Origin of the sequence: Agrobacterium sp. B1(2019) (assembly GCF_008274755.1) — a bacterium.
In the GTDB taxonomy this organism is placed as follows: Bacteria; Pseudomonadota; Alphaproteobacteria; order Rhizobiales; family Rhizobiaceae; genus Agrobacterium; species Agrobacterium salinitolerans.
Genome location: NZ_VTPB01000001.1, coordinates 1,803,572 through 1,856,244 on the forward strand (window position 1 = coordinate 1,803,572; position 52,673 = coordinate 1,856,244).

At 60.7% G+C, this 52,673-nt stretch carries 63 protein-coding genes and 1 riboswitch (1 of these 64 cut by a window edge); of the genes, 20 read left to right on the plus strand and 43 right to left on the minus strand.

Features of this window, described 5'->3' with window-relative positions; translation table 11 throughout:
- From AGR1_RS08995 to AGR1_RS09040, 10 genes are all read right to left on the minus strand, one after another.
- Positions 1 to 826, minus strand: the 5' portion of a protein-coding gene (locus AGR1_RS08995) for a DUF6456 domain-containing protein (RefSeq protein WP_149146720.1). The gene continues 2 nt to the left of window position 1, outside the view; only the first 826 of its 828 coding nucleotides appear in the window; the start codon lies at positions 824 to 826; the stop codon is cut by the window's left edge — 1 of its three bases falls inside, at position 1.
- Positions 810 to 1,241, minus strand: a complete 432-nt coding sequence (locus AGR1_RS09000; RefSeq protein WP_149146721.1) for a helix-turn-helix domain-containing protein — start codon at positions 1,239 to 1,241, stop codon at positions 810 to 812. Before AGR1_RS09000 ends, AGR1_RS08995 begins: the two co-directional genes overlap by 17 nt.
- A gap of 342 nt (positions 1,242 to 1,583) precedes the next feature.
- Positions 1,584 to 2,012, minus strand: coding sequence for a MucR family transcriptional regulator Ros (gene ros / locus AGR1_RS09005; RefSeq protein WP_003509257.1), 429 nt, complete (start codon positions 2,010 to 2,012; stop codon positions 1,584 to 1,586).
- Positions 2,013 to 2,439: 427 nt separating this feature from the next.
- Positions 2,440 to 2,778: a monovalent cation/H(+) antiporter subunit G gene (gene mnhG, locus AGR1_RS09010; RefSeq protein WP_077982701.1), complete on the minus strand. Its 339-nt coding sequence runs from the start codon at positions 2,776 to 2,778 to the stop codon at positions 2,440 to 2,442.
- Positions 2,775 to 3,161 carry a cation:proton antiporter gene (locus AGR1_RS09015; protein ID WP_137409957.1) on the minus strand — a complete coding sequence of 129 codons (387 nt, stop codon included), beginning with the start codon at positions 3,159 to 3,161 and terminating at the stop codon, positions 2,775 to 2,777. The genes mnhG and AGR1_RS09015 overlap by 4 nt, the downstream gene beginning before the upstream one ends.
- The gene (locus AGR1_RS09020) at positions 3,158 to 3,637 is read right to left on the minus strand and encodes a Na+/H+ antiporter subunit E (protein ID WP_149146722.1); all 480 of its coding nucleotides are present in this window, start codon (positions 3,635 to 3,637) and stop codon (positions 3,158 to 3,160) included. Before AGR1_RS09020 ends, AGR1_RS09015 begins: the two co-directional genes overlap by 4 nt.
- On the minus strand, positions 3,634 to 5,211 hold the full coding sequence (locus AGR1_RS09025; RefSeq protein ID WP_149146723.1) for a Na+/H+ antiporter subunit D: 1,578 nt from the start codon (positions 5,209 to 5,211) through the stop codon (positions 3,634 to 3,636). Before AGR1_RS09025 ends, AGR1_RS09020 begins: the two co-directional genes overlap by 4 nt.
- 19 nt (positions 5,212 to 5,230) lie before the next feature.
- On the minus strand, positions 5,231 to 5,608 hold the full coding sequence (locus AGR1_RS09030) for a Na+/H+ antiporter subunit C (protein ID WP_080791125.1): 378 nt from the start codon (positions 5,606 to 5,608) through the stop codon (positions 5,231 to 5,233).
- Complete coding sequence (locus tag AGR1_RS09035; RefSeq protein ID WP_080791126.1) at positions 5,608 to 6,027, minus strand: Na(+)/H(+) antiporter subunit B; 420 nt, start codon at positions 6,025 to 6,027, stop codon at positions 5,608 to 5,610. The genes AGR1_RS09030 and AGR1_RS09035 overlap by 1 nt, the downstream gene beginning before the upstream one ends.
- Positions 6,024 to 8,408 (minus strand): putative monovalent cation/H+ antiporter subunit A, encoded by a 2,385-nt coding sequence (locus AGR1_RS09040; RefSeq protein ID WP_149146724.1) that lies wholly within the window; start codon positions 8,406 to 8,408, stop codon positions 6,024 to 6,026. The genes AGR1_RS09035 and AGR1_RS09040 overlap by 4 nt, the downstream gene beginning before the upstream one ends.
- 202 nt (positions 8,409 to 8,610) lie before the next feature.
- Between AGR1_RS09040 and msrB the strand changes: the two genes are divergently transcribed.
- Positions 8,611 to 9,018 (plus strand): peptide-methionine (R)-S-oxide reductase MsrB, encoded by a 408-nt coding sequence (msrB, locus tag AGR1_RS09045; RefSeq protein WP_077982708.1) that lies wholly within the window; start codon positions 8,611 to 8,613, stop codon positions 9,016 to 9,018.
- Positions 9,019 to 9,239: 221 nt separating this feature from the next.
- On the opposite strand, the gene AGR1_RS09050 is transcribed toward msrB, so the two are convergent.
- The 4 genes from AGR1_RS09050 to AGR1_RS09065 form a co-directional block, all read right to left on the minus strand.
- Positions 9,240 to 9,737 (minus strand): GNAT family N-acetyltransferase, encoded by a 498-nt coding sequence (locus tag AGR1_RS09050; RefSeq protein ID WP_080791128.1) that lies wholly within the window; start codon positions 9,735 to 9,737, stop codon positions 9,240 to 9,242.
- A gap of 115 nt (positions 9,738 to 9,852) precedes the next feature.
- A complete protein-coding gene (locus AGR1_RS09055) occupies positions 9,853 to 10,521 on the minus strand; it encodes a hemolysin III family protein (RefSeq protein WP_003522286.1) in 669 nt (222 codons plus the stop codon).
- 198 nt (positions 10,522 to 10,719) lie between these two features.
- Entirely contained in the window at positions 10,720 to 11,040 is a 321-nt protein-coding gene (locus AGR1_RS09060) for a TraR/DksA C4-type zinc finger protein (RefSeq protein WP_077982711.1), read from the minus strand.
- Positions 11,041 to 11,120: 80 nt separating this feature from the next.
- Entirely contained in the window at positions 11,121 to 11,531 is a 411-nt protein-coding gene (locus AGR1_RS09065) for a universal stress protein (RefSeq protein ID WP_077982712.1), read from the minus strand.
- Between the two features lie 277 nt (positions 11,532 to 11,808).
- Between AGR1_RS09065 and AGR1_RS09075 the strand changes: the two genes are divergently transcribed.
- A complete protein-coding gene (locus tag AGR1_RS09075; RefSeq protein WP_080791129.1) occupies positions 11,809 to 12,669 on the plus strand; it encodes a VOC family protein in 861 nt (286 codons plus the stop codon).
- Between the two features lie 84 nt (positions 12,670 to 12,753).
- Positions 12,754 to 13,914, plus strand: coding sequence for an AI-2E family transporter (locus AGR1_RS09080; RefSeq protein WP_149146725.1), 1,161 nt, complete (start codon positions 12,754 to 12,756; stop codon positions 13,912 to 13,914).
- A gap of 17 nt (positions 13,915 to 13,931) precedes the next feature.
- Here the strand turns inward: AGR1_RS09080 and AGR1_RS09085 are convergent, their stop codons facing one another.
- From AGR1_RS09085 to AGR1_RS09100, 4 genes are all read right to left on the minus strand, one after another.
- Entirely contained in the window at positions 13,932 to 15,023 is a 1,092-nt protein-coding gene (locus AGR1_RS09085) for a trifunctional transcriptional activator/DNA repair protein Ada/methylated-DNA--[protein]-cysteine S-methyltransferase (RefSeq protein ID WP_187772176.1), read from the minus strand.
- Between the two features lie 74 nt (positions 15,024 to 15,097).
- Positions 15,098 to 15,823 carry a polysaccharide deacetylase family protein gene (locus AGR1_RS09090; RefSeq protein ID WP_149146727.1) on the minus strand — a complete coding sequence of 242 codons (726 nt, stop codon included), beginning with the start codon at positions 15,821 to 15,823 and terminating at the stop codon, positions 15,098 to 15,100.
- A 51-nt stretch (positions 15,824 to 15,874) separates the two neighbouring features.
- The gene (locus AGR1_RS09095) at positions 15,875 to 16,783 is read right to left on the minus strand and encodes a dihydrodipicolinate synthase family protein (RefSeq protein ID WP_149146728.1); all 909 of its coding nucleotides are present in this window, start codon (positions 16,781 to 16,783) and stop codon (positions 15,875 to 15,877) included.
- Between the two features lie 105 nt (positions 16,784 to 16,888).
- Positions 16,889 to 17,290 carry a DUF930 domain-containing protein gene (locus AGR1_RS09100; protein WP_080791134.1) on the minus strand — a complete coding sequence of 134 codons (402 nt, stop codon included), beginning with the start codon at positions 17,288 to 17,290 and terminating at the stop codon, positions 16,889 to 16,891.
- A 223-nt stretch (positions 17,291 to 17,513) separates the two neighbouring features.
- Between AGR1_RS09100 and AGR1_RS09105 the strand changes: the two genes are divergently transcribed.
- Complete coding sequence (locus AGR1_RS09105; protein ID WP_149146729.1) at positions 17,514 to 19,613, plus strand: S9 family peptidase; 2,100 nt, start codon at positions 17,514 to 17,516, stop codon at positions 19,611 to 19,613.
- A gap of 107 nt (positions 19,614 to 19,720) precedes the next feature.
- Here the strand turns inward: AGR1_RS09105 and AGR1_RS29560 are convergent, their stop codons facing one another.
- Positions 19,721 to 20,014, minus strand: a complete 294-nt coding sequence (locus AGR1_RS29560; protein ID WP_187772093.1) for a hypothetical protein — start codon at positions 20,012 to 20,014, stop codon at positions 19,721 to 19,723.
- 93 nt (positions 20,015 to 20,107) lie between these two features.
- Here AGR1_RS29560 and AGR1_RS09110 point away from each other — a divergent pair, with 93 nt between their 5' ends.
- The 4 genes from AGR1_RS09110 to AGR1_RS09125 all read left to right on the plus strand — a co-directional run bounded on the left by AGR1_RS09110 (position 20,108) and on the right by AGR1_RS09125 (position 23,991).
- Positions 20,108 to 21,118 (plus strand): ABC transporter substrate-binding protein, encoded by a 1,011-nt coding sequence (locus tag AGR1_RS09110; protein WP_149146730.1) that lies wholly within the window; start codon positions 20,108 to 20,110, stop codon positions 21,116 to 21,118.
- Between the two features lie 235 nt (positions 21,119 to 21,353).
- Positions 21,354 to 22,262, plus strand: coding sequence for a proline/glycine betaine ABC transporter permease (locus tag AGR1_RS09115; protein WP_077982719.1), 909 nt, complete (start codon positions 21,354 to 21,356; stop codon positions 22,260 to 22,262).
- Positions 22,255 to 23,361: a glycine betaine/L-proline ABC transporter ATP-binding protein gene (locus AGR1_RS09120; protein ID WP_149146731.1), complete on the plus strand. Its 1,107-nt coding sequence runs from the start codon at positions 22,255 to 22,257 to the stop codon at positions 23,359 to 23,361. The genes AGR1_RS09115 and AGR1_RS09120 overlap by 8 nt, the downstream gene beginning before the upstream one ends.
- A gap of 342 nt (positions 23,362 to 23,703) precedes the next feature.
- Positions 23,704 to 23,991 (plus strand): hypothetical protein, encoded by a 288-nt coding sequence (locus AGR1_RS09125; protein WP_077982721.1) that lies wholly within the window; start codon positions 23,704 to 23,706, stop codon positions 23,989 to 23,991.
- Between the two features lie 9 nt (positions 23,992 to 24,000).
- Here the strand turns inward: AGR1_RS09125 and dmeF are convergent, their stop codons facing one another.
- Complete coding sequence (dmeF, locus tag AGR1_RS09130; RefSeq protein WP_149146732.1) at positions 24,001 to 24,990, minus strand: CDF family Co(II)/Ni(II) efflux transporter DmeF; 990 nt, start codon at positions 24,988 to 24,990, stop codon at positions 24,001 to 24,003.
- A 77-nt stretch (positions 24,991 to 25,067) separates the two neighbouring features.
- Complete coding sequence (gene dmeR, locus AGR1_RS09135) at positions 25,068 to 25,340, minus strand: Ni(II)/Co(II)-sensing transcriptional repressor DmeR (protein ID WP_003509296.1); 273 nt, start codon at positions 25,338 to 25,340, stop codon at positions 25,068 to 25,070.
- A gap of 129 nt (positions 25,341 to 25,469) precedes the next feature.
- On the opposite strand from dmeR, the gene AGR1_RS29565 reads away from it, so the two are divergent.
- The 4 genes from AGR1_RS29565 to AGR1_RS09155 all read left to right on the plus strand — a co-directional run bounded on the left by AGR1_RS29565 (position 25,470) and on the right by AGR1_RS09155 (position 27,571).
- A complete protein-coding gene (locus tag AGR1_RS29565) occupies positions 25,470 to 25,817 on the plus strand; it encodes a hypothetical protein (protein WP_187772094.1) in 348 nt (115 codons plus the stop codon).
- Positions 25,818 to 25,877: 60 nt separating this feature from the next.
- Positions 25,878 to 26,291 carry a helix-turn-helix domain-containing protein gene (locus AGR1_RS09145; RefSeq protein WP_149146733.1) on the plus strand — a complete coding sequence of 138 codons (414 nt, stop codon included), beginning with the start codon at positions 25,878 to 25,880 and terminating at the stop codon, positions 26,289 to 26,291.
- 203 nt (positions 26,292 to 26,494) lie between these two features.
- Positions 26,495 to 26,983, plus strand: coding sequence for a GNAT family N-acetyltransferase (locus tag AGR1_RS09150; protein WP_077982725.1), 489 nt, complete (start codon positions 26,495 to 26,497; stop codon positions 26,981 to 26,983).
- Between the two features lie 21 nt (positions 26,984 to 27,004).
- Positions 27,005 to 27,571, plus strand: a complete 567-nt coding sequence (locus tag AGR1_RS09155; protein WP_080791141.1) for a type 1 glutamine amidotransferase family protein — start codon at positions 27,005 to 27,007, stop codon at positions 27,569 to 27,571.
- Between the two features lie 193 nt (positions 27,572 to 27,764).
- Here the strand turns inward: AGR1_RS09155 and AGR1_RS09165 are convergent, their stop codons facing one another.
- The 6 genes from AGR1_RS09165 to AGR1_RS09190 form a co-directional block, all read right to left on the minus strand.
- Positions 27,765 to 28,079, minus strand: coding sequence for a hypothetical protein (locus AGR1_RS09165; protein ID WP_149146734.1), 315 nt, complete (start codon positions 28,077 to 28,079; stop codon positions 27,765 to 27,767).
- A 4-nt stretch (positions 28,080 to 28,083) separates the two neighbouring features.
- Positions 28,084 to 28,794 (minus strand): CbtA family protein, encoded by a 711-nt coding sequence (locus AGR1_RS09170; RefSeq protein WP_080791144.1) that lies wholly within the window; start codon positions 28,792 to 28,794, stop codon positions 28,084 to 28,086.
- An 11-nt stretch (positions 28,795 to 28,805) separates the two neighbouring features.
- A complete protein-coding gene (locus AGR1_RS09175) occupies positions 28,806 to 28,988 on the minus strand; it encodes a CbtB-domain containing protein (RefSeq protein WP_149146735.1) in 183 nt (60 codons plus the stop codon).
- 160 nt (positions 28,989 to 29,148) lie between these two features.
- Positions 29,149 to 29,375: riboswitch (cobalamin riboswitch) on the minus strand.
- 48 nt (positions 29,376 to 29,423) lie between these two features.
- Positions 29,424 to 30,344 (minus strand): cytochrome c, encoded by a 921-nt coding sequence (locus AGR1_RS09180; protein ID WP_149146736.1) that lies wholly within the window; start codon positions 30,342 to 30,344, stop codon positions 29,424 to 29,426.
- Positions 30,345 to 30,435: 91 nt separating this feature from the next.
- A complete protein-coding gene (locus tag AGR1_RS09185) occupies positions 30,436 to 30,870 on the minus strand; it encodes a cytochrome c (protein ID WP_162520410.1) in 435 nt (144 codons plus the stop codon).
- Positions 30,871 to 30,988: 118 nt separating this feature from the next.
- Positions 30,989 to 31,618, minus strand: coding sequence for a LysE family translocator (locus AGR1_RS09190; RefSeq protein ID WP_003522261.1), 630 nt, complete (start codon positions 31,616 to 31,618; stop codon positions 30,989 to 30,991).
- A 133-nt stretch (positions 31,619 to 31,751) separates the two neighbouring features.
- Between AGR1_RS09190 and AGR1_RS09195 the strand changes: the two genes are divergently transcribed.
- A complete protein-coding gene (locus AGR1_RS09195) occupies positions 31,752 to 32,453 on the plus strand; it encodes a YafY family protein (RefSeq protein WP_149146737.1) in 702 nt (233 codons plus the stop codon).
- Positions 32,454 to 32,631: 178 nt separating this feature from the next.
- On the opposite strand, the gene AGR1_RS09200 is transcribed toward AGR1_RS09195, so the two are convergent.
- Positions 32,632 to 33,501, minus strand: a complete 870-nt coding sequence (locus AGR1_RS09200) for a metallophosphoesterase (RefSeq protein WP_149146738.1) — start codon at positions 33,499 to 33,501, stop codon at positions 32,632 to 32,634.
- A 111-nt stretch (positions 33,502 to 33,612) separates the two neighbouring features.
- Entirely contained in the window at positions 33,613 to 34,215 is a 603-nt protein-coding gene (locus AGR1_RS09205; RefSeq protein WP_149146739.1) for a superoxide dismutase, read from the minus strand.
- Positions 34,216 to 34,435: 220 nt separating this feature from the next.
- Between AGR1_RS09205 and AGR1_RS09210 the strand changes: the two genes are divergently transcribed.
- On the plus strand, positions 34,436 to 34,810 hold the full coding sequence (locus tag AGR1_RS09210) for a hypothetical protein (RefSeq protein ID WP_187772095.1): 375 nt from the start codon (positions 34,436 to 34,438) through the stop codon (positions 34,808 to 34,810).
- Positions 34,811 to 34,814: 4 nt separating this feature from the next.
- On the opposite strand, the gene AGR1_RS09215 is transcribed toward AGR1_RS09210, so the two are convergent.
- Positions 34,815 to 35,357: a GNAT family N-acetyltransferase gene (locus tag AGR1_RS09215; RefSeq protein ID WP_149146741.1), complete on the minus strand. Its 543-nt coding sequence runs from the start codon at positions 35,355 to 35,357 to the stop codon at positions 34,815 to 34,817.
- Between the two features lie 96 nt (positions 35,358 to 35,453).
- Between AGR1_RS09215 and AGR1_RS09220 the strand changes: the two genes are divergently transcribed.
- Positions 35,454 to 35,810, plus strand: a complete 357-nt coding sequence (locus tag AGR1_RS09220; RefSeq protein ID WP_149146742.1) for a LysR family transcriptional regulator — start codon at positions 35,454 to 35,456, stop codon at positions 35,808 to 35,810.
- 40 nt (positions 35,811 to 35,850) lie between these two features.
- Here the strand turns inward: AGR1_RS09220 and AGR1_RS09225 are convergent, their stop codons facing one another.
- Positions 35,851 to 38,208, minus strand: a complete 2,358-nt coding sequence (locus tag AGR1_RS09225) for a methyl-accepting chemotaxis protein (protein WP_149146743.1) — start codon at positions 38,206 to 38,208, stop codon at positions 35,851 to 35,853.
- A 170-nt stretch (positions 38,209 to 38,378) separates the two neighbouring features.
- On the minus strand, positions 38,379 to 39,260 hold the full coding sequence (locus AGR1_RS09230) for a branched-chain amino acid aminotransferase (RefSeq protein WP_149146744.1): 882 nt from the start codon (positions 39,258 to 39,260) through the stop codon (positions 38,379 to 38,381).
- Between the two features lie 335 nt (positions 39,261 to 39,595).
- Here AGR1_RS09230 and tam point away from each other — a divergent pair, with 335 nt between their 5' ends.
- Complete coding sequence (gene tam / locus AGR1_RS09235; protein WP_149146745.1) at positions 39,596 to 40,366, plus strand: trans-aconitate 2-methyltransferase; 771 nt, start codon at positions 39,596 to 39,598, stop codon at positions 40,364 to 40,366.
- Positions 40,367 to 40,567: 201 nt separating this feature from the next.
- Here the strand turns inward: tam and AGR1_RS09245 are convergent, their stop codons facing one another.
- Positions 40,568 to 40,936: a VOC family protein gene (locus tag AGR1_RS09245; protein ID WP_149146746.1), complete on the minus strand. Its 369-nt coding sequence runs from the start codon at positions 40,934 to 40,936 to the stop codon at positions 40,568 to 40,570.
- Positions 40,937 to 40,984: 48 nt separating this feature from the next.
- Positions 40,985 to 41,692: a YafY family protein gene (locus tag AGR1_RS09250; RefSeq protein WP_149146747.1), complete on the minus strand. Its 708-nt coding sequence runs from the start codon at positions 41,690 to 41,692 to the stop codon at positions 40,985 to 40,987.
- 257 nt (positions 41,693 to 41,949) lie between these two features.
- Between AGR1_RS09250 and AGR1_RS09255 the strand changes: the two genes are divergently transcribed.
- Positions 41,950 to 42,777 carry an aldo/keto reductase gene (locus AGR1_RS09255; protein ID WP_149146748.1) on the plus strand — a complete coding sequence of 276 codons (828 nt, stop codon included), beginning with the start codon at positions 41,950 to 41,952 and terminating at the stop codon, positions 42,775 to 42,777.
- A gap of 24 nt (positions 42,778 to 42,801) precedes the next feature.
- Here AGR1_RS09255 and AGR1_RS09260 read toward each other — a convergent pair whose 3' ends face one another.
- From AGR1_RS09260 to AGR1_RS09270, 3 genes are all read right to left on the minus strand, one after another.
- Positions 42,802 to 43,413: a LysE family translocator gene (locus AGR1_RS09260; RefSeq protein ID WP_149146749.1), complete on the minus strand. Its 612-nt coding sequence runs from the start codon at positions 43,411 to 43,413 to the stop codon at positions 42,802 to 42,804.
- A 363-nt stretch (positions 43,414 to 43,776) separates the two neighbouring features.
- Positions 43,777 to 44,583 carry an AraC family transcriptional regulator gene (locus AGR1_RS09265; protein ID WP_149146750.1) on the minus strand — a complete coding sequence of 269 codons (807 nt, stop codon included), beginning with the start codon at positions 44,581 to 44,583 and terminating at the stop codon, positions 43,777 to 43,779.
- Between the two features lie 70 nt (positions 44,584 to 44,653).
- Entirely contained in the window at positions 44,654 to 45,412 is a 759-nt protein-coding gene (locus tag AGR1_RS09270) for an SDR family oxidoreductase (RefSeq protein WP_149146751.1), read from the minus strand.
- A gap of 103 nt (positions 45,413 to 45,515) precedes the next feature.
- Between AGR1_RS09270 and AGR1_RS09275 the strand changes: the two genes are divergently transcribed.
- Complete coding sequence (locus AGR1_RS09275; RefSeq protein ID WP_080791162.1) at positions 45,516 to 45,947, plus strand: helix-turn-helix domain-containing protein; 432 nt, start codon at positions 45,516 to 45,518, stop codon at positions 45,945 to 45,947.
- A 7-nt stretch (positions 45,948 to 45,954) separates the two neighbouring features.
- Here AGR1_RS09275 and AGR1_RS09280 read toward each other — a convergent pair whose 3' ends face one another.
- Positions 45,955 to 46,347, minus strand: a complete 393-nt coding sequence (locus AGR1_RS09280) for a hypothetical protein (RefSeq protein ID WP_080791163.1) — start codon at positions 46,345 to 46,347, stop codon at positions 45,955 to 45,957.
- Between the two features lie 313 nt (positions 46,348 to 46,660).
- On the opposite strand from AGR1_RS09280, the gene AGR1_RS09290 reads away from it, so the two are divergent.
- Positions 46,661 to 48,232, plus strand: a complete 1,572-nt coding sequence (locus AGR1_RS09290; RefSeq protein WP_149146752.1) for a helicase HerA-like C-terminal domain-containing protein — start codon at positions 46,661 to 46,663, stop codon at positions 48,230 to 48,232.
- Between the two features lie 54 nt (positions 48,233 to 48,286).
- Here AGR1_RS09290 and AGR1_RS09295 read toward each other — a convergent pair whose 3' ends face one another.
- Positions 48,287 to 48,637 carry an Atu4866 domain-containing protein gene (locus AGR1_RS09295; protein ID WP_149146753.1) on the minus strand — a complete coding sequence of 117 codons (351 nt, stop codon included), beginning with the start codon at positions 48,635 to 48,637 and terminating at the stop codon, positions 48,287 to 48,289.
- Positions 48,638 to 48,650: 13 nt separating this feature from the next.
- The gene (locus AGR1_RS09300) at positions 48,651 to 49,373 is read right to left on the minus strand and encodes an SDR family oxidoreductase (RefSeq protein WP_149146754.1); all 723 of its coding nucleotides are present in this window, start codon (positions 49,371 to 49,373) and stop codon (positions 48,651 to 48,653) included.
- Between the two features lie 121 nt (positions 49,374 to 49,494).
- Between AGR1_RS09300 and AGR1_RS09305 the strand changes: the two genes are divergently transcribed.
- A complete protein-coding gene (locus AGR1_RS09305; protein ID WP_149146755.1) occupies positions 49,495 to 50,391 on the plus strand; it encodes a LysR family transcriptional regulator in 897 nt (298 codons plus the stop codon).
- 41 nt (positions 50,392 to 50,432) lie between these two features.
- On the opposite strand, the gene AGR1_RS09310 is transcribed toward AGR1_RS09305, so the two are convergent.
- From AGR1_RS09310 to AGR1_RS09320, 3 genes are all read right to left on the minus strand, one after another.
- Complete coding sequence (locus tag AGR1_RS09310) at positions 50,433 to 51,212, minus strand: VOC family protein (RefSeq protein ID WP_077983017.1); 780 nt, start codon at positions 51,210 to 51,212, stop codon at positions 50,433 to 50,435.
- 94 nt (positions 51,213 to 51,306) lie between these two features.
- Entirely contained in the window at positions 51,307 to 51,801 is a 495-nt protein-coding gene (locus tag AGR1_RS09315; protein ID WP_149146756.1) for a DUF1579 domain-containing protein, read from the minus strand.
- 27 nt (positions 51,802 to 51,828) lie between these two features.
- Positions 51,829 to 52,557 carry a thioredoxin family protein gene (locus tag AGR1_RS09320; protein ID WP_080791169.1) on the minus strand — a complete coding sequence of 243 codons (729 nt, stop codon included), beginning with the start codon at positions 52,555 to 52,557 and terminating at the stop codon, positions 51,829 to 51,831.
- Positions 52,558 to 52,673 lie beyond the last annotated feature (116 nt).

The following is a 52,673-nucleotide window of genomic DNA, read 5'->3' on the forward strand; positions in this document are numbered from 1 at the left end:
ACCTCGTCATCGACGGGCGATAATCCGCATCGCCCCAATGGTGTTCCTTCCTGCCGGCGCGGGCCACAGGCGGCGCATAATGGCGGGCAAGCGCCAGCAGTGCTGCGCGCAACAGCAGTTTTGCCGACCGCGCCGGCCATTGCCTTTCGCGCTCCACCGTCTCCAGCCCCTTTTCGAAGCAGCAGATATCGATGGCGACGCCCGCCAGTTCTGGCCCCATCGCATCGGCCGCGCGGGAAAACCGCATTCTTGCGGCCATTGCAGCCTCGGTGAGATCGAGCACCCCTCCCGCCTCGCCTTTGGTGCGGTTCGCTATTCTCGGCTCCCATGTCGCTGTTACCTTCGGATTGAGATGGCCGCGATGAAAATCGGCGGCAAGGCGTTCACCCGCCCCCAGAGCATCCGCCGGGAAAAACGCTGCACCGTCCCGTTCCTTCAGCCTTGCAAGGCTGGTCAGGGGAGAGGTGTTGAGATTGCGCCGGGCCGGCTGCTTCCCTTCGCCGACATCCACAATAACCGTCTGCATATGCCGGTGCTGGTCCTGAAAAACCTCATCCCGGTCTTTCGCCATTGCACGTTTCAGCCAGGAAGCGAGCGGCGGCGTGGCGGAAAGAATGTTGTCCCGCTGCTCGACCAGCCCGGAAGAAACGGCGAACCGCACCGTCGCGGCCGAAAACCGCGGCATAGGATGGCCTGCCCGCGCCCGGCGCAGGACGATGTCGCCACCCTCCTGCGACATCTCCACCGCGCCCGCGGCGATGCAACGCAGCAGCCGCAGGAGATGAGGGTTTTGGGGTGCGACCGGGGCGCTACTTTTCGCTTTCATCCCGGCCGCCTTTCATCGCATTGAAGATATTGCCGGTGAGCCGCTCCAGCGCGGCGACGAACTCATCGAATGCCGGTTCGTCACGCCGATCCTCCACCACCTGGCAGGCATGGCCCACCGTCGTCCTGTCCCGGCCGAAACACGGCCCGATATCCGACATGGGAATGCCAAGCTGCACATGGCACACATACATGGCAATCTGGCGGATGTGGCATTCCGTGCGCCGGCTGTCGCGCCGCACCAGCGTTCGGCCTCCCGCCAATTGCACCATCTCGCCGGTTAGCTGCCGTACCAGACGGCAAAGACGGGAAATCTCCTCCCGCCCGGCCGCAGACGGCCAATGACGAAAAGGACGATCGCCGACCCGCACGCAAGGCCGCGCGGCGGCAGGCAGAAACACAGTATCCGACGGCATATGCAACTCCTCTACGAATAGGAATTAATTCATACACCTGGAAGCAATCGTGGGGAAGCGCAAATTTGCCACTGAAGATTATCTGATTGATACGGTTTTATTTTTGCAGAATTGACGTACACGAGAAAGGATTTTTTTCCTCCATCGAAATTTTACGCGGCAATAAAAAAGCCGGTCACAGGACCGGCTGAGCATACATCTGCATGGAACACGCACTCCAGCATCGCCAAAAACCGGAGCGAGCCGCTTTCGCTGGCGCCTTCTCCCCGCTGGGGAGAAGGTCGCGGCAGCGGGTTGATGCGGCGGGGAGAAAAAACAGGTCCCGCCGGACAGTCTATAAAATCAACGGCTGGCCTTACGGCGCTGACCGAGACCCATTTCCTTGGCGAGCCGCGAGCGGGCTTCGGCATAGGCGGGCGCAACCATCGGATAGTCGACAGGCAGGTCCCATTTTTCGCGATATTCTTCCGGCGTCATGCTGTGATGCGTCGTGAGATGTCGCTTGAGCGACTTGAACGAGCCGCCGCATTCCAAACAGACGATGTGATCGTCCTGAACCGACTTGCGGACAGAGACGGCAGGCTTCTGCTTTTCGACATTGACCGCCACCGACGCCGGCGCCGATGTTCCGCTGAGCGCCGTGTGAACATCCGAAATAAGACCGGGAAGCTCAGTTACCGGAACGACGTGGTTGCTAACATAGGCAGCCACAATATCCGCCGTCAGTTCGACCAGCAGATCCTGGGCGTTACCGTATGCAGTTTCCGTCATTTAAGTATCTCCTGTTTATTGATCCCCTGACGCGGGCAAACGCCGCATCGAGCGATGTGAAGTTACCCGGTGCCCCACCTTCGCCTTGTTGAAACCAACATGAAACCTACCCCTAGATTTCGAGCGAAAACCGGAAACGAATTGGTCCGAGATTCAACGTATGGCCTGCGACATGGGCAGCAATGGCCCGGCGGGCCATAGATTAGACATTAATAAAATGTCTATGCCGACTATGAAGAGGCTAGATGCAAATTGCGTTTGGCAATTTTACACTTAATTTGGATAACAGCAAAACAGCAAAAGTCAAATTCCTATTGCGGATTTTTCAGTTCAAAACAGTCTAATTGGAATACAAAAAATTACGGGTAATAAAATACTAGGCCAAGTGGCAATTGAAAATGAATACCCCCAATTATTGGGGGTATTTTCAACTTGAAATTTTCTTCATGTCATCAACTACCGATTTAACGGCAAGCGGATAACCTGCCTTATGAGCGGCCATGGCAAGAAGATGCGCCGAGACCGGCGCCGTAAGGACAAAGAAGAAGAAACCGGCAAGCGCCCGCGCCAGCGTCGATATTTCCATGGAATGGATGCCGACCGCCAGAAGCAGCAGGCCTGAACCCACCGTTCCCGCCTTGGAAGCCGCATGCATGCGGGTATAGACATCCGGCAGCCGATTGAGCCCGATTGCCGCGATCAGCGAGAAAATGGCGCCCGAGAGCAGCAGCACCGAAACGAAAATAGTCACAACCCAATTCATCATCGCCGGCCCTTTCCCTTTCCGCCTACAACGCCTTTTTTCATCGTTTTTTCAACGACTTCAGATGCCCTCTCACCATCGAGAACCGTCGTCGGTCCGCGCCGTTCGTCCAGGCCGCGCGACAATACGAAGCGGGCGAAGGCCACCGTTGCCAGAAAACCGACCAGCCCGAGCGCAATGGCGATGTCGACGTAAAGATTGAAGCCGGTGCGGATGGCGATGACCGCGATGAAGCCGATGGCGATGCCCACCAGCATGTCGAGCGCAACGATACGGTCCGGCAAGGTGGGGCCGACGACGACCCGATATACTGTCAGCAAAAAGGCGGCCGACAGAACAACCGATGCAAGTATAGTTGCAAATGAAACTGTCTGTTCTGGCGTCATATTTGAAACGCCTCCATGATCTTTTTTTCAAAGCCGTTGCGGATGTCGTTTTTCGTGGCCTCGACATCGCTGCAGTCGATCGCGTGCACGTAAAGCGTTTTTCTGTCCGCCGAAACATCGACCGAAAGCGTGCCCGGCGTGAGCGTGATGAGGTTGGCGAGCAGCGTGATCTGGAAATCCGTCGTCACCGCAAGCGGATAGGCGAAAATGCCGGGCTGCACGTCGAGCTTCGGCCGCGTCACCAGCATGGCGACCTTCCATGCGGAGAGCGCCAGCTCCTTGAAGAACAGCAGCACCAGCGACAGCATACGGGCGAACCTGAGCCAGTGGTTACGTCCGGCGGGAAGCTGGTGGCGGATGATGCCAAGCGCGAGCGTCGAAACGACGAGGGCGAACAGGATGTTCGCCAGACTGACGCTGCCCGTGACAGCGAGCCATACGGCGACGAAAAGCAGTTGTACGACATAGAGGCTCATGGTTTGCCCCCTTCGGAAAAGACCGAGTTGATATAGGCCCGCGGGTCACCGAGGCCTGCGGCCGCCTGCTGGCTGAGATTGAGCAGGCTTTCCGGAAACAGGCCGAAGAATACCACCAGCAACGTCAGACCCACCAGCGGCGTAAAAGAGGGCGCTGCCGAGGGTGATGCCTGCGGCAGGGACGACTGACCTGAGGATGCCGCCACCGGACGCCAGAAACACAAAAGGAAGATTCGTCCGAAAGCGATGGTGGCGATGAAGCCGGAGGCGAGGATGGCGCCAGCGAGCCACCATGCGCCGATATCGATGGCAGACTTTAGCAGGACGGCCTTCGGCCAGAAGCCGGAAAAGGGCGGCAGGCCGGAACCGGCAAAGAACAGCGCCAGCGCCAGCGCCGAAAACCACGGAGCCTGCTGGTAAAGGCCCCTGAGTGAGGTGAGGCTGAAACCCCCGCCAAGGCGGGCGGCGTGGCCGGCGGCAAGATAAAGCGCCGTCATCAGCACCATGGAGTGCAGCGCGTAAAAAATTGCGCCTGAAACACCGGAGGGCGTGCCGATGGCGATACCGGCCATCATGTAACCGATGCCCGAGATGACGATATAACCGAGCATGCGGCGGATATCGTTCTGGGCGAGCGCGCCCATGGCGCCGAGCACCATGGTCAGCGCCGCCGAGATGGCGATGACGATGCTGAGTTCTTCCCGCTCGACCGGAAACAGCATGACCATGACGCGCAGCAGCGAATAGATGCCGACCTTGGTGAGCAGCCCCCCGAACAGGGCGGACACGACGATGCGCGGCGTGTGATAGGAGGCCGGCAGCCAGAAATTTACCGGAAAGGCCGCGGCCTTCATGGCGAAGGCGAGCGCGAACAGGCTCGCAAGCGTCATCAACGGCGCTGCGTCGCGCAGCGTCGTCGCCTTCCGGGCGATATCGGCCATGTTGAGCGTGCCGAAGATGGCGTAGAGATAACCGACCGTGATCAGGAACAGCGTCGTGCCGATGAGGTTGAGAATGGCGTATTTCAGCGCGCCGTCGATCTGCTCGCGCGTCGAGCCGAGCACGATGAGACCGAAGGATGAGATCAGCAGCACCTCGAACCAGACATAAAGATTGAAGATGTCGCCGGTCAGGAACGCGCCGGTCACGCCGGCCATCAAAAGCATCAGGAAGGGATAAAAACCGTATCGCCTGCCGCTGGCATCGATATCCGCGCCAGCATGGATGGCGCCCGCAAGCGCCACGATGGCGGCCGCAAGCGAGAGCAGCGCGCCCGTCAGGTCGGCGGTAAAGGCGATGCCGAAGGGCGGCAGCCAGCGACCCATCACCATGGTGAACGGGCCTTCAGCGGCGACCTTCCACAAAAGTGCGGCGTCGAGCAGCACCAGAAGGAACAGCGCCGCGATGGCGACGGCCGCGTGGTGGCGGATGGCGTGGCGCATCATCATCAGCACAGCGCCTGCGCCAATGCAGAGCGCGATGGGAAGAATGATCAGCCAGTCGGTGAGCGGCACGGGCGTCGTGACGAGCGCTACGGAAAGATCGGTGACTGCGGAAGTGGTGGAAGATGCCATCTTGTCTCAGCCTCGCCGCTCAATAACCGAGCGGCGGCATCGGCTCGCCTGCGGGTTCTGCGGTGCGCATTTCGTCCGTGTCGTCGGTCTGCAATTCCTGAAACGCACGCCAGGTCAGCACCAGAAGGAAACAGAAGAAAGAAAAGGAAATGACGATTGCCGTGAGGATGAGCGCCTGCGGCAGCGGATTGGCCGCACCCGGGGGCAGCGTATCCATGCCGGACGGAATGATCGGCGGCACTTCGCGCGTCAGCCTGCCCGCAGTGAACAGCAGGAGGTTCACCGCATTGCCGAGAATGGCGACGCCGAGCAGCATGCGGATGCTGTGACGCGACAGCATGAGGTAGATCGCCACCGAAAAGAAGATGCCGACGAGAATGGAGAAGACCGCTTCCATCAGTCGCTTTCCCTTTCTTCCAGCGCCAGTGCGATGGAGGTGATGGCGCCGACCACGACAAGGTAGACACCGATATCGAAGGACATGACGGTGGAGAGCGGAATTTCGACACCGAAAAGGCTCGGATAGACCCAGAGCCCGGTCATGAAGGGCACGCCGGCGGCCATTGAGACGAGGCCGGACAGCATGGACAAAAGCAGCCCCGCCCCGGCAATGGCGAGCGGATGAAACATGATGGCGCGCCGAACCGCGGTGACGCCATAGGCGATGCCGTAAATCGCCAGCGCCGAGACCGCAATCAGGCCGCCGATGAAACCGCCGCCCGGCTCATTATGGCCGCGCAGCAGCACGAAGATGGAAAACAGCACCATGAGGCTGGTGACAACGGGAGTGACGGTGCGCAGAATAAGCGTGTTCATACCCGCGCTCCTTTCTTCTTCGCGGTTCTGGCCGGTCCCTTGACGGCGGCTCCCTTTATGGCGGCGGCCGGGCGGATGCGGATCAGCGCAAGGATGGCGAGGCCCGTTATCATCACGACAGCGATTTCACCGAGCGTATCCGTGCCGCGGAAGTCGACGATGATGACATTGACCACATTGGCGCCGTGGGCGATGGCCTTGGAATAAGTATTGTAGAAGTCCGTCAGGCGGTTGTCGAAGCTCGCCTGCGTCGCACGCATCAGGAACAAAGCGAAGCCGGTCCCGCAGGCGATGGCGATGGTGCCGTCCATCAGCTTCTGGCCAAGGCCGCGATGGTCTGACGGTGACAGGCGAAGCCGCGTCATGACAAGCGTCAGAATGACCACCGAAAGCGTCTCGACCATGAATTGCGTGAAGGAGAGATCAGGCGCGCCGAACAGCAGGAAAATGACCGCCACCGCAAAGCCCTGAATGCCGAGCGCGATGATGGCGGTGAGCCGGCTCGACGCCGTCGGCACCGCGATGAGGCCCGCCACGGCAATGACGATGAAGGTGAGTTCATGGACCTGCATATCGTGCGGCCATGACGGCATGGACGGCAGCTCCCCATAAAGGAACAGCGGCACAAGCAGCACGGCGGCGATGACGGCGAAAGTGGCGGTAACGTAAAACTCCAGCCTACCCGGCTGAATGAACCGGGTGATGTGGAACGAGACTTTCACCAGCATGTCGATGAAAACGTCAAAGCCCCTGTCCGGCCCTGCCCCCAGCGCCCTGAAGGTGCGGTCGATCAGCCCACGGGCGGTGGAAAGCTGCGTATAGAGAGCGATGCCGAGCGCGATCGTCAGCAGCGACAGGCCGAGCGGCACGCCAATATGCGGGATGAGCGAGATTTCCACCGGGCGCGCTTCACCGGCGATGGCGCTCGCCATCGGCGTGGAGACATAGAAATGCGCAACGCCGGAAAAGAGCGCGATCGTCAGCCCCTTCAGCGCCAGAAGCGCCGGTCCGAGCCAGAGCAACAGCGGGCCTTCATGCGCATGTTTCGGGGTCTTCACCGTCTTGCCGAGAAAGGGTTTCAGCGCCACCGCAAAGGCGACGGCGAACATCAGCGCGTTGCCGAGGATGGCGACGCCGGTGAACAGCACGGCCCGCGGATTGCCATGCGCCAGCGCGTAATAGATCTCCTCCTTGGCGAGAAACCCGAAAAAGGGCGGCAGGCCGGCCATGGAAATCGCAGCCGCCAGCGCTGCCGCAAAGGTAATGGGCATGGCTTTTCGCAGGCCGCCGAGCTTCGTGACGTCGCGGGTGCCGGTCTCATGGTCGATGATGCCGGCGACCATGAACAGCGCGCCCTTGAACAGCGAATGCGCCACCAGATAAAGCACCGCCGCCTCGATGGCATGGGCGGAACCAAAGCCCGTCAGCATGACCAAAAGGCCGAGCGACGACACCGTGGTATAGGCGAGCATCAGCTTGAGATCGGTCTGGCGCACGGCCAGCAGCGCGCCGATAAGCATGGTCAGCCCGCCGAAGAAAGGCAGCAGGATCTGCCAGGCGGCGGTATCGCCGAGCACCGGGTTGAGCCGCATCAAGAGATAGACGCCCGCCTTCACCATGGTCGCCGAATGCAGATAGGCGGATACCGGCGTTGGCGCTTCCATGGCGTTGGGCAGCCAGAAATGGAAGGGAAACTGCGCCGATTTGGTGAAGGCCCCGCCGAGAACCAGAAGCAGCGCGGCCAGATAAAACGGGCTGTCGCGCAAGACATCGCCGCCGCGCACCAGCATCGACAATTGCGTCATGCCGCTGATGTCCCAGATGAAGATCAGCCCGGCGAGCAGCAGGAGACCGCCGCCGCCCGTCACCACCAGCGCCTGCAACGCGGCGCGGCGCGAGGCGGCGCGCTCATGATCAAAGCCGATCAGCAGGAAGGAGGTGATGGAGGTGAGCTCCCAGAAGACGAACAGCATCAGCAGGCTGTCGGAAACGACGACGCCCAGCATCGCGCCCATGAAGAGCAGCAGGAAGGACAGGAACCGGCCCTGCTGCGGATGGCCCTTCATATAACCACCCGCATAAAGCACGATCAGCAGGCCGATGCCGGTGATCAGCAACGCGAAAGTCAGCGACAGGCCGTCGATGAACCAGGAAAAGCTGAGATTGAAGCTCGGCACCCAGGCATAACCGCCTGTCACCACCCCGCCTGCCGCGATCTGCGGCAGCATCAGCGCGAAATGCGCAAAGGCGAGAGCAGGTGCAATCGCCAGAACCCATGCCGCGTTGTGGCCAAACCGCTTCACCAGGGCCGGCGCAGCGAGCGCTGCCAGAAACGGCAGAAAAAGCGATAGGAATGTCAGCGGCGTGACATCGGATGTCATTCACGTCTCCCGGGATATACCTCATCCCTGCGCGCCAATAAATGGCGTTCTTCTTTCAAATCGATTTTCCAGTTAAGGCATAGACACGCCCTTCTCAACCCAAATCGGTACTCCCGTCCCATAACGAACGCGTTATGACGCCGCTCCCCTTTCAATCGGCGGCAGCGATGACTATCTGAGACGGCAAAGAAAGGATCATTCCATGAGCGATCTGACATCCCCCAAGATCAAAAAGACCGATGCCGAATGGCGTGAGCAGCTGACGCCGGAACAATATCGCATCCTGCGCGAACACGGCACCGAGCGCGCCTTCACCGGGCCCTATTGGGATACATTCCAGAAAGGCCTCTATCGCTGCGCGGCCTGCGACGAACCGCTGTTCCTCTCCGATACGAAATTCGATGCCGGCTGCGGCTGGCCGAGCTATTTCGAGCCGGTAAAACCGGGCGCGGTGACGGAACATCGCGACGCCAGCCACGGCATGGTGCGCACGGAAATCCGTTGCGCCAATTGCGGCGGCCATCTCGGCCACGTCTTCCCGGACGGCCCGAAGCCCACCGGCCTGCGTTATTGCATCAACGGCCATTCGATGGTGTTCGAGCCGGTTTGAGGGGGGAGACCTCTCAACGACCGACAGTCGATCATGCGTGGCAAAACCGTGCCGCGTTTTTCTTCTCCCCGCCGGGGAGAAGGTGGCCCGAAGGGTCGGATGAGGGGGCAAGCTCTCCGGATATCTCTACCCTCGCCCCCTCATCCCGCTGCCGCGACCTTCTCCCCGGCGGGGAGAAGAAAAACGCGGCACTCGCCCGATCCATGGCTGGCCTTCAGCTTTCAGCCCAGCTTCAGTTCCATACACGTCAAATCCAGCCAGCGGCCGAACTTGGTGCCGACTTCCGAAAACCGGCCGACGACCCTGAAGCCGAGGCTTTCATGCAGGCGGATGGAGGCGGTGTTTTCCGCCTCGATGGCGGCGATCAGCACATGCACGTCGTTGCCGCTTGCATGATCGATCAACGCCTGCATCAGCTTTTTGCCGATGCCGTGGCCGCGCGCATCCTTATGCACATAGACCGAATGTTCCCGGGTGTGGCGATAACCGTCAAAAGCGCGCCAGTCGCCATAAGAAGCGTAGCCTGCGACCTTGCCGTCGAGGATTGCGACGATGACCGGAAAACCGCGCGATGTGCGGGCTGCGAACCATTCCTTGCGGTTTTCCAGATCGACCAGCACGTCGTTCCAGATCGCCGTCGTGTTCGCCACCGCATCATTATAAATCTCCATGACGCCCGAAAGATCGTCCACGGTCGCGTCGCGCAGTTGCACGCTCATTGTCGTTCACCCTTTTCCTGCTTGCAGCGGCGGCATTTTCATCCGCCATCGGCACGATGGATTAGGCGATGATGCGAATGGCTGTCCAGTACCCATGCGCCGTCAGGGCCATTCTTTAGGACGCCAGCGGCACAAGGCTGAAGGAGGTTACCACGGCGAAATAATGAACGGCGGCGGCGGCGACCACGAAAGCGTGCCAGATGGCGTTCTGGAAACGCAGCTTTTCCCAGACATGGAAGATGACGCCGAGCGAGTAGATCACGCCGCCGGCGACAATGAGCCAGAGCGTGACCGGGGCGAGATGCGACGACAGCGGCCCGACCACCATGACGCCGCTCCAGCCCATGGCGAGATAAAGGCCGATGGCGACCCGGTCGTACCGGCCGGGAAACAGGCATTTGAGGAGGATGCCGCACAGCGCCGCGAGCCAGATCAGCCCCAGCATGACGGCGATCAGCGGGTCGTGGATGCCGCGCATCAGGAAGGGCGTATAGGTGGCGGCTATGAGGATGAAGATCGCCGAATGATCCAGCCGGCGCAGGAACCATTTTACCCTTGAGTGCGGCCAGATATTATAGGTGAAGGACACGGAGAGGCAGGCGACAAGTCCGAGACCGTAAATCCACGCGGCGGCGATCGCGCTGAGCGTACCCCAGGCGGTCGCGTAGAAAATCAGCGCCGTGGCGCCGATAAGCGCAAACACGATGCCGACACCATGGACGATGCCATCGGCGACAATCTCGTGAAAATCATATTGGCGTCCGAACCGCCATAAATCGCTCATAGTCCAATCCCGTCTGCGTGCTTTCCTCAAAGCATGGAGACAATATTAGACAGGAACAAGACAGCGGCCGGTTAACGGCAATCAAATTGCGTTCGAGGCTGTTGCGAAAGGAGAGGTCCACTGCTTCCCTCATTCCTGTACTTGTCACAGGAATGAGGATGGAAAAGGGCGAGCGCAACGCGTCACCACGAAATTATTTCACAAAGCCGCAGCGCATTCCTGGCAAAACGGGGTATAGGGCACCGCCTTCAGCCGATCCTCCGAAATCTTCTTGCCGCATTTGACGCAGGTGCCGAAGGTGCCGCTGGCGATACGGTCGAGGGCTGCGTCGATGGCGCGCAGCTCGTCCTGACCCACCTGCCCCAGTTCGTCCAGCACCTCGTCATTGCTGCGTTCGGTGGCGCGATCCTCGTCATCGGGATTGCGAGGCTCTTCGAAATCGGCCTCGATTTTGTGCAGGCGGCGATAAAGCTCGCGCTGGCGATCACGCAGGATTTTCTCGTAAGTTTCGACATTCATGTTTTTTCCTCCAGCCGATCTTCTTGTATCGTCGCATTTCCAGACGGAAAACCCGCCCGCAACCCTGAAACGTCAGGTTTTTATCGGTCGACCAGCACCGAGCATTTGGCGTGGCGCACCACGCGGTCGGCGGTGGCGCCGATGAAATAATTGCTGAAATCCGGCGTGTGCGACGCGATGATGATAAGGTCGGCCTTGTGTTCCTCGGCGGCGGCAATGATTTCTCGCGCGGGCGCGCCGCTTCGGATTTCCTGGCTGCCCTTGAAGCCGGCCCTAGTCTTGATATCCGAGAGCCTGGTCTTGGCGTCCTTGATGGCGTTTTCGATCAGGTCAACGGGCAGGTCAATCGCCATATAGCCCGGCAGCTCCTCGACGACGTTGATGAGAACGATCTCGCCATCAGGATCCAGAAGCGCCTTGGCCTTTTCGAGAATCTTTTCGCCTTTGTCGGTGGCGCTGAGGTCTACCGGTACGATGATCTTCTTGTACATGGCTGTCTCCTTTGGCTTGATCCGCCGTTTGGCGTGTCGGACTAGGCTTATATTCCCCGTCGGCACGGCCTTCACCTTGATCGAAGTCAAAGCCGGAGCCGGGCCGGAACGGGGCATTGTCAACGAATAGTGGACGGTCAATCGTCAGGCGACGATCTTTGCTGAACGACGAAACCAGCCCATATTCGCCTTCGACAAACGCCGCAAAGCGGCGTCGGCCGATCGTTTCGGCGACCGATCCGCCCTAGGGCGCTTCGGATTCAATATGGAGATCATGATGAGTGAAATCAAACAATTCGCCCTGACACGGCCGGCCTATGTCGGCCAGGCGCATCTCGTCGTTCACGATCTGCAGCGCGTTTCGGATTTTTACCGGAAGATCATCGGTCTTTCCGTTCTTGAAAAGAACCCGAGCGGCGAAGTGCTGGGTATCGGCGGCCAGCCGCTTCTCACGCTTTCCACCTCCGGCACGGCGCAACGCGCGCCGCGCAACGCCGCAGGCCTGTTCCACACCGCCTTCCTGATGCCGAGCCGGAACGATCTGGCCCATTGGCTGGCGCATGCCGCCCATAACAATGTCCAGTTTCAGGGCGCGTCCGACCATCTGGTCAGCGAGGCGATCTATCTTGCCGACCCGGAAGGCAACGGCATCGAAGTCTATCGCGACCGTTCGCCGGACGAATGGACCTACCAGCAGGACGGCACGGTGGAGATGGCCACCCTCGGCCTCAATCTTCAGGCGCTTTACGACAGCGCGCCGAAGACGGCCTTTACCGGGGCGGCGGAGGGAACAGCCATCGGCCATATCCATCTGCAGGTGGGCAATATTCCGCAGGCGGATGAATTTTATCAGGATGTGCTGGGGCTGAAGATCATGGCACGTTATCCCGGCGCGAGCTTTTTCGGGTCGGGCGCCTATCACCACCACGTCGCCGCCAATATCTGGAACAGCCGGGGGGCGGCCGCCCGCAAGGAGAATATGACCGGTCTTTCCGGCTATTCGCTGACCTTCAACGAGCCGGCAGCGCTTGAGACGGCGATTGCCGCGCTCGACCGACTGGAAATCGCCACAGAGCGGCAAAGCGACGGCATTGTGCTGAAGGATCCGTGGGGCATCGGGCTGAAGCTTTCCGCATAAACACAACAGGGGCGGCAGAAATTTGTGCCGCCCCGGAACCGCCGGATTTGTCGGACGTTAGCCACCTTATTGGGGGATAGTGCGATGAATGAGAACGCCAAGCCGGATCTCGCCGACACTGCGGCCTTGGTGCTGGACAAGGCCGATCCACTTGCGACACCGGCTTCGGTTTCGCAGCGGGATGACGCGCGCAGCCAGCAACCGCTCGGACGAGAGGCGCTTGATGTCTTCGTTGCCTGGTCGATCATCGGCATTTTCCTGATCGTGTCCATGGCGGTCGTCCATGAATTGTCGATGATCCTGATGCCCGTTGTGATGGCGGTTGTCGTCGGCATGATCCTCGGCGTCTCGGCCGAGAAACTGGCCTCCTACGGCATCCCGGGCGCAGGCGTCGCCATCATCCTGTCCACACTCGTCGCCGCCGTCATTTTCTTCGTGGTCAATTCGCTGGTGGACCCGGTCTCCCAACTGGCATCGGAGGGTCCTGCCCTGATCGAGCGGACCATTGATCGCTTCCTGCCCTATTTCGAAAATATGAGGTGGCTGAATATTTCTGCGGCCACCTTCAGCATGGGCTCCATGTCCATGGAATCGCTGCTGTCGCGTAGCGGCGAAATCATCTCGTTGCTTGGCGCGAACGTGACGCCCGCGATCGTGCAGGGGCTGATCTTCCTTGCGGCGCTCCTGATGTTTCTCTACAGCCGCCTGCGGCTGCGCAAGGCCCTCATCATGGCCTTCCCGGCGCGCCATCAGCGGCTTAGAACCATCCGCATCATCGGCTCGGTGGAAAAAGTGCTCGGCACCTATTTCGCCACGGCGAGCCTGATCTACGCCGCGCTTGGCGTCACCATGATCGCGATCGCTTATCTCGGAGGCCTCTCCATGCCGCTACTGTGGGGTCTTTTTGCCTTTCTTTCGAGCTTCGTGCCGTTTCTCGGCATTACCCTCATGACCATATCGCTCACCGTCGCCGGCATCATCACCCATGACAACATGGTCCTCGCGCTGCTGCCGGCGGGCGCCTTCTTCACCATTCACCTGTTGATGGAGAACCTCGCCTTCCCGGCTGTCGTCGGCCGTAACATGGAAATCAATCCCTTCCTCGTTTTCGTGATGATCATCTTCTGGACGTGGATGTGGGGGGCGGCTGGCGCGATGCTCGCCCTGCCGCTATCGTTGATCGCCATGACGGTGACACGCGAACTCTTCCCCACCCGCCGTGTGGTGCCGAACCTGCCCGACTAACCTCTTCTTCGGCGCTATCAGGAGGCGAGCGGAACTTTTTGCACGCCGCGGAGCGTCTGCGCCATGCGGCGCTCATGCTCGATCAGCCATTTTTTGCGCCACAGCCCGCCGCCATAGCCAGTCAGGCTGCCATCCGCGCCCAGCACACGGTGGCACGGCACGACAATCGCGATCTGGTTCGCGCCATTGGCACGCGCGACCGCACGCACGGCGGATGACCTGTCCATGGCGGTCGCGAGCGAGGAATAGCTGACGATCTTACCCGCCGGGATTTCCCGCAGGTTGCGCCAGACATCGCGCTCGAAGGGTGTGCCATGGCCGGCAAGACGCGTTTTGAAGGCAGCCGAATGACCGGCGAAATAGGCCTTGAGTTCCGCTTCGATCTGGCCGGTCACGGCCGTCCGGCCAAGCACCATATCCGCGCCGGTGCGCGTCTTCAGCCGCTTCAACTCGGCGGCGAGCGCCGGCCGGTCGGCAAATTCGAGGAGATGCAGGGCGTGATCGTCAGCGACGGCGAGCATCGGGCCGATCGGCGTATCGATCCAGTCGCCCTTCAAGAACCCCTTGCCTTTCATCGCGACGGGCGAAGAGCCGAAGAACTGGTTGGTAGCGGCGCGGAAGCCGCTGCCGGATTCATAACCGGCATCGATCTGGGCACCTATCACCGCTTCGCCGGAAGCGAGGCTTTCCGCCGCACCGCCCACCCGCCGCAATCTGGCGATTTCCAGAAAGCTCATGCCGAAACGGCGCTTGAAGGTGCGGCGCACGGTGGAAGGATCATGGCCGAGCGCCACCACATCCTCCTCGCGCCAGCGCCGCGCCGGGTCGCTTTCCAGCGCCGTCAGCAGCGACGTCACGGTCTCGTCGGCGGAGCCATAGGACAGCATCGGCTTGCAGCGCTTGCAGGGACGGAAACCTGCCTCCAGGCATTCGGCAATGGTCTCGCGGAACCGGCAGTTTTCGATCTTCGGCTTTCGCGCCGTGCAGGTGAAGCGGCAGAAAATCTTCGTCGACGTCACACACACATAGGCCACGCCCTCATAGGCGGGGTCCTTGTTCACAAGGGCGGAATAGAGCGTTTCGGTATCGGGGCGTTTGAACAACATCATGGAGAGGATGGTAGCGCGATTTTTTTGCTTGCGCCGCCGAAAAACGGGCATGGATGTGGCTCATCTATCGCAGATCAATTCACCGGCGGTGCGAAGGAGGGATCGTCAAGCCTTGTGAAAATCACGCCGCGCGCCTTCAGCGCCAGAAGCCCCTTCACCACGCCCTCGCCCGCCTCATGGGTGGGCTGGTTGATGTGGGAAATGATGACATCGCCATCCCTTGCCGAAGCGATGTGTTTCGCCGTCGCGGCCGCACCCAGCAGCGAGCCGCCATCGCCATTGACGGAATAACCGGCCACCCGCATGCCCAGCCGGTTGATGGTGGCCATGGAGGAGTTGGTATATTTGGCCGTCGCACCGCGGAACCATTGCGGCTGGAGGCCGGTGGCGGCGACGATGGCCTGACGGCCGCCCTCCACCTCCTGCTCGACCGCCGCTTCGGAGCCGGCGGCGGCGATGCCGTAGATGGAAACCGGCTTGTCCACTGCCGGCACATGGTTCTCGCCGTGATTTTCAATCTCGAACAAATCCGGATGCGCCATGAGCACGGCCAGCGCCTCGCCATTATGCTTCAGCCAGCGGGCGGTGACGAAGATGGTCGCGGGAATGCGCTCCTTCACCAGCGTATCGAGGATGCGTCGGTCGGTCTTGCCCATGCAGGCGTCCAGCGTCATCGCCACCCGCACCTTGCCGTCATGCTGCGATGTCATTTTCAGCGACGGCTCGACAAGGCCGGTTCCCGCAAAGGCGACGGAAGAGGCGGAGAAAAACAGGATGGCGATGAAGAGGCGACGCAGCATTTTGTGTTCCGGAGTGTGAAGAGCTGGCAATCCGCCCGCAAAGCGCCCGAATTAAGGCGCGGTTTCCAGCGCAGACAGCGCCTCCAGCGCCTCTTCCACCCGCTGGCGTTCGGCGCTGGTAAGCGGCAGGATCGGCCGGGGCGGTTCGCTCACCGTCAGCGACAGCATGTTGGCGGCGGCATAAACCACGCGAATGCTGCCGAATTCCTTGAACAGCGTCCAGAGCGGCTGGAAGGCCGCATCGATCCTCTTCGCCTCTTCCGCATTGCCGGCCTGAGCCGCCCGCATCAGCTGCAGGGCTGGAACCGGCAGCAGGCCGGCGACCACGCTGTACCAGGCGTCGCCGCCGGCAAGCGTGGCGTCAGTGCAGCCCCAGTCACCGCTGTAACCGATGGCGAAATCTTGCCCCAGCTTCGGGCGCAGCCGCGCAAGCTCTCCAGCGTAATCGGAATCGGCCGGCAGCGGCATCTTAATGGCGCGGATATTGGGGATATAGGCAAGCCGCACCAGAAGCTCGTCGCTGAAGGTGAAGCGCGTGGTCGTCGGGTTGTTGTAGATGGCGAGCGGCAGCGCCGTCGCACCCGCCACGGCGGCGAAATGGTGATAGGCCTCTTCCTGCGTCAGCGGCGTGTAGGACACGGGCGCCAGCAGCACCGCATCGGCGCCGGCCGCTTCCGCATCCCTCGCCAGCGCCACGGCGTCATCGGTGCGCAAGGCGCCGACGCCGGCCATCAGTGTGCGCCTGCCCTTGAGGATGGCGGCGGCAGCCTCGATGGCGCGACGCCTCTCCTCGCGGGAGAGATACATATAGATGCCGGTGCTGCCGAGAATACCGATGGAATCGACCGCCGCCGCATCCAGCCGCTCGATCAGGGCGCAGAAGGCCTCGACATCGACCCGCCCGGCCTCATCGGCGGGCGTGATCGGAAAAGCAGAAAGCCCCTTGAATCGTCTCGCCATGTCTATGTCCCTCACTTCGATCGGAAGTCAGGGTTACAGAGCCGGCCGCACGGCCGCAACAAAGGCGGCGGTTAAAGGCTGACCTGAAATCGAAAAATTCCGTGCTCAGTCATAAAGATACAACTTCTTCCACTGCTGTTCGGGAATTTTGTCGCCCACACGGTAGTCGAAGGACTGGATGCTGAGACTGTCGCTCTTGAGCTGGCACTTATATTTCAGCTTGTACCATTCGCCGGCACTTCTAAAGGCCGCGCCCGGTGCCTTGATGGAATTCTTGCCGACTTCGGGATCGCCATAGGTATAGGCGATGACCTTGTCGGGTTTCATGCCCTTCTGCTCCGTTGCGATGCGCTCCATCGCCTCGATATCGCAGCGCTGTTCCAGCCGCTCCTCGGGGGCCAGCGCGTTCAACTGCCGCATGACGCTGGCATCGATCGCAAAAGCGGGGGTGAAGGTCTGCAAGCCAAGGAAAAAGGCAGAAAGGGCAGCGGGAAGAAGCTTTCGCATGGGGTCCTGTCAGTTTTTTCGTTTGTTCTTGTGGTGGGTGGCAGGCAGGGCAGCCTGCATCCATCATCGCTGATTTGCCGGATATTGCCAAAATGTGATCGAAAGCTGACGAAATTGTGCCCAAGCCGCATTCCGCCTGTGGAGATTTGAAACTTGATCGGCTGCAAGGCCCGCTCTACATCTTGGTGCCGCCCAAGATTTTTTACAGGAAAGCGAGTTTCCCTTGCCGATTTTCAAGAACCTGCCCGCCGCCCCGACCGCCGAAAAAAGGCCCGTTCAGGATACGCATCACGGCATTACCCGCACCGACGATTACGCCTGGTTCCGGGCCGATAACTGGCAGGCCATGTTCAAGGACACATCCATTCTCGACCCCGCCATCCGCGCCCATCTGGAAGCGGAAAACGCCTATATGGAAGCGGCGATGGGCGACACCAAGGCGCTTCAGGAAAAGCTGTTTAACGAAATGAAGGGCCGCATCAAGCAGGATGATTCCTCCGTGCCGGTCAATGACGGTCCTTATGCCTATGGCACCCTGTTCGTGACCGGCGGCGAGCAGCCGCATTATTTCCGCACCCCGCGCGGCGGCGGCGAAAAACATGTGCTGCTGAACGGCGACAAGGAAGCGGAGGGCAAGGATTATTTCCGTCTTGCCGGTCTCGACCAGTCTTCCGATCATAGCCACGGCATCTGGGGTTACGACGACAAGGGCTCGGAATATTTCACCCTGCGCATCCGCAACCTCGAAACCGGCGAGGACCTTGCCGACGTCGTCGAAAATACCGGCGGCGGCGGGGCATGGGCGCCCGACGGCAAGAGCTTCTTCTATACGCTGCAGGACGAGAACCACCGCCCCTCCAAGGTCTTCCATCACATCATCGGCGAGCCGCAATCGGCCGACCGGCTGGTCTATGAGGAAAAGGATCCCGGCTTCTTCATGGGTGTCGGCGCATCCGTGCTTGACGATTTCATCTTCATCGACATTCACGACCATGAGACCAGCGAATATCGCATTCTCTCCACGAAAGACCTGACCGCCGAGCCTCTTGTCGTGGCGGAGCGCGAAGAGGGCGTCGAATATTCGATGTGCGAAGGCGGCGATGTCTTCTTCATCCTCACCAATGACGGCGACGCCAAGGATTTCCGCATCGTGGAAGCGCCCGTCACCGCACCCGGCAAGGAAAACTGGAAAGAAGTCGTGCCCCACGAGCCGGGCCGCCTCATCCTCTCCGTCGACGCCTATGCCCGCCACCTGATCTGGCTGGAGCGCCGTGACGGCCTGCCGCGCATCGTCATCCGCGATCGCCGCACCGGCGAGGAACATTCCATCGCCTTTGCCGAGGAGGCCTATTCTCTCGGCCTGCATGGCGCGGCGGAATATGACACCGATGTCATCCGCTTCTCCTATTCCTCGATGACGACGCCGAGCCAGCTGTTCGACTACGACATGGTGACCCGCGAGCGCACGCTTTTGAAGACGCAGGAAGTGCCTTCCGGCCACAATCCGGACGATTACATCACCCGCCGTATCATGGCGCCTGCCCATGACGGCGAACTGGTGCCGGTGTCCCTGCTCTATCGCAAGGATGTGGCGCTTAACGGCTCCGCCCCCTGCCTGCTCTACGGATACGGCGCTTACGGCATCACCATTCCCGCCTCCTTCTCCACCACCACACTGTCGCTCGCCGACCGTGGTTTCATCTATGCCATCGCCCACATTCGCGGCGGCAAGGACAAGGGTTTCGAATGGTACGAAACCGGCAAGATGGAAGCCAAACAGAACACCTTCAAGGATTTCATCGCCGCTGCCGACCATCTCGTTCAGGAAGGTTTCACCTCCTATCAGGGCATCGTCGCCGAAGGCGGCTCGGCCGGCGGCATGCTGATGGGGGCGGTCGCCAATATGGCGCCGGAAAAATTCGCCGGGATCATCGCCGCCGTTCCCTTCGTGGACGTGCTGACCACCATGCTCGATGATACTTTGCCGCTGACTCCGCCGGAATGGCCGGAATGGGGCAACCCGCTGGAATCGGCGGAGGAATATGGCTGGATCGCCGCCTACAGCCCCTATGACAATGTGGGTGCCAAGCCCTACCCGCCAATTCTCGCGCTTTCCGGTCTCACCGATCCGCGCGTGACCTATTGGGAACCGACCAAATGGGTGGCGAAGCTGCGCGAAAAGACGATAGGGGAAGCGCCCATCCTGCTAAAGACCAACATGGCGGCGGGTCATGGCGGCAAGTCCGGGCGTTTCCAGCGGCTGGAGGAAATCGCCTTCGAATATGCCTTTGCGCTGAAGGTGGCCGGCAAGGACGCTGTTTGACCTCTGACCGTGGTCGGGCGGCGACAGGGTCGTCGCCCGCACCGAAACAGCATAAAAATACCTTCACAAAACCTCTTTCCGAATATTTTTTCCACAAAATCGCGACTTTATTTTCTCCTTGAATTCCGACTTGATTCCATCAGGATTTTTATTTCGCCATACTGAAATATGTAATATATTTCCGCAAAATTAGAGTATATTCCATGTATTACACCAAATAAAAAACGCTCTAAAAATCGAACGCATGGCTGCGGTGCGCCATTTTGCGTTGCAATATCACTTTTTGGCCGTATTATGCCGACCGTTGACATATTCATGCGCATTTTCGCCGTTGTTCTTGCGGCAATTCCGCAGCGTGTTCTGCGGTTATTCTTCTTGCCGTCAATTTTCGGCTTTTTCACGCGCTATGTCAGTTCGCCCTTGGCAATCCGGGCTTTGCAGTGCTCCCGCTTTGCCAACTGAAAACACTGCATCAGACTTGGGGGTCTTACACCATGAAGAAACTCCTAGCCTCGACCATTCTCGTAACGGGCTTTACCATCGCTGCCGGTGCAGCAAATTCCGCCAATGCCGCCGAAGAGTGCGGCAGCGTCACCATCGCCGAAATGAACTGGGCATCCGCCGGCGTCGCGGCTTATGTCGACAAGTTCATCATGGAAAACGGCTATGACTGCACGGTCAATGTCGTCAGCGGCGACACCATGCCGACCTTCGCTTCCATGAACGAAAAGGGCCAGCCGGACATGGCGCCCGAATTGTGGGTCAATGCCGTGCGCGAGCCGCTTAATGCCGCCGTCAAGGAAGGCCGGCTGATTGAAGCCTCGAAAATCCTCACCGATGGCGGCATCGAAGGCTGGTGGATCCCGAAATTCATCGCCGACGAACACCCCGACATCAAGACCGTCGAGGATGCTCTGAAACATCCCGAACTTTTCCCGGCACCTGAAGACGCCAGCAAGGGCGCCGTGCATAATTGCCCCTCCGGCTGGAACTGCCAGGTGACGACCACCAATCTCTACAAGGCGCGCGAAGGCGACAAGAAGGGCTTCACGCTGGTCGACACGGGTTCGGCCGCCGGCCTTGACGGCTCCATTGCCAATGCGTTTGAAAAGAAGCAGGGCTGGCTCGGCTATTATTGGTCGCCCACCGCCATTCTCGGCAAATACGAAATGGTGAAGCTGGACGATGGCGTCGAACTAGACCGCGCCCATTTCGACGAATGCACGGCAAAGGTCGACTGCGCCGACCCCAAGGTCAACGCCTATCCGGTGGCCGATGTCTATACCGTCATCACCAAGGACTTCGAAAGCAAGGCCGGCGTGACGCTGGACTACATCAAGGCCCGTAGCTGGGACAACAAGACGGTGGCCGAAATCCTCGCCTGGATGGATGAAAACCAGGGCACCAACGAGGACGGCGCGGAATATTTCCTCGAGAACCATGAGGACATCTGGACGAAGTGGGTGCCGGCCGAGGTGGTCGAGAAGATCAAGGCTTCGATGTGATTGCTGGCGGGGTTGGCGCAAGCCGCTTACCCCCCTCTGCCCTGCCGGGCATCTCCCCCTCAAGGGGGGGAGATCGGCTGGGCGCGCTTTCACCGCTTCATCCTTAACCATCGAGATGGGCGAGACCTTGCCGCAGATCGATCTCCCCCCTTGAGGGGGAGATGCCCGGCAGGGCAGAGGGGGGTGCCCGCGCACTCCAACCTCCGCCCCAAAACCCAAAGGGAAAACAACAATAATGGCCCTCTGCAATTACTTGCCGGACATGCTCTGCAAGTTCCCCGCCATCGACAATTCAACCATGCGTGTGGCACGCAAGACCATCGATGACGGCTTTCGCGATCTCGTGCGCAATTACGGCGATGCAATCGACGTCGTCGTGCATCCGCTGCAACTCTTCCTCAATTCCTCGGAGCGGCTGTTTATTCAGACGCCGTGGATCATCACCATGCTCGTCATTCTTGCCATTGTGCATTTCGCCGGTCGCAGCATCAAGATCACCGCCGGTACTGCGGCGTCGCTGCTGATGATCGGCGCAGTGGGACTGTGGCGCGACGCGATGACAACGCTGTCCATCGTCGCCATCGCCACCCTGATCGCCATCGTCATCGGCCTGCCGCTCGGCATCCTGATGGGACGCTCGGAACGCCTTCAGCGCCTCATCAACCCCGTGCTGGACGTGATGCAGACCATGCCGAGCTTCGTTTATCTCATCCCCGTGGTGGTGATATTCGGCATCGGCAAGGTTCCGGGCCTGATCGCAGTGGTGATCTACGCCATTCCGCCCGTCATCCGCCTGACCAGCCTCGGCATTCGCCTGGTGGACCGGGAGGTGCTGGAAGCGGCGGACGCCTTCGGCTCCTCCAACCGCCAGAAGCTGTTCAATGTGCAGCTGCCGCTGGCGTTGCCCACCATTATGACCGGCATCAACCAGACGATCATGATGGCGCTCGCCATGGTCGTCGTCGCCTCCATGGTCGGTGTCGGCGGGCTCGGCAAGAACGTGCTGCAGGCCATCAACAACCAGTTCTTCACGGTAGGCTTCCTGAATGGTTTCGCTCTGGTCGCCATCGCCATCATGTTCGACCGGGCGAGCCAGGCTTTCGGCAAACGCCTGCAGAAATACCGCGAGGTCTCCCATGGCTAAAAGCATCGAAATCCGCAACCTTTACAAGATCTTCGGCAAGCATCCCGAGAAATATCTCGAAGCGGTGCGATCCGGCATGGACAAGGTCGAGCTGAACGACAAACACAACCACGTACTCGGCCTCAACAACATCAACATCACTATGCCGGGCGGCAAGATCACCGTCGTGATGGGACTTTCCGGCTCCGGCAAGTCGACGCTGATCCGCCACATCAACCGGCTGATCGACCCGACCGCCGGTGAGGTGCTTTACGATGGCGAGGATATCTGCGGCATGAGCGTTTCGGCGCTCAGGCAATTCCGCCGCCACAAAACGGCGATGGTGTTCCAGAAATTCGGCCTCCTGCCGCATCGTACCGTGCTGGAAAACAGCGTCTACGGGCTCGACATTCAGGGCGTGCCGCGCAGCAAGAGCGAGGAAAAGGGCCGTTACTGGCTGGAGCGCGTCGGCCTTGCCGGTTACGAGGATTATTATCCGAACCAGTTGTCCGGCGGTATGCAGCAGCGTGTCGGCCTTGCCCGCGCCCTTGCCAACGATGCTGATATTCTCCTGATGGACGAAGCCTATTCGGCGCTCGATCCGCTGATCCGCGTCGACATGCAGACCATGCTGCTCGATCTGCAACAGGAGTTGAAGAAGACCGTGGTGTTCATCACCCACGATCTCGACGAAGCTTTGCGGCTCGGCGACCATATCGCCATCCTGAAAGACGGCGAAGTGGTGCAGCAGGGCGACGGACAGAGCATCATCCTCTCCCCGGCGGATGGTTACGTCACCGACTTCGTACGCGACGTCAATCGCGGCCGCGTGCTGCAGGCGACCACGGTGATGGAGCCGCTGGAAAGCAAGCCGGAAGGCATGTCCGTGCCTGAGAACGCGACGCTGGAAACAATCGCCCGCGACATGTCCGAAGCCAACGAGACGACAGCCCATGTGGTGGACGAAGACGGCAAACCGGTCGGCAGCATCGGCCTCGATACGCTGGTGGCTGCGATGGTGACGCCCGCGCCGCAGGACGCGGTGGCGACGGGTGAGGTGGAGGTGAAGCCGGAGACGGCGCGGCAGGCGATAGCGCCTGCGGAAAAGAAGACGGCGTGAACCGGTTCGTCCCGTTTCTCAGGCTCTAAAACTCTCCGTCGTCATCCTCGCCCTTGAGGCGAGGATCCATGACCCAAGGTTGGTTGAGTGAAAAAATGGATCCTCGCCTCAAGGGCGAGGATGACGCGGAATGTGAGGTGACCTACCGGCATCAATGCCGTCCTGCCCTCGCCTTCTGCGCAAACGACTGCAATCTCTTTGCACAACCGCCCTCCATGCAAAAACGAAGCACTACTTCGCCGGCTGTCAACCCTCGGCGATCGCTGCAACGCAGCAAGCGCAAGCTTCGGACAAGTCGCCGCCGTTAACCATTCGTTAACTTTTGAACGCGGAATCATCGACATGCAGATCGAAAGCAATATTGGCGGATATAATTATCAGGGTCGCATCCGCGACATCGAAAAAGCTGGCAGCGCGCAAAGCGCGCCGGAAGAGCAGGCCGTGAAACGCGGCCCCGGCAACCCCACCGTTTCCAGCACCATTCTTTCCCAGTCGCTGGCCAATGTTCTGTGGGCCGTGGGCAATGGCAGCGCGCCCGCTTATCAGGAGACGGTCGCGGCCTCCGCCGAAGACACGGCGGAAGCGCAGGCTGAATGGGTGCGCAGCGCCTATTCGGAATATACCGAATAGCGATTCCAATCAGGCAGTTGCCGGGCTGACCTCCACCGTCACATGCGACAGTTCATGTATGGCGGCAAGTTTCTGCTTATAAAAGGATGGCGCTTTCGGCGCCCGCGAATGGATCGCCACAATGGCCGCATGGTGGCCGGGGCCAACCTGCCAGACATGCAGGTCGGTGATGCGATCTTCTTCCGTTTCCACGGTTTCACGGATTTCCTGCGGCAGGTCGTCCGTCAGCGGCACCGCATCGACAAGCGTCGTTGCCGTGGAGCGAATGAGCCCCCATGACCAGCGGGCGATGACCAGACCACCGACGATACCCATCAACGGGTCGAGAAAGTTCCAGCCGTTCCACTTGCCGAGCAGCAGCGCGACGATGGCAAGGACCGAGGTCAGCGCATCCGCCAGCACATGCAGATAGGCGGCGCGCAGATTATTGTCCCGCCCGCCCTTTGCACCGTGCTCCGCATGCGAACCGTGATCGTGATGGGCATGCGAACCGTGGGCATGACCATGCCCGTGTCCATGCCCATGATCGTGGTGATGGTCATCCTTCAACAGCACGGCGCTGATGAGATTGACCGCAAGACCGATGACCGCGACGAGAATCGCCTGGTTGAAATCGATCTCGACGGGGCTGACGAGGCGCAGGCCGCTTTCAACCGCGATAAGCAGCGCCACCACGGCGAGCACGACGGCGCTGGCGAAACCGGCGAGATCGCCGAACTTGCCGGTGCCGAAGCTGAAGCGCGGATTGCGCGCCTCGCGCCTTGCATAGAGATAAGCGAGCGCCGAAATCAGCATCGCGCCCGCATGGGTGGACATATGCCATCCGTCAGCCGTCAGCGCCATGGAGCCAAACCAGTGGCCGGCGACGATCTCCGCCACCATCATGACGGTGGTCAATGCGATGACCATCCAGACGCGCCTCTCATTGCGCTCATGATTCTGACCAAGATAAATATGGTGATGCTCCGCCGTGGCGAAAGGCTCGGAAGTCGTCGTCATGTCGCTCAATCCTCTCTCGACTCTACCGGCGCTTCTGAGCTCTGCCGGCTTTCTTCATTCCGCTGGCCTGCGTTGACCTACCGGATGTAGGTCTTCAGCACCTGGGCCAGCTCTTCCGCCGCCCGCGCCCGCTCGTCTTCATTTTCGGCATGCACGACATGTTCGTGCAGATGCTCCTGCATCACCTCCCCCGTCAGGCCTGAAAGCGCGCCGCGCACCGAAGCCAGCAATTGCAGCACCTCGCCGCAGGGCTTGGCGTCATCCAGAGCGCGCTCCACCGCTTCCATCTGCCCTTTCAGGCGGCGGATGCGGGCGAGAAGCTTCTCCTTGTTACGGATCGTATGGGACATGGGCACCTCATATACTATAGGGGGGTATAGTATATTGCGGTTATTTTTTGCACAAGGTGCGCAGGACGCAATCTTCGGGAATGTTTCGGACCTTAAAAATGCTCCATCAGAACTAGGGGACTCACAGTCATGACGACTATCGCAGCAACCAGCAGTATCAATTTTGCCTCTCCGGTCCGCGGCATCGCGCCTGCGCACAACCGGGAGAGCCAGTCCACCACCGAGGCTTTGCAGGAGCTGACACGCGCGGCCCATCGCGCCATTTCGGTGGCAGGCAATGTCGCCACCGCCGTCGCTCCGCTTGCCGGTGCCTCAGCCAGCCTGGCTGCTGCTCTCTGGAACATGGACAGCGGCGCTTCCACCTCCAACGGTGTCAACGCTGATATGGCCGCTTCCGCCCAGCCGGATATGGCGAGCCTCGAATCGCAGATCCTGAAGGCACTGGCCCATGCTCTTGGCGTCAACGACGCCGCTTGAGGCCATTGAACCGGGCGCGAAAAAGCCATATCTCTAGAGACTGGAGATATGGAGAAGACCATGCTGTCCATCGGTGAACTGTCGAAACGTACCGGCGTCAAGGTGCCGACGATCCGCTATTACGAGCAGATGGGCCTCATCCGCGAGGCGGATCGCTCGGAGGGCAACCAGCGCCGTTACGAAAAATCCGACCTCGAAAGGTTGACCTTCATCCGCCACGCGCGCGATCTCGGCCTCAACATCGATGCCATTCGAGAACTCATCGCGCTCAGCCAGCACCGGGAAATGCCCTGCGAAGGCGCTGATCGCATCGCCGCCGAGCATCTTGCCCATGTGCGCGAGAAGATCGCCAGCCTGAAGAAGCTGGAACACGAGCTGGAACGCATCGTCTCCCATTGCCACGGCCATTCAATTGAGGATTGCTACGTCATCCGCGCGCTTTCCAACCACGGCATGTGCGAGGGCGAGCATTGAGCCGAAAACCGGGCTTGACAGATGACGGATTCGGGCGCATTGCATGTTTCATGATCAACGAACGCGCACCCATCTCCTGCTCGTATTTTTGGGCCTTCCTTTAAGGGCGGCTCGACAGATCATTTTGTCAACAAGCCGCCGTCAGGCGGCTTTGTTGTTTTCAAACGTCCTGACGGCACCGATAAGACCAAAGGACCGAAAAAATGACCGAAGATAGTTCCCTCACACTGGAAAGACCGCCCGTCGTCATCATTCGCGGCGCGCGCAAAACCGATCTGCCCGAACTCAATGAGATGATCACGCTGCTTGCCTCCTACCACGGCGATGCGGCGGCGATCACGCCGGCGAAGCTTGAGCGCGACCTATTCGGCGCCCTGCCCTGGGTGCATGGTCTTGTCGCCGAAGCCGATGGCGCGCTGATCGGTTACGCCCTGCTTCTGCCGCTCTACAGGGCGCAGGAAGGCCGGCGTGGGCTTGAGCTGCATCATCTCTTCGTGCGTGACGGCCATCGCGGCCATGGCACCGGCCAGCATCTGGTGTCCCGCGCGCGCGATATCGCCAAGCGTCTCGGCTGCGACTATCTTTCCGTCAGCGCCACGACCGGCAATGTGGCCGCGCATCGTTTCTACGAAAACATGGATTTCGCGCCAAGGCCGGTCACCGGCATGCGCTACATGCAGTCCATCGCCTGATTTCAACCCACGGAGACGCTCATGACACGGATCGCCATTGCGCTCGCTGAGGATTTTGCGGACTGGGAGCCTGCGCTGCTTGCTGCTGCAGCACGCAGCTATCTCGGCGTCGAAATCGTCTATGCCACGCCCGATGGCCGGCCGGTAACCTCCATGGGAGGGCTGAATGTGATGCCTGATGTGTCCTATGACGCGCTTGATCCCGCTGGCATCGATGCGCTCGTCATTCCCGGCGGTCTCAGCTGGGAAAAGGGCACGGCTGTCGATCTTGGCGGGCTGGTGCACCGGTTTCGTGACAGGGACCGTCTGGTTGCCGGCATCTGCGCGGCGGCGAGCGCGTTGGGCGGCACGGGCGTTCTGAACGACGTCAGCCATACCGGCAATTCGCTGGCATCCCACAAGGCCTATGCCGTCTATAGCGGCGAGGCGCTTTACCGCGACCAGCCGAAAGCGGTTAGCGATGGCGGCATCGTCACCGCCGCCGGCAGCGCGCCGGTGAGTTTCGCCGTGGAAATCCTGAAACACCTCGGCCTCTTTGGTCCGGAAGCCGAGGCGGAACTTCAGGTTTTTGCGGCGGAGCATCGCTGAGGCGCGCGCTGATTTTGTCGGTCAGGTAAGCTCCCCTACCCTCATTCCTGTGCTTGTCACAGGAATCCAGCCAGACCAAGTCCTTGGGCTGAAAGGGCTATTCCCGTCGCGCAGACGCGCGTCGACTGGATTCCTGTGACAAGCACAGGAATGAGGGTAGCGCGAAATACGAAAGTCTTTGCGTTATCACGCATCACCCGTGATCAAGCACCCGGCACACACGTGCCGCAAACTCCGGACCCTCCCCGGCAATCGCCCGGCGAATGTCGCGGCTGTTCAAATGCAGGCTGCGGCCAGCGGGCAATCCTGCACGTTGTATCTTGGAAAGCGCCGCGGATACGAAAGCAGCCTCATGCTGATTGAAAAAGGCGAGAGCCGCCTCTCCTGCCGGGCTTGGCCCCAGCACGGCCTTGAAGGCAAGGCGGTGCACGGCGCAGAAAGCGCCGTGGCCGGGAACGGCAAAACGCAGCGCATCGAGCTCCTCACTCCATTCCGCTGCGTCCCGCATGGTTTCAAGCCTCTTGGAAGCGCTTCAGGAAAAACGCGCTCAATGTTCCGAGCAAAGCCCAGAAGACGAAGCTGGTCACGGTGGCGGCGACGATGAACTGACGTTCCAGCGGCAGCGGCGCCAGCGCATGTTCGCCTTCCGGCGGCAGGGGCGCGCCCACCACATGCGGTGCGACGATCAACACCAGCGCCAGAGCGATGGCCCAGGGTTCGCGCCGAAACGCGATCAGGGCGATGCCGCCGGCAGTTGCGGCAACGGTTGCGAGCCACCAGATCTGCCGGGCCTCAAGGGCTGCGGCCGGGCTACCCGGCAGTTCCGGCGGCAGGCCGATCATCGGTGCGAGCATGACGGCCGCAAAACCGGCGACACCCCAGAGAAGGCCTTCACGCCAGCCGGTATTGGTGCCGCGCAGCGACATGAGGCCAGTCAGCACCAGCGCGTAACCGATGGCGGTCAGCACATTGGCAGCGACAGTGTAAGCCGTGCGCTCAAAACCATCGGCCGGAGCCCAGGCCTCTTCATTGTGCTCATGGGCGGGAGCCGCAACGCCAGGCGCCGGCGCATCATGACTGTGCGGCGCTTCGCCGGCGCTTTCAAAGGTTTCCGCCTGAAGGATGAGCGGCGTGGTGCCGACAGCCTGCATGGCCGAGACAGCGAAGCCACCAACAATGCCGACGAGCACGGCGGTAAAGACGATATTTCGGAAAAACGACATGCTACTTCCCCTCAATGGCAGGGGAAGGCATTGGCATGACGCGTGTCGTGCGCTGCATTGTGAACGGCTTCCACACGCGAAAAGCCGACAAAACCGACGACGAACAGACCAAGCACGATCGCGGTGAGCGACTGCGCGAAGCTGGCTGATTTTGCAGACGCGGCCGCGTTGGCCGTATTCTGGTTAATGGACATGGTGACCCCTCTCCGGCGCGACCCCGCGCCTTTGGACGCGGCCGGACGGCAAAGGGCCGTCGAACCGCTATGATACACTTCACCACGGGGATACGAGACTGACACAGGGAGGCGTCGATCCCGCCACCCTGAAATTCCGCTCTTCCGGACACCCCGCCGGCATGGATATTTCCGTGATGGCAGGTCTCCTGGCTTACGGGTCAAAACCTGAAACACCTTCCCGGCATCGCCCTCGCCTTGAATGGGGACGAGATGTTGCCAGTGGCATTTCGTTTCAGGCTCTCCGCTCACAGTTGCGGGGGCAGCCACGAATGAGGATTTCTCCCTATCGTGTTCCCTTTTCACCTTCCGGAACGCCCGGAAGGAACCATCACAGGATTGTTATCCGATGGGCGGGCCTGGGAGTCAATGGGCGCACACGTCCCCGGGGGCGCTCTACCGCGCCGGTATGGCCTTCAGATAGGCAGAAATCGCATCGCGGTCTTCGGCCGTCAGATGCGCCATATTCTGCTGCACCTTGACCATCGAGCCGCCGACGCTGTCGAATTCCGGGGTGAAGCCGGTTTCCAGATAGCTGGCGATATCCGCTTTGGCCCAGCTGCCGATGCTTTGCGAGCCGGGGGTAATGTCGGGAATACGGCCCTCGCCTTCCGGATTGGGGCCGCCGGCCAGCCACTTGTCTTTCAGAAAACCGCCAAGCGCGTTGCGCGGCGTGTGGCATTCGCCGCAGTGGCCCGGCCCTTCCACCAGATATTGGCCGCGCAGCAATTCGGCATTGGCATCGGCAAGCTCGACGCGGGGCCGCGCCGAGGGGTCGAAATAAAGGAATTTCCAGCCGCCCAGCACCATGCGAAGGTTGAAGGGGAACGGCAGGTCATGATCCGGCGCATCGTTCTGGCTGGCCGGCAGGGCTTTCAGATAACCGAAGAGATCGTTGACGTCCTTCTGCGTCATACGGGCATAGGAGGCATAGGGAAAGGACGGGTAGAGATGTTCGCCGTTCCTGCCCACACCGCGCGTCATCGCATCGCCGAATTCCGCCAGCGTCCAGCCGCCGATGCCATGCTGCGGATCAGAGGAAATATTGGGGACATGGAAGGTGCCGAAGGGGCTTTTCAGCGCCTGCCCGCCCGAAAGCGTCAACAGCGCCTCGCCCTTCGCGTCGGGTGCTGCATGACAGCTTGCGCAGCCGCCCGCCCAGAACAGCGTTTCGCCATTGGCCAGATCCGGTTCGCCCAGGCTCACCCAATGGCTCGGCGCCTGCCGCTGCGGCGCGGTAACCCAGGCGAAGATGCCGTAGCCCGCAATGGCCGCGACGACGGCCCCGCCGACGAGTTTCGTCCAGATGGAGGACATGCCCCTCTCCCCATTCTCACCTGATCCGGTCAGATGTCTTTCGTGCCTTGAGAAAACGCCGCCGGGAAGCGGCGTTTTCAAAGTGCTGCGACTACTTCTTCAGACGATAGGTCTGGTGGCATGCGCCGCAATCGGCGCCGAGCGTCTTCATGGCGGTGGCGACGCCGGCCTGATCGGTGGGGAGATTGGCGAGAACCATGTCCGCATCCGTGCCGAGCTTGGCGGCCTTGGCCTTGAAGTCGTCGAAGTTTTCCCAGATGGCGGGAGCAGCCGCGCTGCCGGTCTCTGAGCCCACGGGGAACTGGTCCGGGAAAGCCTTGGCATTGGCGCCGATGGTGGTTACGGCAGTCTTGACGGTATCGGCGTCAAAGGGCTTTTCACCCTTGGAGATGGCGGCAAGCGAACCCATCGCCCCACCGATCTGCTTCATCATGCCTTCACGTTTTTCGACTTCGCCGGCAGCGTAGACCGCTCCGGCGCAAAGACAGCCGAACAACATGGCCGCCGTGATGGTTTTCAGTTTCATGCAACTCTCCTTGATTCCGGCCGGGACACCGGGCGCTAGATGGAACGGCGCGAGGATGCCCTTTCCGGATGGCGAAAAGAAGTCACATTGCGGTGAATTCCATCGTGAAAACAGAAGCCTAAGACAGGGCCTCCCACAATGTCAGCAGCGCTGCGGCAATCAGCATGAAACCGGCGGCGCGGCCGATGAAGATCGTGGCGGCGGGCGAAGAAACCAGCCATGCCCGGCTTTTATCCGCCGTCAGCGCCAGCGCGCCATAGACCGTGAACTGCGTGACCGCCACCATCGCGCCCATCACCAGCCCCTGCATCCAGATCGGGCCATAGGCCGGCTTGAGGAATTGCGGATAGATCGCCATCATGAACAGATAGGCTTTCGGATTGGAAAGGCAGGTCAGCACCGCCCGCCAGAAGGCCTTTCTGACCGAAGCGCTCGCCTGCGCTTCATCCCCGTTCACGACAATCGCGCTGCGCATCAGGCCGATGCCGATCCAGATCATATAGGCGGCGCCGAAAACCAGAAGCGGCAGGAACAGCGACGGCATCCAGGCGGCCAACATGCCGACGCCCAGGGCGCCGTAAAGCGAATGCACGATGCCGCCGGCGCTCATGCCGCTTGCAGCGGAAAGGCCGGTTCTCTTGCCGCCCGTCAGCGCGCTTGCCAGCACGAACAGCATATCCATGCCCGGCAGGATGATGATGCCGAACAGGACCAGAAAGAAAAGCCAGAGATTTTCGGCGTAACTCATGTCAGTATCTCCCAAAACGGTTCACGACACATTCGGGAAATCCCATGTTTCTCAATGTGTTTTTTCGTTTATAGGAAAAGCCAACTGACAGCGTTGTGTCAGTTGCGTGGGGAAATCCACCGGGAAAACGGCAATGCGCAAGGCGTCGAGACTGTTCGAGATCATCCAGATCCTGCGGGTGGCGCGCAGGCCTGTCACCGCGCAGACGATTGCCGAGGCGCTGGAGGTGACGGTGCGCTCGGTTTATCGCGACATAGCAGCGCTTCAGACCATGCGCGTGCCCATCGAAGGGGAACGCGGCGTCGGTTACATCCTGCGTCCCGGCTTTAACCTGCCGCCGCTGATGTTTTCCATCGAAGAGACGGAGGCGATCGTGCTGGCGCTTGCCATGGTGGCGCGCACCGGCGATAGCGAGTTGCGGCAGGCGGCAAGGCAGGTCAGCGACAAGATCGCCGCATCCCTGCCCGAACCCCTGTCGAAAACCCTCTCCGCCAATGCCCTCCACGCCTGGGGCAGCATCGCGCCCTCCCCCGCCGGCGTCGATCTTGCGACGGTCCGGCGGGCGGTGCGCGACGAGGAGAAGCTGGAGATCACCTATCGCGATGAAGCCGGCGCGGAGACGCAGCGGTGGGTTCGGCCGATTGCGGTGATCTATTATTCGGAGACGGTGAATATCGTCGCCTGGTGCGAATTGCGGCAGGCGATCCGCAATTTCCGCTCGGACCGGGTGCTGAGCTGCGAAACGACCGGCAGCTTCTTCAAGCTGGAAGGAGAAAAGCTGCGGCAATTGTGGATGAGCGGCTGGCAGAGCAACCAGTTGGGAAACAGAATTTAGTGCAGCGCGCAGCCCTTGTTATGTGTCGGAACACCCCTCCCCGCCCTCATTCCTGTGCTTGTCACAGGAATCCAGTCGACGCGCGTCTGCGCGGCGAGAGGACTCTTTTCAGCCCAAGGACTTGGGCTGGCTGGATTCCTGTGACGCGCACAGGAATGAGGGCGGGGGGCGTCTGGCCTCAAAGCACGGCAGCGTTCTGCTGCAAATACTCCAGCAGGCGATCCTCCTCCCGCCCAAAACCGCGAATGACGATTCGGTCAGCAAAGACATCGGCGATGGCGAAGGTGTTCTGGTCGGGCGTATCGACCATGCCCTTGAAATTCACGAAGTGGGTATTGCCCAACAGGCCGTAATTGCCCTCGTGATTATGGCCATTGAACCACGCGACAACCGATGGGTGGGAGCCGAGAAGTTCTAGAATGCGCGGCGCGTCCCACATGTTGTGGGCGTTTTCGGGATAGACAGGATAGTGGCAGAGGATGACCACTTTTTCGCCCGCCGCATCCGCCTTTTGCAGAACGGCCCGCAGCCATTCGAACTGTTCATCGCTGAGCGAGGCGTTCCAGTCCTGCGCATTGATTGCACCGGCATCCGCCAGGCGCTTCAGCCGGTCTGCTGCAAGCGTCCGACGCAGATCGCCGGGCGGCGGGGCGAACAGGCTGACCTCATTGCCGTCAAGCACGACGAAACGGATGTCGCCGATGGAAAAATCATGCCAGGGGGCGGACATGCCGAGGCGGGCGTGGATAGCCGGCAAATGCTCGGCGGCGACGGCGAAATCGTGATTGCCCGGCAGCAGCACCGAGCGGTGGCGAAGCCCGTCGTAAACAGCAAGGATCGCATCGAAGTTTTCGAAGCCGCGATCGATGATATCGCCGAGCGTCACCACGAAGGCCAGCTCCTCGCGGTTGAAGGCGTCGATCGCGTCTGCGAGCTTTTTCGGGCTCTCGGCGTAATAACGACCCATCTCGGGGCGCGGAGCGGCATCGGCATATTGGGGATCGGCGACAATGCCGAAGGAGAAGAGAGGCGTGATTTTTTCAGTCATGATGCGCCGCGATAAACCCGGCGGATGACAGGCTTGTGACAGCGGACGACATCCCAAAAGCAGAACACCCGGCACAGAGGCCGGGTGTTCGAAAATTCCGTTCCGCAAGCCTTACTTGGCGGCGGCTTCGTAACGCTCCAGGACGTAGTCCCAGTTGATGAGGCTGTCGACGAAGGCTTCGAGGTACTTCGGACGCAGGTTGCGGTAGTCGATGTAGTAGGAATGTTCCCAGACGTCGACGCCGAGGATCGGCTCTGCACCGTGAACCAGCGGGTTTTCGCCGTTCGGGGTCTTGGAAATTTCAAGCTTGCCGTTCTTGACGGAGAGCCATGCCCAGCCGGAGCCGAACTGCGTCGTGCCGGCAGCGATGAAATCGGCCTTGAACTTGTCGTAACCGCCGAGATCGGACGCAATCGCCTGCTCGAGCTTGCCCGGCAGCTTGTTGCCGCCGCCGCCCTTCTTCATCCACTTCCAGAAATGGACGTGGTTGTAATGCTGCGCGGCGTTGTTGAAGAGACCGGCATTGGTGCCAAAGGACTTCTTCACGACTTCTTCGAGCGACAGGTCGGAAAGACCTGCTTCAGCCGCCAGCTTGTTGCCGTTGTCGACGTAAGCCTTGTGGTGCTTGTCGTGATGGAACTCGAGCGTCTCGCGCGACATGTAGGGTGCAAGCGCGTCGTAGTCGTAAGGGAGTTCGGGAAGTTCGAAGGCCATGGTTTTTACTCCTTTTTGCAGCGGGTTACCGCTCCTAGAAACCGTGTGAGCGGACCATAGGAGCGAAGCTCCATTTGGGCAACCTGTGAAATATCAAAATGTTCCGCCAAAGGAGAAAATTCCTCTCGCGCCGGCAGCCACCATATTTGTTTCACAACCCCGGCGTACCGTTTTTCACCCTATCGGTTCGCTTTTGCCGAGATTGCAGGAAGGAAATTCCATGACCCGTCCCAACTCGCGCTCCTTGATCCGCTCCATCCTCCTCTTCACCGCCCTGTCATCGCTGGCACTCCCTGCCGCCGCATCCTCGGACGATGCCTGGAAAGAATTCGTCGCGGATGTGCAGACGGCCTGCATTGCCAGCGCCAGCGACATGATCGAGGACGCCAAGGCGGTGGTCGATCCCGTCGGCAGCGAGAATTACGGCCTCGCCATCCTGACCGGCAAGGCCAAACTCACCGGGAAGAGTGGGGGCGCGGATGCGACCGTTAGCCATATCTGCGTCTACGACAAGAAGACCAAGGCCGTGGAGCTGGGCAGCGAGCTTTCCGGCGACACGCTGAAGGTGGAAATCCCCGGCTCCACCAAGCCCTGATCGTTCAAAGGCGCGGCGTGGTGTCACCCTCGCCCAGCGCACGCTGCATCAGCACCGTATCCAGCCATTGGCCATGTTTCCAACCAATGGATTTGAAGGTGCCGACATACTCGAAACCGGCGGCGCGGTGCACGCCGATCGAGGCGGCGTTGGCGCTGTCGCCGATCACGGCGATCATCTGCCGGAAGCCGCGCGCGGTCGCCGCCTCTATCAACGCATCGAGCAGCTTGCGGCCAATGCCCATGCCCTTCATGGCCGGATCGATATAAACGGAATTCTCCACCGCCGCGCCATAGGCCGGGCGGGGGCGATAAGCGCCGGCATAGGCATATCCGGCTATCTTTCCATCGCATTCGGCGACGATATAGGGGTAATTGCCCTCCACCAGAAGGCGGCGGCGCTCGGCCATCGTCTCCACGCTTGGCGGATCGATCTCGAAGCTCGCGCGGCCGTGCAGCACGGCGTCCCGGTAAATTTCGGCAATGGCTGGAATATCCGCCTCTTCGCAGGGGCGGATCGTAATGCTGGAAACGGTGGAAAGGGTCATTCTCTTGTCCTGCGGATCATTCACGCCGTCATTGTGCATTGCGGCGCAGCCAAAATAAAGATTATCTATCTTATACAAACGATAAGGTTTTCTTTGATGATGGACCTCGACCTGCGGCAGCTGCGCAGCTTCATGGATGTGGCCGATCTCGGCAGTTTTTCCGCCGCCGCCGACAAGGCGGAGCTGACTCAGCCGGCCATCAGCCTGCATATAAGGCTGCTTGAAAAGCAGCTCGGCGTGCGGGCGATCAAGAAGCTCGCAGGCGCGGGCCTCGGGCTTGCCATCGTGCCGCGCATGGCGATGGAGCATGAAGGTGCGGCGTCCGGGCTCGAATGGCGCTCACTCGAACCGCCGCTTGAAAGGCGGATCGCGCTGGCGATGCGACGCGACAAGCACATGACTGCGCCGCTTCGGGCGCTTGTCGCGGCGTTGCCGGATGTGCGGAAACGGTGAGGCCCGCGCCATTTGATGACGCGGACCTCGCTTGCAAAACTCAAAACTCCGTCCACTCATCCCCCTTCACGGCCAGCGCCGCATTGCCGCGTGCAGCAACGGGGCGAGCCTTCCGCGCCGGTGCGACCGATGCGGCGGGCGCGTGGGCCGGGCTTGCGGCGCGCTGCATATGCCGTGCCGTTTCCCGCAGTGCCGAGGCCTGCTGGCCGAGCTGGAATTGCGCAAGCAAGGCGTGGAGATTGGCGCATTCCTGCGCAAGACCGGCGCCGGCCGCATTCATTTCCTCGACCATGGCGGCATTTTGCTGCGTGGCCTGATCCATGTGGTTGACGGCCGTATTGACCTCGGAAAGGCCGGCCGACTGTTCCTGTGCTGCGGTCGCGATGGCGTCCATATGGCTGTTGACGGAAAGCACCAGCTGCTCGATCTCGGAAAGCCCGACGCCGGTATCGGCCACCAGCTTCACGCCTTCACCCACCGCAACGGCTGACGCGGTGATGAGCTGCTTGATTTCCTTGGCGGCGTTGGCGGAGCGCTGCGCCAGCTCGCGCACTTCCTGTGCGACGACGGCAAAGCCCTTGCCCGCATCACCCGCCCTTGCCGCCTCGACGCCGGCATTCAGCGCCAAAAGGTTGGTCTGGAAGGCGATTTCGTCGATGACGCCGATGATCTGGCCGATCTGGCGCGAGGAATGTTCGATGCGCTCCATGGCGGCGACGGCATCGCGCACCACCTTGCCGGAAAGATCGGCCTTTGTCCTTGCCTCACGCACCGTGTCTCGCGCGTCGCTCGCCCGTTTGGAGGTGGCGGAAACATTGGCGGTGATCTCTTCCAGCGCAGCGGCGGTTTCTTCGAGAGAAGCGGCCTGCTGCTCGGTGCGGCGGGAAAGATCGTCGGAGGCCGACGACACCTCGTGTGCGCCGCCATTCACCGTCTGTACGGACTGGCCGACGCTGCTGAGCGCCTCGCGCAGCTGGTGCACGGAACTGTTGAAATCGTGCCGCAGCGCCTCGAATTGCGGGGCGAAGGGTGTGGCAATCTCGCAGACCATATCACCGGAGGCAAGCCGGCGAAGACCGCCGGCCAGCGAACCGGTCGCCTGATTGAGCCGCTCTTCGGCCTCCGCCTCCGCACGCTGCTGCAGTTCGGCCCGGTCGCGTTCGGCCTGCTCCCGGTTGGCGACGGCGTCCGCTTCCAGCTGCCTGTTACGGACGGCCGCCTCGCGGAAGATTTCCACGGCGCGGGCCATCTCGCCGATCTCGTCACCGCGTTTTGCGCCGGGCACATCGATGGTCAGATTGCCGGTGGACAATTCCATCATCGCCTTTGTCAGGCGGCTGATGGGACGGGTGACGCGGCCGACGATGACGGCAAGGCAGAGAATGCAGACGCCAAGTGTGAGGATGAACGCGGCGAGATAGATCATCGCGCCGATAAAGGCGTCCTGTCTGGCCTTTTCGGCATTGGCATTGAGAACATCCATCGCTTCGGAGGCGATTTTCGCAACCGTATCGAGGCTTTCGGTGACCGTATTGCGCCATGTATCGATGGTGAAGGTTGGCGTGCGGCCATTGTTCAGATCGTCGATCAGCTTTGCGCGCTGCGTGACGAAATCACCCTTGAAATAGGTTCTGTCGGCAACGGCATAGGTATCTTTCAGTGCCTTCGGCGTTGATTCATGCGCGACAAGGTCTCCGGTGGCTTTCCAGGCAAAGGCCGCGCCGGCATCGAAATTGCCAAGCTGCTGGGTTTCCTGCGGGGTCAGCGGCCGCTGCTGGGCCACGACCGCATTGATGACAACGGTGGCGCTGCCGCCGAGCGCTCGCGCCGACCAGCCATAGGACCGTAACTGGATGAGGCCGGTCAGGCTCTGGTCCAGCGAACGAACCTCACCTTCCACCGCCGTCGAGCCCGCTTCTAGCGCCGTCAGGAAATCCTGGCCGAGCGCCAGCACGGTCTTGTCCAGCCCGTTTTCACGACGGTCGAGCGGCAGGGTCACGTTGGCGTCAACCTTTTTGCGCAGCTCCAGGAATTGCGTGTAGATATCCTTCACGCGGGCAAGCGGGGCCTTGAGGCCAGCCTGATCGAGCGCGGCGGACTGTTCGAGAAAGGCGCCCATGGCGGCATCCACCTTCTGGCGCGACGCCTGCACGCTGGCGATGGTATTGGCCGTCTTCGCCGGGTCGACCGTCAGCGCCGAGGCACTGTTGCCGCGTTCACTGCGAAAGTTCAGCAAGGCGTTGAAAAGCAGCCTGTCCAGTGAAACGAGCTGCGCCACCTCCGAAAAGCTGCGGGCACGCTGCACGGACTGCAACATGCCGTTGCCCACGAAGCCCGCCAGCGCGATGCCGACGAGCAAAAAAAATCCCACAAGTATATTACGTATGCTGAAAGACATTTGGCGGCCCCCATTAGCCCGGATCGGTAATGCCGCAAGCTAGCGTGTGGTCCTCTAAAATTGGATTAAATTCCCCTGAATTTTTATGGGAAATAATGCTGTTCAAAATAAAAGGCCGCGGCAGGGATGAGCCCGCCGCGGCCTTTTGAAACTATGGGGTTTACCCGGCCTTAAACATCCGCGCCGAGACGCGCCCAGTCCATGTAGAGATCGAGCGCCTTGCGGGCGACGGGGCCTGCCTGCAATTCGCGATCATCGAGCTTCACGACGGGCGAAACCTTGGAATAATTGCCGGAGCAGAAGATTTCATCGGCTTTGCGGAAATCCTCGACCGAAAGCGTCGCTTCGCGCACGTCGAAACCGGCCTGGCGCAGAAGGCCGATCACGCGCGAACGGGTGATGCCGGCAAGGAAGGTGCGGTTGGGAACCGGGGTAAGGACGACGCCGTCCTTGACCATGAAGATATTGGCCGAGGCGGATTCGGCGACATTGCCGTTCATGTCGCGCATCAGGGCATTGTCGAAACCGCGCGAGCGTGCTTCCAGAATGGCGCGGCCGCTATTGGGATAAAGGCTGCCGGCCTTGGCGTCGGTCATGGCGGTTTCCGGCGAAGGGCGGCGCAGCGGCGAAACGGTGAGCGTCAGCGGCTTGCCGGCGTCCATCGGCGCTTCGAAAAGGCAGAGCGCAAACCGGGTGGAACCGGCATCGGGCGCCACGACGCTGCCAGGCATGCCGTGTTCGGCCCAGTACATCGGCTTGATATAGATCGCCGTCTTGCCGTCGAATTTCTTGACGCCTTCCAGCGCCAGGGACGCGATCTCCTCGGCCGTCATGGTCGGCTTCATGCCCATATTGACGGCGGAGCGATTGACGCGCTGGCAGTGCAGATCGAGATCGGGCGCCACGCCATCGAACCAGCGGGCGCCGTCGAATACCGTGGAGGCCAGCCACATGGCATGCGAGGTCGGGCCGATCAGCGGCGGATTGCCGGGCAGCCATTGACCGTCAACATAGGTCCAGGTGGTTGATCGGGGTGCGGTATCGACGCTCATAATGGTCTCCTGTCTCAAGCGTTTTCGTTCGGTAAAACGCTCCGTCTTTTTTTCTGATGCATTGCCGGATGAAGAACGCTGCGCGCGCTCAACGGGGCATGTGCTGGAAATCGGCCGGAGTGAATGCCTCTCCCCTGACGAGGTCAAGTTTTAATTGCAGTGATTTCTGATTTTGATGGAAAATAACAAAGCGACGGCCCTGCAGGTACGTTTTATAAGGTGAAACAAAAGCTTGATGAATGAATTCATCACCATAATTCATTGATCGGATGATGGCGGGGCAATTCGGCCCATGCGATGCTGAGGATCTGACGGCAGTCTGCAGGAGAAAAATAATGGTATGGTCCGCACAGCAATATCTGAAATTCGAAGACGAGCGGACGCGTCCCGCGCGGGATCTTCTGGCGCAGGTGCCGCTGGAGCGGGTGCTGAACGGCTATGACCTCGGCTGCGGCCCCGGCAATTCCACCGAGCTTCTCACCGACCGTTACGGCGTCAATGTCATTACCGGCATCGACAGCGATGACGACATGCTGGAAAAGGCGGCGGACCGGCTGCCCACCACCAGTTTCGGAAAGGCCGATCTTGCCACGTGGAAGCCGGCGCAGAAGGCAGACCTGCTTTACGCCAATGCCGTGTTCCAATGGGTGCCGGATCATCTCGCCGTTCTTTCGCAACTGATGGACCAACTGGAAAGCGGCGGCGTTCTGGCCGTGCAAATGCCTGACAACCTGCAGGAGCCGACGCATCGTGCCATGGAGGAGACTGGAGCGAACGGTTCGTGGAAGGACACGTTCGCAGATGGCGGGCTGCGCCGCAAACCCCTGCCCGCGCCTTCGGATTATTTCGATGTGCTGACACCGAAATCCGCGCGGGTGGATGTGTGGCACACCATCTATAATCATCCGATGAAGGATGCGGAAAGCATCGTCGAATGGGTCAAGGGCACGGGACTACGCCCCTATCTCACCGCCGTCGGCGAGGAAAACCGCGAAGCCTTCCTCGCCGATTACACGCGGCGCATCACGGCGGCCTATCCGCCGATGGCGGACGGCCGTTTGCTCCTGCGCTTTCCACGGCTTTTTGTGGTGGCGGTGAAGAAGTAGGGCATCAGACGCGACGTGGGATTGTCGCACGCGGACGCCTCCCCACCGCCCTCATTCCTGTGACAGGCACAGGAATCCAGCCAGCCCAAGCCCATGGGCTGAAAGGACTTTTCTCGCCGCGCAGACGCGCGCCGACTGGATCCCTGTGACAAGCACAGGGATGAGGAGAGCGTGGAATCCAACCGGCCTAAACACCAGTGTTTAACCAGCAAAGGCATAGATCCGGAGGCGGTGGCTGTCCGGGTCGGCGGCCGTGAAGGTGTAGCCGAATTCCATTTTCGCGGGCTGCTGCAGCATGGCAATACCTCTTGCCTTCCAATCTGCAAAAATCTCGTCCACCCGCATATTGTTTTCAACGCGGAAGGCAAGCTCGCCGCCGCCACCCGTGACGGATGCCTTCGGCTCCACGGTGTGCCGAGACCAGAGGCCGAGCTTCATGCCGTTGGCAAGCACGAAGAGCGAGAATGTCGGCGAGGCTTCGACCGGCTCCGCCCCCAGCAGGGCCTTGTAAAATTCGGTGCTGGCCGGCGGGTTGTCGACGTAAAGGATGGTGAAATCAGGGTGGGTCATGGCTGTTCTCCTGTGTTGCGGATGAACGGTTTCTAGACCCCGCTGCTGTCAGTTTTTGTCAGCATGATGCCGCCGCCGCTGTTTTTCCCGTTCGCGCCATTCTTTCAGCAGCGCCTGGCGGCGGCGCGGATAACGGCTGTCGAGGGGACGGAAATCTTCGATGCGGTCGGCCCGGAAATTGCGGTAGTCCTGCCGTGTCTCGCACCAGCCCAGCACCACCCGCACCAGATCAAAAAAAGCAAGCGCGAAAGGCCAGATCACCCGTTCCGTCACGTCTCCCTTTTCATCGCGATAGGTCATGGCGACCCTGCTTTCCTTACGGATCGTATCGCGAATGGCCGCCAGATCGACATGGATGGCGGCAAGGCCCTGCCCCGGACCGACAAGCAGGGTGGAATGATCGAGTTCCTCGCGCAGCGCATCGGGCAGGACGGCGCCGATCTTGACGAGAGCGGCGCGGGCGGCCTGCGCCAATCCCGCATCGGCGCGACCCGCCACCCAGCGCGAGCCGAGTACCAGCGCCTCGATCTCCTGCTGCGAAAACATCAGCGGTGGCAACAGGAAACCGGGACGCAGCACATAACCCACGCCCGCCTCGCCCTCGATATCCGCGCCCTGCGCCTGAAGCGTCGCTATATCGCGGTAGAGCGTGCGCAGGCTGACGCCGGTTTGCGCGGCAAGGGCCGCGCCGCTGACCGGCAAGCGGTGGCAGCGCAGGATCTGCAACAGATCGAGAAGCCGTTGTGAGCGTGACACGCTAGATTTCCTTCCATCCGCATCGTCGGATCATGCCGGAAGCCATCCCGGCGATAGACGCGTAACGCCGCGCGCCGCCGGGTGCAACCGTGCAAAAAACAGTTTGCGCGACCGGCTGCTCTGCGCCCGGCGGATTGCATGTTGATATGATCGCGCCGCCGGGTTGAAACCAACCACGCGGACACCAGTTAATAAAAGACGGCTTCCCCATCGGCCGCTTCGGCTGGCCATGTTTTCAGCAAACAGGAGAGACACCCATGTACGACGTCAGCGCGAATGGCGCGAATATTCCCGCCCTCGGTTTCGGCACCTTCCGCATTCCGGAAGACGATGTCAGGCGCATTCTGCCGGAAGCGATGAAACTTGGCTTCCGCCATATCGATACCGCGCAGATTTACAAGAACGAAGGCGCCGTCGGCGAGGTCATCGCGCAATCGGGCATTTCCCGGCATGATATCTTTCTGACCACCAAGGTCTGGGTGGACCGCTTCCGCCACGACGATTTTCTCGCTTCCGTCGATGAAAGCCTTGTGAAGCTGAAGACCGACTATGTCGATCTGCTGCTCTTGCACTGGCCGAAGAGCGATGTGCCGCTTGCTGAGCGCATGGGCGCGCTGAACGCGGTGCGCAAGGCCGGCAAGGCGCGCAATATCGGCATTTCCAACTTCAACGTGGCGCTGACCGAAGAGGCGGTGAAACTGTCCGACACGCCGCTTGCCACCAACCAGGTCGAATATCACCCCTATCTCGACCAGACGAAGGTGATTTCGGCGGCGCGCAAGCACGGAATGTCGGTGACGGCCTATTATCTGATGGCCGACGGCAAGGTGCCGAACGATCCCGTGCTGAAGGATATCGGCGCAAAACACGGCAAGACCGCCGCGCAGGTGACCCTGCGCTGGGCGGTGCAGCAGCCGGATATCGTGGCGCTTTCCAAGACGGCGACCGAAAGCCGCCTGAAGGAGAACTTCGACATCTTCGATTTTGCGCTGACGGAAGAGGAAATGCGGGCGATCCACGCGCTTGCAAAGCCGAATGGCCGTATCGTCAATCCCGGCCACCTCGCACCCGATTGGGACGACTGAGGCGGCCTCCCCTCCGCTCTGGTCTCATCGTTCGGTCAAGGCCAGCTTCGCACCCAGCGCCACGAAAGCGGCCGCGAAGCTGCGCCGCAGCCAGGCGAGGACCGCCGGGCGCGACACCACCTGCCGCCGGACCGAGGCGGCGAAACAGCCATAAAGCGCAAAGACCAGAAACGTCATGGCCATGAAGATCAGCCCGAGATCTATCATGCGCCATGTCGGCAAAGCCTCATCCGGCGCGATGAACTGCGGTAGAAAGGCGAAAAAGAAGATCGACAATTTCGGGTTCAGCAAATTGATGAGAATCGCCTCGCCGATGATGCGGGCGGCCTTCCGGGGTTCTCTGGTATCGTCGATCTTCAGCGCACCCTCCTCCCGCAGCGTGTTCCACGCCATGTAGAGAAGATAGGCGACCCCCAGATATTTGACGACGCCGAAGACGAGCGCGCTGGTGTGCAGGATGGCGGCAAGGCCGGTGATGGCGGCGAGCAGATGCGGCACGATGCCAAGCGTGCAACCAAAGGCCGCGACGACGCTCGCCCTCGCCCCCTGCGAAAGACCGGCGGCGAGCGTGTAGACCACGCCGGTTCCGGGAGAGGCAGCGACAATGAAGGATGTGATGAGGAATTCGGGTGTCATGGTGCGGGTATGTCCTGTGGGTGGAGGACAGGAGCATGATGATGCGTGGGGTGGGTGTCTTGGATGAAATTGCGGCATTGGTGCTCGGAGGTCGGTGCCAAAGTGGGAGGCTATGGTGTCGGCCTAGTCCGGTTCCGTCCGGTTCCGTTCATTCCAGCTCACTCCACTCCCCTCATTCCTGTGCTTGTCACAGGAATCCAGTTGGCGCGCGTCTGCGCGGCGGGAAGAGTCCTTTCAGCCCAAGGACTTGGGCTAGCTAGATTCCTGTGACAAGCACAGGAATGAGGGTGGAGAGGTGCGTCCCGCGCTCCCCCGGATCCCAAGGCTGCCGCATAAGGCTATTCCCCATTTGCGCTAACATCCTTACGAAAGCGCCGCCCGGTAAACCGCCGGCGTCACCCCGAATTGCCGCACGAAAAACCGGTTCAGATGGCTCTGGTCGACAAAACCGGCGATGAAGGCCGCTTCGGCGGGCGGGGTGCCTTTAGCCAGCGCATGGCGCGCCATATGGATGCGCCGCTGGAGAAGATAACTGTGCGGCGTCAGCCCCGTGGCCCTGGCGAAAGCGCGCAGGAAGCGGAACCGGCTCATGCCGGCCTCTGCGGCGAGATCGGCAAGGCGGAACGGCCGGGAGGGATCGTCATCAATGCGGCTTTTCGCGCGCCTTATATTCTCGGGTGCGGCAATTTCGGGCGGCTTGGCCGGGGTCTCCATCGCACCCGCCAGAAGCGCCAGCAGGGTCTCGTCACTATCGAGGGTTTCGCCCGGCCGTTCTCTTGCCGTCATGGCTGCAAAGACCTCATTGAACCGCTTCGCCAGCGGCCTGATATCGACGGGATAGGCGAATTCGAACGAACCTCGATCCTTCTCGCCGATATCGGCAACGGCGTCGCGGACGATATCGATGTCGAGATAGAGCATCCGCCAGGCGCGGCCGCCCTCCCCGAGCGGAATGCCGTCATGTATTTCGCCCGGATTGACGGTGATGAGATGGCCGGCGCCCGCTTCCACCATGCCACGGCCGGAGAGCGATTTCTGCGCGCCGCGATGGATGAGACCGATGCCGAACTGATCATGCATGTGGCGCGGAAAGGAACGGTCGCTATCCGCCGCCACGGCGACGACGCCGGGCAGACTGGTTTTCGGCATCAGGAACCGGCCTTGGGCCATGAATGCGCGCGCTCCACAGATAAGAGCGCGACGCTATCACAGGATGTCCAGTCGCGACAGATGCTGCCCTTTACGGATGCATATGGTTGATCATGGCGAAGACCTGATCGAAATTGCCGTTCTGCGCGGCAAAACGCAAAGGCTTGCAGCGTTCCACCACCACTTCCTTCTGATCCGGGCGATTTTCAAGAATATCCATCACCTCGGAGATGAAAGCGTCGAGCGGCATGGCCCTTTCGTCGCTCGCCTGCCCCTCGCCCATCAACGTCGTCTGCACATAGGGCGGCACGATTTCGATGACCTCTACCGGCGTTTCCTTCAGCTGCTCGCGCAGCGCGACCGAATAGGCGTGGATGGCCGATTTGGTGGCGCTGTAAGTGGGGGTCAGCACCATGGGCACGAAAGCGAGGCCGGAAGAGACCGTCAGAACCGTGGCGGAAGGCTGTTTCAGGAAATGCGGCAGAAGCGCCGCGGTCAGGCGAATGGGCGCCAGAAGATTGGTGGCGATGGTTTCTTCCGCCGTGTCGAGATAATCCGGTGCTGCGGCGATGTCTTCCGGCCGCATGATGCCGGCATTGTTGATGACGGCGTTGAGGGTCGGATGGGCCTTCACCAGAGCTTCGGCAAACGCGCGGATGCCTGTGGCGTCCGTCGCGTCCATCACCATCGAAGCCATGCCGGGATTGGCGGCCGTCACCTCGTCGAGCACGGCCTTGCGGCGGCCGGAAATGATGACCCGGTTGCCGGCCTTGTGAAACGCTTCCGCCAGCGCGCGGCCGATGCCGGAACCGCCACCGGTGATGAGAATGGTGTTATCAGCGATTTTCATTGCAACATCCTTTGCTTGTTGGCTGAAAGGAAGTTAGCTATGATGCTCTCTAATCGAAAGTAGGCACCCAAAAGATTTATACTTACCAAAAAGAGAGTGTAAAATGAAACGGCACGCCGCCGACCCGGCCATCGAAAGCCGGCGCAAGGTTCCGCCGCCCACGGATACCGATCCGGTAATAGAGGCGCTGGTTCAGGACATCATTGCCAAGGTGGCTGACAAATGGACGATGCTCATTCTGGAAGTGCTGGAAGAGCATGGCACGCTGCGCTTCACGCAGATCGGCAGGCTGGTCGGCAATATCAGCCAGAAGATGCTAACGAAAACGCTGCGGCAGATGGAGAGCGACGGGCTGGTGCGCCGCACCGTGCATCCCGTCATCCCACCGCATGTGGATTACGGCCTGACGAACCTCGGCCGCACGCTGGGCAGCGCCTTTTGCGGCGTGTGGATATGGGCGGAAACGCACCATGCCGAAATAGAAGAGGCGCGGCGCCTGTTCAATGAACAGCCGCCGCGCCCCGCTATGGAGTAATTTCGCCTCAGGCGAACTGGCTGAGGCCCGGAACCGAGGCGATCACCTGATCGACGACCTCATCACCCGCATGCTGGCGGGCAACGGCGATGGTTTCCTTGGCGATGGTGGAAATCTCGCTCATGCCGAGGCCCTGGCTCATCAATTGCTGGCCCAGCCCCATGATGCCGCCGCCGCCGATTGCGCTCATCAGGCCGCCGAGCAGACCGCCGCCGCCCGCACCTTCGCCATTAAACTGCGCCACCAGTTCGCTGGCGCCGGGAATGGCTTCGATCATGCGGGCGATCGGGCCGTCTGCGGCCTCGCGCTGAAGAAAACCGAGAATCATGCCAATGGCCTTTTCGGCCAGCTCGGGGCTTATTCCCGCCTTCTCGGCGATCTGGCTCACGACTTCGTTCATTCTTGCCTCCTGTTGAAAAACGACGCCAACATCGAATAACTGACGTTAACGTCAACGTAAAACAATATGGAGCCGCATTCAAGCGGCCACGGACAGGTGCGGCAACTTTCACCAGGCGGTTTTTCTTCATCGCCATCAAGCAGTTGTTGCGCCTTGAAACTGTCCTTATAAGATCATCACAACCAAACTATGAAAAGGCCGCTATCGTCAGAAGTGGCAACAACATGATAGTGACGCTTTAAATTCGGACATGACTTTTACAAAATCCACCGCGATTTTAAGGGTCAGGCACCAGCCGCAGGAGAAATGGTCGATGTTGCAGGACGGACAGCTCTATATCGGGACCAGCCGCAATCCGGACGACAGCCTGAACAAGGGCGAATATCTCGAACTGAAATTCGGCAACCGCCACGGCCTTATCACCGGCGCGACGGGAACGGGCAAGACCGTGACCTTGCAGGTGCTAGCCGAAGGTTTTTCCAAGGCCGGTGTGCCGGTTTTCTGCGCCGATATCAAGGGCGACCTTTCCGGTATCGCCGCTGAGGGCGAAGCCAAGGACTGGGTGCAGAAACGCGCCGAACAGATCGGCTTCACCGATTTTGCCTATGGCAAATCGCCGGTGATCTTTTGGGATCTCTACGGTGAAAAAGGCCATCGCGTGCGCGCCACCATCGCCGAGATGGGGCCGCTGCTGCTCGCCCGGCTGATGGATGCTTCGGAAGCGCAGGAAGGTGTGCTCAACATCGCCTTCAAGATCGCCGACCAGGGCGGGCTGCCGCTGCTCGATCTGAAAGACCTGCAATCGCTCCTGAACTATATGGGCGAAAACGCAACCGAGCTCTCCAACCAGTTCGGCCTGATTTCCAAGGCTTCGGTCGGTTCGCTGCAGCGCGGGCTGCTGGTTCTGGAACAGCAGGGTGCGGCGAATTTCTTCGGCGAACCGGCGCTGAAAATCGCCGACATCATGCGTGTGGGCACGGATGGGCGCGGCACGATTTCGGTTCTCGCCGCCGACCGGCTGATGATGAACCCGCGCCTTTACGCCACCTTCCTGCTCTGGATGCTTTCGGAACTGTTCGAAGAGCTGCCGGAAGTGGGCGACCCGGAAAAGCCGCGACTGGTGTTCTTCTTCGACGAGGCGCACCTGCTGTTTAACGACGCGCCGAAGGTGCTGGTCGAGCGCGTGGAACAGGTCGTGCGACTCATCCGCTCCAAGGGCGTGGGCGTCTATTTCGTGACGCAGAACCCGCTCGACGTGCCGGAAACCGTTCTCGCCCAGCTTGGCAACCGCGTGCAGCACGCGCTTCGCGCCTATACGCCGCGCGAGCAGAAGGCGGTGCGCACCGCGGCCGATACCTTCCGCCAGAACCCGGCCTTCAACACCGCCGACACCATCACCACGCTCGGCACAGGTGAGGCGCTGATTTCCACCCTGCACGACAAGGGCGCGCCCTCCATTGTCGAGCGCACGCTGGTCCGTCCGCCATCCGGACGTGTCGGGCCGCTGACGGATGCGGAGCGCAAGTCCCTGATCGATGTGAGCCCCGTCGCCGGGCAATATGACAAGGATATCGACCGGGAATCGGCCTTCGAAATCCTCGCGGCCCGCGCCCAGAAGGCGGCAGAGGCCGAGGCCGCCAGGCGCGCGGAAGAGGAAAACGCCAAAAACCAGTCCGACAACGCCTCCGGCCGCTGGCGCCTGCCCGGTTTTGGCGATGACGAACCCGCGCAAAATTCCAGCGGCTCACGCAGCGGCGGCGCCCGCCGGTCCGGCTACCAGCGCGAAACGGTGATCGAGGCGGCGATGAAAAGTGCTGCCCGTTCGGTCGCCACCTCCGTCGGCCGCGCCGTCGTGCGCGGGATTCTGGGAAGTCTGAAGCGATAAATGGAGACGCCGCCCGTTCTCGGTGAAACGGGCGGCGCTTTATTGGCGTCGCGGTCACTTCTGGCGATAGAAGATCATACCGCCGTGATAGAGCACATCGTCGACGAATTCACCGTCCGCCGTAAAACCGGTATCGTCCCAATAATCGATGTGGTTTCCCTTCACCTCATATCGTCCCCGATAAGCGCTCTTGCGGCTGCCCCGCGCCTCGTCATAACGACCATTGGGCAAAAGTTCCTGACGGACATGCCCATCGCCGGTGACCCACATGCCGACATAAGGGTGGTTCTTGACTTCAGCGGTTTCGGTCATTGTCAGGTCCATGCCATTATCTGCTTTGCGGGTCTCGGTCTCGGCGGAAGCCGCTGCGAGCAGAACCGCAACTGACGTTGAAACAATATTCATTGCCACATGCTCCTCAGGCGGCGGTGGGTCGGACGACGATTTCGTTGACGTCCACATCGTCGGGCTGCTCGATGGCGTAACGCACGGCGCGGCCGATGGCGTCGGGTTTCAGGGCGATGGCCCGATAGGTCTGCATCAATTCCGCAGCCGCCGGATCGGTGATGGTGTGGGCAAGTTCGCTTTCCACTACGCCGGGGTGAATGCAGGTGACCCGCAGGTCGCGGTTTTCCTGCCGCAGCCCGTCCGAAATGGCGCGAACCGCAAATTTCGTCGCGCAATAGACGGCAGCCGTGGGCGAAACCGCGAGCGCACCGATGGAGGCGATGTTGATGATATGGCCGGAGGCGCGCGCGGTCATCTCGGGCAGAACGGCAGCGACGCCATAAAGCACGCCCTTGACGTTGACGTCGATCATGCGGTCCCATTCATCGACCTTGAGCGACGACATCAGCGACAGCGGCATGATGCCGGCATTGTTGACGATAACGTCGATCTGCCCGAAAGCCTTGCGCCCCGCTTCCGCAAAGGCCTCGACGCTGCGCCTATCGGTCACGTCAAGCGGGTGGACGACGACGTCAGCCCCCGTGCGGCGCAGCTCTTCGGCCAGTGTCTCGAGGCGATCCAGCCGGCGCGCGCCGAGCACCAGCTTCGCGCCGGCGACGGCCAGTTCCCTGGCAATCCCCTCACCGATCCCGCTCGATGCACCCGTGATGAGAACAACTTTGTTCAGTGTCATGGCTATCTCCTTGCTGTTACGGCCGGTTTTTTCGAAACCGACCGTTGCAGGGAAGATAACGCCCAGGCATTGTCGTGATAATATCGTCAATAATTAACTCAATGGATAGAATTTCTAACCAATGAACATTGATCTCAACGCTGTCTCGACATTCTGCCTTGTTGCCGAGGAACGGAATTTTCGCGCCGTTGCCGACAGGCTGGGCGTGACCCGCTCCGCTGTCAGCCAGACAATTCGCAAGCTCGAAGAAACAATGGGAATTGCGCTGGTCCAACGGACCACCCGCAGCGTCAGCCTGACGGAAGCGGGACAGCAGCTTTACGCCGATGCCTCGCCGTCCATAGGCGCGATCTCGAAGGCAGCGCAGGCGGCCTCATCGCTCGGCGGCACGGTGCGCGGTCAGCTTCGGCTCGCCGTTTCCTCCATTGCCGAGCGCTTCTTATCCGGCCCCCTGCTCGCGAGTTTTGTCGAGTCGCATCCACAGGTGCAGCTCGATATTGTCGTGACGGACGAGGAATTCGATATCGTTGCGGAGCATTACGACGCGGGCGTGCGACTGGGAGAACTTATCGAACAGGATATGATCGCCGTTCCCGTCTCGGTTCCACAGCGGCAGCTGGCCGTGTGCTCGCCGCACTATCGGAACCGCTTCGGCCTGCCGACGCAGCCCCGCGAATTGATAGAGCACAGGTGTATAGGCTGGCGACCCCGCCCGGGCGTGGCGCCATACAGGTGGGAATTTGCGGAGAACGGCCGGGAATTTGCCGTGGCGGTGGAGCCTGATTTCACCACCAACGATATGCAACTGATGATAAAGCTCGCCTGTGCCGGCGCGGGCATCACCTTCGGCATGGAAGAGACGTTCCGGCCCTATCTGGAGCGCGGAGAGCTTGTTTCCATGCTGGAAGACTATTCACCCAGCTTCGCAGGGTTCTATCTCTATTACCCCAGCCGCCGAAACCTCGCGCCGAAACTGCGCGCCTTCATCGACCATGTCCGCTTGTCGAGGGAGCGGTGATCTGCCGGATATTACCCCGGCAGATCGTCGGAAAGGCATGATTACTTCTTCTGGGAAACCAGCGAGAAATAGGCACCCTGCGGGTCGACGCAATTGACGATCCAGCTATCGCCGGGCACTTCCATCGGGCCGTTGACGACCTGTCCGCCGCCGGCGCTGACGCGGGTGACGGCGTCATCGATACCGTCCACATTGAAGTAATAACCCCAATGGCAGACTGGAACCTCCGGCATGCGTTTCATGACGCCGCCGACGGCCTTGCCGTTATGGGCGAAGATGCGGTAGGGGCCCATTTCGCCCATGTCGAAATCGTGGTCCTTGGTCCAGCCGAAGACTTCACCATAAAAGGCCATGGCCTCGTCGACATTGTCGGTGAAGAGTTCATACCAGCCGACATGGCCCTGCTTTGCCTGCTTGTCTTCAGGGAAGCCGCCGGTTTCCATCGGCTGCGGCGTCATGATGCAGAGCACCGCGCCGAAGGGATCGGCAACCACGGCGAAGCGGCCGATTTCGGGAATATCCTGCGGCGGACGCCTGACCGCGCCGCCCTTCTCGGCGAAAAGCCTCGCCGTGGCGTCTACATCGTCGACGTCGACATAAGCGGTCCAGTTGGGCGGAATGCCCTGACCCTTGTGCTCGTCGGTCAGCTCCATGACCCCGCCCATGCCGCAGCCATCGGCCTCCAGCACGAGATAGGGCATTTCCGGCGAGCCGAAATCCTTGGTCTGCCAGCCGACGACATGACCGTAAAAGCGGGCGGCCGCTTCCATGTCGGGCGTCATCAATTCAACCCAGATGAATTTTCCATGCGTATCGGACATTGTCGTCTCCTGTGGACGGTTTGGCGAGGTGTTCGGGGCGCACCCGCCGCAGGACGCGGCGGCGCTGTTGTTGACGGGCAATACCGGCCGGGCCTCAGGCCTTGCGGCGGAATTCCGATGTCATGAAGGTCTTGAATGTGCCGTCCGGCTGCCGGACGCTGCCGGAAAAGCTGCGGTGATTATCGTCATGCAGCACCAGCACGTCGTGATAGGTAGCGGTTCCGCCGGAACCGTCGAAGGCCGGGCCTTCCGCTTCCAGCGTCAGGGTCTTGCCGTCATCTTCCAGCCAACCCTTGTAGACCCAGAGATTGGTCATCATCGACCCTACCCAGGTGCCGACGAAATTGCCCTTGGCAGGGTCGAAGCCGATTGTGATCACCGCCGTCATATCCGTACCATCAGGCATCTTGCCGGTGCCGTTGCCGATGATCCACAAACCGCCGACGGAGCGGACGGTTTCGGTGAATTGCTGCGACGGGTCGCTGGCGTCGTAGTTCTCATGGCCGGAACTGGAGGTCATGACCCAGTCCCCGACGATCCTCTTGAGGAATTCATGTTCCTTCTGCGGCTTGGCGATTTCCATTTCCATTGTCTTCTCCTCCTCGTCTGTCCGTTTTCAGTGGCAACAGGCCGCCGCCTTCGGCGCGTCCTCATACTGGTCGTGGCGACGCACCCAATCCATTACCTCATCTTCATTACGGCCCTTTGGCACCAGGTCGAGCAGCATCAGCGTGCCAAGCGTCTGTTCCGCACCGCGGGCGTATGTGGAATAGGTATGGTAGATCTTGCCGTCATCGCCCTTGGCGAAAACGCTGATGCCGTGCAGGTCCTTCAGGTCGCCATAGGGCGCCATGTTACGGTAATTATAGGTAATTTCACCTTTGGCCATGTCCTCGTCGCGGAACGAGGCCTGGTAATCATAGTTGAAATCGCCGCCTTCGGCCGAAACCCACGGGAATTTCCAACCCATGCGTTTTTTGTAGCTTTCGATCTTCTCAAGCGGCGCACGCGACACGGCGACGAAACCTGCGTCGCCATGCTTGAGGTGAATCAGCGCACCATCGACGTGATCGGCAAAGAAGGAGCAACCGACGCAGCCCTCCTCCCAGTCCGGCGCCAGCATGAAGTGATAGACGATGAGCTGGCTGCAGCCGCCGAACAGTTCCGTGAGCGACTTGGGGCCGGAAGGGGCGTCGAAAATATAATCCTTCGTCACCTCTTCCCAGGGCAGCGCACGCCGGGCCTCATTCAGCCTGTCGCGGGCGCGGGTCAGTTCCTTTTCCTTCACCAGCAGGTCGCGGCGGGCCGCAAGCCACTCCTCTTTCGAAACGACGGGATGAGACATGATCTTTCCTCCTTGGATCCGTCTTTCACTGCGACTTCGCCTCTCCTTGGCGGGTGCCGCGCACCTCTGTGTTGAAATCCAAGAAATGGCGCCACAGAGCATCAAGTTCCGCTTGA

What these genes read in the sequence shown, in the direction of transcription:
- AGR1_RS09000 (WP_149146721.1), bottom strand. Translation starts at nt 1,241, where the DNA reads ATGCCGTCGGATACTGTGTTTCTGCCTGCCGCCGCGCGGCCTTGCGTG.
- ros (WP_003509257.1), bottom strand. Translation starts at nt 2,012, where the DNA reads ATGACGGAAACTGCATACGGTAACGCCCAGGATCTGCTGGTCGAACTG.
- mnhG (WP_077982701.1), bottom strand. Translation starts at nt 2,778, where the DNA reads ATGATGAATTGGGTTGTGACTATTTTCGTTTCGGTGCTGCTGCTCTCG.
- AGR1_RS09015 (WP_137409957.1), bottom strand. Translation starts at nt 3,161, where the DNA reads ATGACGCCAGAACAGACAGTTTCATTTGCAACTATACTTGCATCGGTT.
- AGR1_RS09020 (WP_149146722.1), bottom strand. Translation starts at nt 3,637, where the DNA reads ATGAGCCTCTATGTCGTACAACTGCTTTTCGTCGCCGTATGGCTCGCT.
- AGR1_RS09025 (WP_149146723.1), bottom strand. Translation starts at nt 5,211, where the DNA reads ATGGCATCTTCCACCACTTCCGCAGTCACCGATCTTTCCGTAGCGCTC.
- AGR1_RS09030 (WP_080791125.1), bottom strand. Translation starts at nt 5,608, where the DNA reads ATGGAAGCGGTCTTCTCCATTCTCGTCGGCATCTTCTTTTCGGTGGCG.
- AGR1_RS09035 (WP_080791126.1), bottom strand. Translation starts at nt 6,027, where the DNA reads ATGAACACGCTTATTCTGCGCACCGTCACTCCCGTTGTCACCAGCCTC.
- AGR1_RS09040 (WP_149146724.1), bottom strand. Translation starts at nt 8,408, where the DNA reads ATGACATCCGATGTCACGCCGCTGACATTCCTATCGCTTTTTCTGCCG.
- msrB (WP_077982708.1), top strand. Translation starts at nt 8,611, where the DNA reads ATGAGCGATCTGACATCCCCCAAGATCAAAAAGACCGATGCCGAATGG.
- AGR1_RS09050 (WP_080791128.1), bottom strand. Translation starts at nt 9,737, where the DNA reads ATGAGCGTGCAACTGCGCGACGCGACCGTGGACGATCTTTCGGGCGTC.
- AGR1_RS09055 (WP_003522286.1), bottom strand. Translation starts at nt 10,521, where the DNA reads ATGAGCGATTTATGGCGGTTCGGACGCCAATATGATTTTCACGAGATT.
- AGR1_RS09060 (WP_077982711.1), bottom strand. Translation starts at nt 11,040, where the DNA reads ATGAATGTCGAAACTTACGAGAAAATCCTGCGTGATCGCCAGCGCGAG.
- AGR1_RS09065 (WP_077982712.1), bottom strand. Translation starts at nt 11,531, where the DNA reads ATGTACAAGAAGATCATCGTACCGGTAGACCTCAGCGCCACCGACAAA.
- AGR1_RS09075 (WP_080791129.1), top strand. Translation starts at nt 11,809, where the DNA reads ATGAGTGAAATCAAACAATTCGCCCTGACACGGCCGGCCTATGTCGGC.
- AGR1_RS09080 (WP_149146725.1), top strand. Translation starts at nt 12,754, where the DNA reads ATGAATGAGAACGCCAAGCCGGATCTCGCCGACACTGCGGCCTTGGTG.
- AGR1_RS09085 (WP_187772176.1), bottom strand. Translation starts at nt 15,023, where the DNA reads ATGATGTTGTTCAAACGCCCCGATACCGAAACGCTCTATTCCGCCCTT.
- AGR1_RS09090 (WP_149146727.1), bottom strand. Translation starts at nt 15,823, where the DNA reads ATGCTGCGTCGCCTCTTCATCGCCATCCTGTTTTTCTCCGCCTCTTCC.
- AGR1_RS09095 (WP_149146728.1), bottom strand. Translation starts at nt 16,783, where the DNA reads ATGGCGAGACGATTCAAGGGGCTTTCTGCTTTTCCGATCACGCCCGCC.
- AGR1_RS09100 (WP_080791134.1), bottom strand. Translation starts at nt 17,290, where the DNA reads ATGCGAAAGCTTCTTCCCGCTGCCCTTTCTGCCTTTTTCCTTGGCTTG.
- AGR1_RS09110 (WP_149146730.1), top strand. Translation starts at nt 20,108, where the DNA reads ATGAAGAAACTCCTAGCCTCGACCATTCTCGTAACGGGCTTTACCATC.
- AGR1_RS09115 (WP_077982719.1), top strand. Translation starts at nt 21,354, where the DNA reads ATGGCCCTCTGCAATTACTTGCCGGACATGCTCTGCAAGTTCCCCGCC.
- AGR1_RS09120 (WP_149146731.1), top strand. Translation starts at nt 22,255, where the DNA reads ATGGCTAAAAGCATCGAAATCCGCAACCTTTACAAGATCTTCGGCAAG.
- AGR1_RS09125 (WP_077982721.1), top strand. Translation starts at nt 23,704, where the DNA reads ATGCAGATCGAAAGCAATATTGGCGGATATAATTATCAGGGTCGCATC.
- dmeF (WP_149146732.1), bottom strand. Translation starts at nt 24,990, where the DNA reads ATGACGACGACTTCCGAGCCTTTCGCCACGGCGGAGCATCACCATATT.
- dmeR (WP_003509296.1), bottom strand. Translation starts at nt 25,340, where the DNA reads ATGTCCCATACGATCCGTAACAAGGAGAAGCTTCTCGCCCGCATCCGC.
- AGR1_RS29565 (WP_187772094.1), top strand. Translation starts at nt 25,470, where the DNA reads ATGACGACTATCGCAGCAACCAGCAGTATCAATTTTGCCTCTCCGGTC.
- AGR1_RS09145 (WP_149146733.1), top strand. Translation starts at nt 25,878, where the DNA reads ATGCTGTCCATCGGTGAACTGTCGAAACGTACCGGCGTCAAGGTGCCG.
- AGR1_RS09150 (WP_077982725.1), top strand. Translation starts at nt 26,495, where the DNA reads ATGACCGAAGATAGTTCCCTCACACTGGAAAGACCGCCCGTCGTCATC.
- AGR1_RS09155 (WP_080791141.1), top strand. Translation starts at nt 27,005, where the DNA reads ATGACACGGATCGCCATTGCGCTCGCTGAGGATTTTGCGGACTGGGAG.
- AGR1_RS09165 (WP_149146734.1), bottom strand. Translation starts at nt 28,079, where the DNA reads ATGCGGGACGCAGCGGAATGGAGTGAGGAGCTCGATGCGCTGCGTTTT.
- AGR1_RS09170 (WP_080791144.1), bottom strand. Translation starts at nt 28,794, where the DNA reads ATGTCGTTTTTCCGAAATATCGTCTTTACCGCCGTGCTCGTCGGCATT.
- AGR1_RS09175 (WP_149146735.1), bottom strand. Translation starts at nt 28,988, where the DNA reads ATGTCCATTAACCAGAATACGGCCAACGCGGCCGCGTCTGCAAAATCA.
- AGR1_RS09180 (WP_149146736.1), bottom strand. Translation starts at nt 30,344, where the DNA reads ATGTCCTCCATCTGGACGAAACTCGTCGGCGGGGCCGTCGTCGCGGCC.
- AGR1_RS09185 (WP_162520410.1), bottom strand. Translation starts at nt 30,870, where the DNA reads ATGAAACTGAAAACCATCACGGCGGCCATGTTGTTCGGCTGTCTTTGC.
- AGR1_RS09190 (WP_003522261.1), bottom strand. Translation starts at nt 31,618, where the DNA reads ATGAGTTACGCCGAAAATCTCTGGCTTTTCTTTCTGGTCCTGTTCGGC.
- AGR1_RS09195 (WP_149146737.1), top strand. Translation starts at nt 31,752, where the DNA reads ATGCGCAAGGCGTCGAGACTGTTCGAGATCATCCAGATCCTGCGGGTG.
- AGR1_RS09200 (WP_149146738.1), bottom strand. Translation starts at nt 33,501, where the DNA reads ATGACTGAAAAAATCACGCCTCTCTTCTCCTTCGGCATTGTCGCCGAT.
- AGR1_RS09205 (WP_149146739.1), bottom strand. Translation starts at nt 34,215, where the DNA reads ATGGCCTTCGAACTTCCCGAACTCCCTTACGACTACGACGCGCTTGCA.
- AGR1_RS09210 (WP_187772095.1), top strand. Translation starts at nt 34,436, where the DNA reads ATGACCCGTCCCAACTCGCGCTCCTTGATCCGCTCCATCCTCCTCTTC.
- AGR1_RS09215 (WP_149146741.1), bottom strand. Translation starts at nt 35,357, where the DNA reads ATGACCCTTTCCACCGTTTCCAGCATTACGATCCGCCCCTGCGAAGAG.
- AGR1_RS09220 (WP_149146742.1), top strand. Translation starts at nt 35,454, where the DNA reads ATGATGGACCTCGACCTGCGGCAGCTGCGCAGCTTCATGGATGTGGCC.
- AGR1_RS09225 (WP_149146743.1), bottom strand. Translation starts at nt 38,208, where the DNA reads ATGTCTTTCAGCATACGTAATATACTTGTGGGATTTTTTTTGCTCGTC.
- AGR1_RS09230 (WP_149146744.1), bottom strand. Translation starts at nt 39,260, where the DNA reads ATGAGCGTCGATACCGCACCCCGATCAACCACCTGGACCTATGTTGAC.
- tam (WP_149146745.1), top strand. Translation starts at nt 39,596, where the DNA reads ATGGTATGGTCCGCACAGCAATATCTGAAATTCGAAGACGAGCGGACG.
- AGR1_RS09245 (WP_149146746.1), bottom strand. Translation starts at nt 40,936, where the DNA reads ATGACCCACCCTGATTTCACCATCCTTTACGTCGACAACCCGCCGGCC.
- AGR1_RS09255 (WP_149146748.1), top strand. Translation starts at nt 41,950, where the DNA reads ATGTACGACGTCAGCGCGAATGGCGCGAATATTCCCGCCCTCGGTTTC.
- AGR1_RS09260 (WP_149146749.1), bottom strand. Translation starts at nt 43,413, where the DNA reads ATGACACCCGAATTCCTCATCACATCCTTCATTGTCGCTGCCTCTCCC.
- AGR1_RS09265 (WP_149146750.1), bottom strand. Translation starts at nt 44,583, where the DNA reads ATGGCCCAAGGCCGGTTCCTGATGCCGAAAACCAGTCTGCCCGGCGTC.
- AGR1_RS09270 (WP_149146751.1), bottom strand. Translation starts at nt 45,412, where the DNA reads ATGAAAATCGCTGATAACACCATTCTCATCACCGGTGGCGGTTCCGGC.
- AGR1_RS09275 (WP_080791162.1), top strand. Translation starts at nt 45,516, where the DNA reads ATGAAACGGCACGCCGCCGACCCGGCCATCGAAAGCCGGCGCAAGGTT.
- AGR1_RS09280 (WP_080791163.1), bottom strand. Translation starts at nt 46,347, where the DNA reads ATGAACGAAGTCGTGAGCCAGATCGCCGAGAAGGCGGGAATAAGCCCC.
- AGR1_RS09290 (WP_149146752.1), top strand. Translation starts at nt 46,661, where the DNA reads ATGTTGCAGGACGGACAGCTCTATATCGGGACCAGCCGCAATCCGGAC.
- AGR1_RS09295 (WP_149146753.1), bottom strand. Translation starts at nt 48,637, where the DNA reads ATGAATATTGTTTCAACGTCAGTTGCGGTTCTGCTCGCAGCGGCTTCC.
- AGR1_RS09300 (WP_149146754.1), bottom strand. Translation starts at nt 49,373, where the DNA reads ATGACACTGAACAAAGTTGTTCTCATCACGGGTGCATCGAGCGGGATC.
- AGR1_RS09305 (WP_149146755.1), top strand. Translation starts at nt 49,495, where the DNA reads ATGAACATTGATCTCAACGCTGTCTCGACATTCTGCCTTGTTGCCGAG.
- AGR1_RS09310 (WP_077983017.1), bottom strand. Translation starts at nt 51,212, where the DNA reads ATGTCCGATACGCATGGAAAATTCATCTGGGTTGAATTGATGACGCCC.
- AGR1_RS09315 (WP_149146756.1), bottom strand. Translation starts at nt 51,801, where the DNA reads ATGGAAATGGAAATCGCCAAGCCGCAGAAGGAACATGAATTCCTCAAG.
- AGR1_RS09320 (WP_080791169.1), bottom strand. Translation starts at nt 52,557, where the DNA reads ATGTCTCATCCCGTCGTTTCGAAAGAGGAGTGGCTTGCGGCCCGCCGC.